The following is a 55,844-nucleotide window of genomic DNA, read 5'->3' on the forward strand; positions in this document are numbered from 1 at the left end:
CAGCTACCAGGGCCAGGGCCAGCACCACTACGATGGCGCGGCGGAGCCGGCGCACGGAGGTCCTCCTGCTAGTTGGCGTGAAGGGCTTCGTTCAGCTCCACCGTCTGGCCCTTGCGTGGAAGGACTTCCACGCCGCCGGTGGTGGAGTTGCGGCGGAACAGCAGGTTGGGGACGCCGGAGAGTTCCACTGCCTTGATGATCTGGCTGGTGTCTTCGCCATTCTCGTCCTTGGGGCCCGGTACGCGCACCCGTGTTCCGGCGGTGACGTAGAGGCCCGCCTCCACCACGGAGTCATCGCCGATGCTGATGCCCACGCCCGAGTTGGCGCCAAGGAGTACACGCTCACCAAGTGCAATCTTTTCCTTCCCGCCGCCAGAGAGCGTGCCCATGATGGACGCGCCGCCGCCGACGTCCGTGCCGTCGCCGGCCACGACGCCTGCAGAGATGCGGCCTTCCACCATGGAGGTGCCCAGGGTTCCTGCGTTGAAGTTCACGAAGCCTTCGTGCATGACCGTGGTTCCTTCGGCGAGGTGCGCACCCAAGCGGACGCGATCGGCGTCGGCGATGCGCACTCCGGTGGGAACAACGTAGTCAACCATGCGCGGGAACTTGTCCACGCCGTAAACCACAACATTGCCGCGCTTGCGCAGGCGGGCCCGGGTCAGCTCGAAGCCCTCCACGGCTGCGGGACCGAAGTTGGTCCACACCACGTTGGGAAGCTTGCCGAAGACGCCATCGAGGTTGATGCTGTTCGGCTTGACCAGGCGGTGCGAAAGGAGGTGCAGGCGGAGGTAGGCGTCGGCAGTGTCTGCCGGGGCGGCGTCGAGGTCGATCTGTGCGAAGACAACCTTCTGCTCGGTGCCGCGGTCAGCGTCCTTGCCTTCTTCGGCCAGGGCGGTGAGTGCGGGATCGGCGTTTTCGACGTCGCGCAGGGTCTCGGCAGCAACGCCCAGCGAGGGTGCAGGGAACCAAACATCCAGGACCGTTGCTTCCCCGGAGGCCGAAGTGGCTATGGTGGCGAGGCCGAATCCGTAAGCTGATCGATCGTTGGTGGGCGCGTTCGCGGGCGCAGCGGAGGAAGCAGTTTCAGTCATGGGCCAAGTCTATCCAGCAGGGATAGCTGGGTTAAAACCCGTCTCATGCCGTAGAAGTCGCATTTGCGGGCATTAGGCTGGACGGGTGACCTTGAATCCTGCTCCCGCCCTCCTTGACCTGCGCCAGGACGTCGCACTCCTGACAGCCGCGATTATCGACTTCAACAGTGTCTCCGGAAACGAGACCGAACTGGCCGATGCCGTTGAAACCGCCCTGCGCGCCATTCCCGCGTACACGGTGGTCCGCGACGGCGACGCCATCATTGCCCGGACCGAACTTGGCCGACCTGAACGCGTCATTCTTGCCGGCCACTTGGACACAGTTCCCCTGCCCACCGTGGAGGGATCGTTGGGTACTGTCCCCGCCACGTGGGAGTCCGGCGTTCCCGGCGAAGGTGTCCTTTACGGGCGCGGGACCACGGACATGAAGGGCGGCGTGGCGGTGCAGCTCGCTCTGGCGGCAACATTGTTCGACGACGGCCGGCAGCTGGACAAGGATGTCACCTTTGTGTTCTACGACCACGAGGAAGTGGAAGCCGTCAAGAGCGGACTGGGCCGGTTGGTCCGCAACCACGGCGATCTGCTGACGGGTGATTTCGCGATCCTCCTGGAGCCCACGCACGGCACAGTGGAAGGTGGATGCAACGGAACCAGCCGCTTCGAGGCGACGACCCTCGGCGAAACAGCGCACTCGGCCCGCGCCTGGATGGGCGTCAACGCGATCCACGCCGCTGCTCCTATCCTTGAGCGCTTGGCCGCTTACGAGCCCAGGACCATCAACGTCGATGGCCTGGACTACCGGGAAAGCCTCAATGCGGTGAAGATCAATGGCGGTACGGCAGGAAACGTCATCCCGGACCGCTGCGTGGTGGAGATCAACTACCGTTTCGCGCCCGACAAAACACCCGACCAGGCTGAAGCCCATGTCCGCGAACTCCTCGAAGGTTTCGACGTCGTTCGCACGGACGCTGCTGCCGGCGCGCGTCCCGGCCTCAACCACCCAGCGGCGGCGTCCTTCGTTGCCGCAGTCGGCGCGGAGCCCAAGCCCAAATACGGGTGGACCGACGTCGCGCGTTTCAGTGAGCTGGGTATCCCGGCGGTGAACTTCGGGCCGGGTGATCCATTGCTGGCGCACAAAGACAACGAACACGTCGACGCCGATGCCATCCGTGAGTGCCTCCGTGCCCTGCGGACGTGGCTGGCGCCGTAATCCGGACTCGGGCACAGCAAAGAGGAAGGTCCGCAGCTTGGTAGCTGCGGGCCTTCTTTATGAGTGCCAGTTCTTACCACTTGTCTCATTGTGCGCAGCATGTAGACTCGCATGACAAGACTAGTCAAGTTTTGTCGATTATTGACTACTTAGTTGGGGGAAGTATGCGATTTAGATTGAAAGCAGCTGCATCGATCAGCATTGCGCTATTTTCACTTGGATTCATGGGCTCTGCTGTAGCTTCGGACTCGGCAGCCAAGCAGGTGGCGGGAGATGCTTCCGCCTCGACAGTGGCCACACCCAACTGTTTCGCAAGTCCTGGATTGGCGGTGGGCAGTTCTATTACTGCCTATGGGTTTGGTCGCTGCATGTACACCCCGCCATTGACACTGGGCGTGGCTGTTATCTTGTATCACAATGGGTGGTACGTAAATGACTCGTATACGAGCTGTTCGCTGTCGTCTGGCGGCGGCGACTGTCAGGGCATAAACGTGACTTCGGCCTATGCTTCGGGAAACTGGTGTTCGCGGGTCCTCATTGACTACATCGAGCCCGGAACCGGAAAGTTCCAGCAATCGGCCTCCAGCACCGGAGCGGGGTGCCCGTGATGAACATCGTGAAAAGAATGCTTAGCCACACGGCAGTCCTTGTGCTGGCGATGGGGTCTCTGATTGCATCGGCGGGACCGGGGCACGCAGCTGCAAGTTGCGAGTTGAGCTCGTGGTCGGAGGTGGACGGCTATCACGGTGTAATAATCTTCTATCCAAGCTTCGTCTGCTACCAGCAAACTGGCTCAGTGTCCATGGCAACGTTCCCGAGTAACGGCGGCAACCAATGGACCACACCGACGCCAGGTACCTGGTATTCAGGGAATGGATTTGCGGTGCCGATGAATGGATCTGGTACCTACTGTGGTCAGATCAACATCTACGTATCGAGTGGACTCGGTCCTGAAAGCATAAGTTCCAGGCCCTGCATAACTATTTAGTTCATTACATTTAATTGAGACGCCCATTCTGACGAGAATGGGCGTCTCAATTTTTTTAATAGGAGTTCTCCACGCCGGAGCGCTTATTTGCCAGCGCCCGGTGCGTTGACCTCCAAATCCACCGTTTTGATTGCCGGCGCAGTGCCACCGGCGGCCTTCTTGGAACCGCGGCGCTCGATCCAGATCGCAAGCCTGGAGACCGAGAGGTTGATCAGGATGTAGATCGCGGCGCCCACGAAGAATGCCGAGAACAGGAGACTCGGTTCAAGATCCGAAATCAACTTCACCTTACGAAGGAGCTCTTCGTACGCCACGATGTATCCCAAGGACGTGTCCTTCAGGAGCACCACCAATTGGGCGACGAGTGACGGGAGCATTCGCCGGATTGCCTGCGGAAACTCGATGCTCATTCGCGACTGGAAACTGCGAAGGCCAATCGCCAGGCCGGCTTCGCGTTGACCTTTCGGCAGCGACTGGATACCGGCACGCAGGATCTCAGCGAAAATGGCGGAGTTATACAACACAAGGCCGCTGACAACCGCCACGTACGGGCTCGTGGCAAACACCAGGAGCACGAACAGGATCATCAGGACTACCGGCATACCGCGGAGGAACTCGAGAACCACTTGGGTGGGAACACGGACCCATGGAATCAGCGAGATGCGCAGCAGGCAGAGGGCGACGCCCAAAGGAAACGCAATCACGGCGGCGACACCAGCGGCCTGCAATGTGGCCAGCAAACCCAAGCCAAGCTGCGTCCAGACATCTTTGGCGGACTCGTTGACAAAGACTTCCCATCTGGAGGCGCTAAAGATGCCTTGGGACGACAGGATTACGATAGCGCCGATCACCCCAGCGAGGATGATGAGCGCGCCAATCACCGAGGCGACGAGGGACATGCGCCTGGCCTTAGGGCCGGGAACGTCATAGAGAACCGAAGTCATCGGGCGATCGCCACCTTTTTCTCGACGAAGTGAGCAAGAAGTCCGAGCGGAACTGTGATCAGGAGGTAGAAGAAGGCCACCCCGATCAGGATCCACATGACCGCGTCACCCCGGCTGTTGGACAGCTGAAGGCCGTAGCCGAAAAGTTCGAGGACAAAGAACGCGCCGGCAACGGATGAGTTCTTGACCAGGGCGATCATGATGTTAATCAAGGGGGGAACTACGGTACGGAGTGCTTGGGGCAGAACAACCAGCCCCAAGACCTGAGTGAATGTCATGCCGACGCTGCGCGCGGCTTCCGCTTGTCCCACAGGGACACTATTGACGCCCGAGCGTACAGCTTCCGCGACAAAGGCGGCGGTGTAGCTGCTGAGGGCAATGATTGCTGCGACTTCGAACTGTTCAAATTTGACGCCAAGGCGGGGAAGCACAATTGCGGAAAAGAAGAAAATGATGGTTAGGGGAGTGTTTCTGGCGACCTCAACGTAGAACGTACTGAAACCCCGCAATGCGGCGACAGGTGAGACGCGCATGGCGGCCAGGAGGGTACCAATGACCAGGGCGATGACGCCCGAAACAACAGCTAGAAACAGGGTTCGGAGAAATCCATCCCAATATTGGGGAAGGCTCTCGAAGATGGCGTCCATGGCTTCCTTCGTCTGTGGCGGGACTAGGACTGAATCCTAAAGATGAAAGGATGTCGCCGCTCCGGTACGGAACGGCGACATCCACCGGTTCTAATTAGTAACGGTCGATCTTTGGAAGCTCAGGGACCGTCTTGATAACTTTGCCTGCGGTTGCTTCCCAAGCCTTCTTGTAGGTGTCGTCCTTTGCGAATCCCTCAAGCTGGTCGTTGATCCAGTTGCGGAAGACGGTGTCATCCTTCTTCAGGCCGATGCCGTAGGGCTCTTTGGTGAATGTCTGGTCCGAAGCGAGCTTGAATGCGTCCGGTTCCTTATCCACATATCCGGCCAGGATGACGTTGTCAGTAGTAACAGCGACAACCTGCTTGTTGCGCAGCGGCTCCAGGCAGGCGGTGTAGTTGGCAGCAGGAACAAGTTCTGCGCCGTACTTGTCGACGATGGTCTTGGCCGGCGTGGATCCCGTGACGGAGCAGACCTTCTTGCCCTTGACATCCTCCGGCTTGGTAATGGAGTTGTCGTCCTTATTCACCAGGAGGGCCTGGCCAGCTTCGTAGTACGGTCCGGCGAAGGACACTTTTTCCTTGCGGGAGTCATTGATGGTGTAAGTCGCGATGACAATGTCGACGCGCCCCTGTTCAATAAATGGTTCGCGGTTGGCGGACACAGTCTCCACCCATTCGATCTTATCGGCGGGGATACCCAGCTTGGCGGCGATAGCTTTGCCCATCTCCACGTCGAAACCGACAGGCTTGCCGTCAAGGCCCTTCTGGCCGAAAAGCGGCTGGTCGAACTTGGTGCCGATAGTGATCTTCTGCGCCTTATTAAGCTTCTCCATGGTGGTGCCGGCTGCGAAGCTGGCGGAGGCGACTGGGGGAGTGGTGGACGTGCCGCCACCACATGCGCTCAGCGTCAGGGCAAGAGCAGCTGAAGCGGCCACCAGGAGTGACTTCCTCCGGGTAATAAGAGACTTCATGACGTTCCTTTCATTGGATGGCCGCCTTACGGCCTCAGGGTGCGGGCTGTAAGGAGCTAGTGGGTCAGTAGCTTGGACAGGAAGTCCTTGGCACGGTCGCTCTTCGGGTTGGTGAAGAACTCCTCCGGGGTTGCGTCTTCCACGATCTGGCCGTCGGCCATGAACACCACCCGGTCAGCAGCCTTGCGGGCAAAGCCCATCTCGTGGGTTACCACGATCATGGTCATGCCTTCCTTGGCCAGCTGGATCATGACGTCCAGGACTTCGTTGATCATTTCGGGGTCCAACGCGGACGTAGGCTCGTCGAACAGCATCACCTTGGGCTTCATGGCAAGAGCGCGGGCGATAGCCACACGCTGCTGCTGTCCGCCGGAGAGCTGCGCAGGAAGCTTCGGAGCCTGGTGTCCGACGCCGACACGCTCAAGAAGGGCCATGGCTTCCTTGTCCGCGGTGCCCTTGGCGACCTTCTTGACCTTGATCGGCCCAAGAGTGACGTTTTCAAGAATCGTCTTGTGGGCAAACAGGTTAAAGGACTGGAAGACCATTCCGACGTCGGCCCGAAGGTGGGCGAGATCCTTGCCTTCTTCGGGAAGCTTCTTCCCGTCGATGGCGATATCGCCGTCGTCGATCGTTTCCAAACGGTTGATCGCACGGCACAGCGTGGACTTACCGGAACCGGAAGGTCCGATAACTACCACGACTTCACCCTTCCGAACCTGGAGGTTGATGTCTTTGAGGACGTGCAATTGACCGTAATGCTTGTTGACGCCGTTGAGGGAGACGAGGGCATCGCCGGACGCTTGAGTAGTCATACGAAGAATCTAGCGAACAAAGAAGCAAATATGACCACGGTCACGGCAACTTCCTGAAGATCGTGACTGAACAGAAACCTGCTCCCCAGCCATATACCAGACTGCAATGCAAGAAGCGGGTCGCTGCGGTGGAGCTGGCGTCCATAGGCGCTAGCCTTGGGCAATGAGCATCAGCCAGCACTCGATTCCCAACCCGGATGCCAATGGCCACGGCAGGGTCGCCCATGTCCCCCTGCCGTCGGAGATTGCGCCAGCCAAACACAAGGGTCCTTTGGAGCTTCGCCGCAAACAGGCGGATACGGGAATGTCCGATCAGCATTTGCTGGATACGAGTGGTGCCGGCCAATTCGTCCATACCGACCCCTGGCGCGTCCTCCGGATCCAGAGCGAGTTCGTAGAGGGCTTCGGTGCTTTGGCTGACCTCGGCCCTGCCGTCAGTGTCTTCGGCTCAGCCCGCACCAAGCCGGGGACCGAGTACTACGAGATGGCCGTGGAGGTGGGGCGCAAACTGGCAGAGTCCGGCGTCGCTGTCATTACCGGCGGTGGACCTGGCTCCATGGAGGCCGCCAACAAGGGCGCCGTTGAGGGTAACGGAATCTCGGTGGGCCTGGGCATCGAATTGCCGTTCGAGCAGGGGCTCAACCAATGGGTGGACCTGGGCATCAATTTCAGGTATTTCTTCGCGCGCAAGACCATGTTCGTCAAGTATGCGCAGGGCTTTGTTGTGCTGCCCGGCGGACTCGGGACCCTTGATGAACTCTTTGAAGCCATGGTCCTTGTCCAGACACGCAAGGTGACCTCGTTCCCGATCGTCCTTTTGGGTGTCCGGTTCTGGGGTCCGATGATCGAGTGGATCAGGGAAACCCTGGTGGCAGAGGGCATGGTCTCTGAAAAGGACCTGGACCTGATCCAGCTGGTGGACGACCCTGCAGATGCCGTCCACCGCGTGCTGCACGGGGCTCCGATCCCGCCGCCCACGGGAGAACAACGCCCTGAGTAGCCGGGCGTTTCTGGCACGATGGACACTGTGAGTTTTTTCCTGGTGTTTCTCGCGATTGTCCTGGTTGGTGCGGCGCTGTATCTCGGCGTCGGGATCTCCCGGGGGCGCACGGTGGGAGCCGGTCTCGATGACCCCGTTCCCAACCTGCCCCCTGTGCTGTTGCCGGCCGAGGCGCAGCCGTCCGACGTCGATTCCCTGCGCTTTGCGCTGGGGCTGCGCGGTTACCGGATGGACCAGGTGGACCAGGTCCTCGACGACCTCAGGGACCAGCTGCGGGCCAAGGACCGAGAAATAGAGAGACTTGGTGCGCTTGCGCGGCAGCACTCCGGGGACGGCGAAACCGGCCGGACCCAACAGTGACAGTTCCGGCACAGGCCCGGCATGGCGAAGGACCCGCGGCGCGGCTCTCCCGGGTCGTGACAGACGCGGGGGCAAGGATGTCCCGATGGCCCTGGTGGGTTTCGGTAACGCTTGTCTTTATTGCCGCGCGCGTTGTCAGCGCGTGCATCTTCATGGCCGCCGCGCTTCAGCAGGGGACCAACCCATGGTTCCCGCCAGCGCCGGACTACTGGAACTTCATCACCATCTGGGATGGCCGCTGGTACCAGCAGGCTGCGGACAGCGGCTACCCCTCGGTCCTGCCCGTGGATCCCAACGGGGTGGTAAAGGAGAACGCCTGGGCTTTTTACCCACTGTTCCCGCTGCTGGCGCGTGGACTCGCTGCCATGACCGGCCTTGGCACCTTGCAGGCCCTCACGCTTATTGCCATGGCGTCGGGGCTGGGCGCAGCCTTGGTGGTCTTCAAGCTCTTCCGGGAATTTGCGGGGAAGCGCACGGCCATGTGGGGTGTCGTCTTCGTTTCGACGTTCCCGGTGTCAGCCATTCTCCAAGTCCCTTACGCCGAGTCGCTGAACCTGCTGTTGCTTGCGGCGTCCTTGCTCCTGGTGGTGAGGCGCCGGTACCTGTGGGCCATCCCGGTGGTGCTGCTGATGTGCTTGTCCAGGCCCACAGGCGTGCCCTTCGCCGCCGTGGTGGGATTGCTGTTGCTGTGGCGCCTATGGCAGCGGTTCAGGAGCCCGTCCTCGGACGCTGCCACCTCCACGCGCAGCCTGCTTTCACTGGCAGCATTGGTGGTGGCTACGGGCGTCGGTGCCCTGGCGTGGCCCGCCATTGCCTGGGCGGTGACCGGCGACCCGGCAGCGTATACACGGACGGAAACCGCCTGGCGCGGACATGACCTGGTGCCGTTCAAGCCGTGGTTCGACACCGGCCGGATGCTGTTTGGTCCAGTTCTCGGCGTCCTGGCGCCCTTTGTCTTCACCGCCCTCTTCGTCCTGGCCATGATGTCCGCCCCGGTAAAAGCCCTGGGAACGGAATTGCGCTTGTGGTGCGCCTGCTACATGGGTTACCTCCTGGTTTTCCTGCACCCGCAGACCAGCACGTTCCGGATGCTCCTGCCGTTGTTTCCCCTGGCCCTCGGCGCAGCGGCGTTGTCAAAGTCCAAGGCGTACCGGGGAACAGTGGTGGTGATGTTCGTCCTCCTCCAGATTGTGTGGGTCGTGTGGCTGTGGGCGTGGGCTCAACTGCCCGGAGGCGGCGACTATCCGCCCTGACGTGGACCTTTGCCGTGCACAGCGAATATGTACAAAGCCCGGACAAACAGGCCGTTGATTTCGCTACGGGCGGGTAAGTACGGGATAATGGACCAAGAGCAAGGACAAAGCACCTAACAGTGCCCGGCCATGGCGGCCTCCCAAGCGGTGCCGCCGGCTGCAATTGCGACGCGGATCCAGCCCGGCCGGGTTGGGCGTGACTTGGGACAAATGGAGGGGATTTTCCTAATGGCGGCTATGAAACCACGTACTGGCGACGGCCCTATGGAAGTTACCAAAGAGGGACGCAGCCTCATCATGCGTGTGCCGCTCGAAGGTGGGGGACGGCTTGTGGTCGAGCTCAATGCCGCCGAAGCGGAAAACCTCAAGGAATGCCTCGTAGGTGTGACCGAATAGAGTTGCAAAGCAGGGCCCGGCATCAGCTGGAGCCCTGCTTTTTGTTTAACCCCCGACGGCGGTCGCCACCTACTTCTTGACGGCCACCAAAAGACCATCGCCGGTGGGCAGCATCGCCGATGCCAGGCGTTCGTCGTCGCGGATGGCTTTGCCGATCTGGCGCAACACCACGGTGGTGGATTCGCGCGCTGCCGGATTGGAGACGCGGTCCTTATCCAGGGCATCGTTGATGACCAGCGTGCCACCGGACTTGAGCAAGCGGATGGCCTGCTCCACATACTTGGGAAAGTTGGGCTTGTCGGCGTCGATGAACACGAGGTCATAGGCCGAGTCGGTCAGCCTCGGCAGGACATCGGCCGCACGGCCAGAGATGGTGCGGGTGCGGTTGGCCGGGCTCCCTGATTCAAGGAACGCTTCCCTGGCGGCTTTGAGGTGCTCGACGTCGACGTCGATCGTCGTCAGGACCGCCTGGGGACCGAGTCCACGCAGCAGGCAGACGCCGGATACGCCGGCTCCGGAACCAACTTCAACTACCGTCTGGGCCTTCGACGCTGCAGCGAGCACCGTCAGGACGGCTCCGACGCCGGGGCTGACGGGAGTGACACCCAACTCGAAGGAACGCTCACGGGCGCGCAACATCACGTCATCCTCAGCCGGCAGATCTTCTGCGTAGGACCAGCTGCTTGACTTGTCGGCACTCATGAAGGGATTCGCTTTCCGCGGGTAGGGGTATTTGTACCAGACTACTGTGTCCGCCCCGGTAATCCGCTGTTGGGAAGGGCTCGGGCGCTGTGTCCGCCCATGTTTTCAGCCTTGCGGGAAAAACACCGTCCAGTCAGGAAATTCCCAGACAAACTTGGGATGATAATGCTCCGGTCATCCATGAGGTGGGCGGCACCGAATAATCGGTGAACCACAGTTTGAGGGGAGTGGACGATGCCGGCATCGCATGCTGCGCCAGTCCTGACATCGGAGAGCCTTGAGGCCGCCACTGACTGGGTCATGCCCAGCTGGGAGGAAGTGGTTTCCAACCACTCCGCCAAGGTATATCGCCTCGCCTATCGCCTGACCGGCAACAAGTTCGACGCCGAGGACCTCACCCAGGAAGTCTTCGTCCGGGTCTTCCGCTCGCTTGAGAACTTCAAGCCGGGAACACTGGACGGCTGGCTGCACCGCATCACCACCAACCTGTTCCTGGACCAGGCCCGCCGCAAGAGCAGGATCCGCTTTGACGCTCTTTCCGAAGACGCGGAGTCACGCCTGCCCGGCCGGGAACCAGGTCCGGAACAGAGCTTCGAACACAACAACCTCGACCTCGATGTCCAGCGAGCCCTGGAGGAACTCCCGCCAGACTTCCGCGCCGCCGTCGTGCTGTGCGATCTTGAGGGTCTTTCGTACGACGAAGTGGCGGAAGCCCTGGGCGTGAAGCTCGGGACCGTCCGGTCCCGGATCCACCGCGGGCGCACCATGCTGCGCGAGAAACTGGCCCACCGTGACCCGCGTCCGGTCGAGGCCCGCAAGCCGCGCCTGAAGATGCCTCGCATCGCCAGCATCCTTTAGGGTGTCGATGCCCCGACGTCCTGACCGCCCGGGAGCTTTGTCCCGGCGTAAGTTGGCTTCGCTGCGCCACTCCCGGAGCCCGGAGCATGTGCAGGATTGCGTGAAGTGCCGTGCCTTGCTGCGGCAGGAGCAGCAATACATCGAGCGCCTCCGCGGTGCCGCCGTGCCTGAAGCGAGCCACGACCTCGCAGCGCGGTTGATCCAACATACTGAGCGACTCGCCAACCATTCCCCGCAGTCCTTCGATCCGGCGCCTCCGCCCCGGAACGGAGTCCGACGAGGACTCCGGATAACAGCGATAGCTGCCGGCACGTTGGCGGTATCCGCCAGCGCCCTGGCTGGGGCGGCGTACACAGTTGCCGGGGATGCGGAGCCGCAAGCCTTTGTGGAAACCAACGACGCCGGCGTCCTCGCCGGTGCGTGGACGGGTGGGCCAGCGGAGTCCGCAGTAGCACCGGCCTTCAGGGCCGGCAGCACCATCACCCTCAGCGCCGCCCAGCTCGACGCGCTCAGGGACGAAGGATGGGCTTGCCCCGAGTTGGGTGCCATGGGCTTCAGGGTTGTGTCTGCGCAGGCCACCATGGTCCATGGTCACCCCGCCGTTGAGCTCAAGCTTGAAAGCAACGGCCATTCCGCCACGATCGTGGAGGAGCACAGGCCTCCTGAGCAGGATGGTGGGGGACAATCGACGTCGGCGCAGCTCTCCGTTACGCAGGGGACACCCTGGAAGGCCGTGTACTCCACGCCGGCAGCGGTGATCAGCTATGCCTCCGACCTCCCGGCGGAGAGTGCGGACGACGCCGTTCCGGAGATAGTCCGCGCCGGTGAATCCGTGGGAGGGAATCCCCGCGCCGAAGGATCCGAGGCGTGGTACCCCAGGCTGCTGCGCGGCCTTCAGACGCTTCTTCGCCCCGCTGGTTTATGAGCGGCACCACAGACAAGGTAATCTTCGTAGCGTGCTTGGAATCAACGGCCCGGAGTTCATACTCCTTCTGATTATCGGCGTACTCGTCATCGGTCCCAGCCGTTTGCCCGAATACACTCAAAAGCTCGCCAACCTGGTCAAGGAAGTCCGGCGGATGGCCTCCGGCGCCCGCGAGCAGATCAAAGAAGAAGTCGGCATCGACATCGATGAAGTCGACTGGAAGAAATACGATCCCCGCCAGTACGATCCCCGGCGCATCATCAAGGATGCACTCCTGGATGACGACACCAAGCCCGTCAGTGCAGGTGCTCCCGTCGCCGCGGCCGCCGCTGCTGCTGGCGCCGCCGATGCCAAACCCAAGGCTCCTGTGCGGGTGGTGGAGAGACTCGCCGAAGGCGAAGCCGCCCCCTTCGACACCGAGGCCACCTAGCCTCCTTATGTCCTAGCGGGGCTCGATTCCCAACGACATTCCGGATAATCCGCGTGGCCGGGAAGCAAGGGCAGAAGCGATTCCTTCCATGGCCTTGGCGGCCGCCGAGTCAGGGGCTGCCAGGACAACAGGGACTCCAGCGTCGCCGCCTTCGCGCAAACGGATATCCAGGGGGATCTGGCCCAGCAACGGAACGTCGCTGCCCACGCTGGCGCTCAAGCGCTCAGCCAGGATGGCACCTCCGCCGCTTCCAAACAGTTCCATCCGGCCGCCGTCGGGCATTTCCAGGAACGACATGTTCTCGATCACGCCGGCCACTTTCTGGCCGGTCTGCGTAGCGATGGTTCCGGCGCGCTCAGCGACGTCGGCGGCTGCCGCCTGCGGCGTGGTGACCACCAGGATCTCGGCGTTCGGCAGCAGTTGCGCTACCGATATGGCGATGTCGCCGGTGCCGGGAGGCAAGTCCAGGAACAGGGCATCGAGGTCCCCAAAGTAGACGTCAGTGAGGAACTGCTCCAAGGCACGGTGCAGCATCGGTCCGCGCCACGCCACCGGCTGGTTGCCGTCAACAAACATGCCGATGGAAATGACCTTCACCCCATAGGCCACAGGGGGCAGGATCATGTCATCGACCTGCGTGGGCTTCTGGGTGATGCCCATGAGGGCGGGCACGGAGAACCCATGGACATCGGCATCGACGACTCCCACACGAAGGCCTTGGGCAGCCAACGCACTGGCCAGGTTCACAGTGACGGAGGACTTGCCCACGCCACCCTTTCCGCTGGCCACCGCGTACACCTTGGTAAGGGAACCGGGCTTGGTGAACGGAATGCCACGTTGACTGCCCGGACCGCGGAGTTGCTCCTTGAGGGCCTCCCGCTGGGCCGGCGTCATGACCTTGAGCTCCACGTCCACGCCTGTAACGCCTTCCACGCGCATCAGGGCCTCGGAGGCGTCCTTGGTGATGGTGTCGCGCAGTGGGCATCCGGCGATGGTCAGCAGGACGGCCACGCGCACGGTCCCGTCGTCATCGGCTGACACTGAGTCCACCATCCCGAGCTCGGTGATGGGACGGCGCAGCTCGGGATCAATAACCGTTGCCAGGGCAGCCTGCAGTGCCTCGGCAGTTGCGGTGTTCATAATGATCAGGCCCGGCTTTCAGGGGTATCAGGGGAGGGCTTGGCGGTGGAATGCTGGGGGCCGGCGGCCCGGGGCGGGCGGACCCTGGGGATCTGTTGCGTGCGGGGGCCGCGCGACTTGTCCCGTTTCTCCTTCAACTTCTCTTTGACCTTCTCACCGGGCGATTCTGCGCCATCGGCAGAGATTTCGCTTTCCCGGAGTTCTTCCTGGGCGTCGATGATGTCCTCGAGCAGGCTCCGGAGCTCGGCGCGGACGTAATCGCGCGTGGCTACCTCGCGCAGCGCAATGCGAAGGGAGGCCAACTCACGGGTGAGGTACTCGGTGTCGGAGAGGTTGCGTTCTGCCCGCTGACGGTCCTGTTGGAGGGAGACACGGTCACGGTCATCCTGCCGGTTCTGGGCGAGCAGGAGCAGGGGAGCAGCGTAGGAGGCCTGCAGGGACAACATCAGCGTCAAAAGGGTGAAGCCGAGCTCCATGCGGTCGAACTGCCACTCCGTGGGAGCGAACGAGTTCCAGGCCAGCCAGAACGCACAGAAGATCGTCATGTAGACGAGGAACGTCGGCGTACCCATGAAACGGGCAAAACCCTCTGTTGCGTTGCCAAAAGCATCAGGGTTGGGGGAGAACTTGGGGAGGATCCGTTGGCGGCCACTCAGTGGCGTATCCAGGCTGCTGCCCTGGCGTGCCGTGTTCCGGGGGGATCGTGTGGCGTTGTTGTCAGCCAATGCGGCCTCCAAGTTTCCTTATAGGGGCATCGTCCTCGTGGGCGCGCCAATCATCCGGTAACAAGTGATCCAGCACGTCATCAACAGTCACCGCCCCCACAAGGCGGCCGTCGTCATCCACGACTGGAAGCGAATTCAGGTTGTACGTGGCCAAGGTCCTGGCCACCTCGCTGATGTGGGCCTGGTCCGAGAGCGGCTCCAGGTTTTTGTCCACGAGGTTGCCCAACGGCTCCGGTGGAGGGAACCGCAGAAGCTGTTGTATGTGCACCACGCCCAGGAAACGTCCCGTGGGTGTTTCCAGAGGCGGCCGGGCAATGAAGATGGATGAGGCCAGGGCCGGTGAGAGTTCCTCGCGGCGAACGTGGGCCAGGGCTTCAGCAACAGTTGCTTCCGGCGGGAGGATCACAGGCACCGGAGTCATCAGGCCACCAGCGGTGTCTTCGTCGTATTCCAGGAGGCGGCGGACGTCTTCTGCTTCCTGGGGCTCCATCAACTGAAGCAGTTCCTCCGCCTGGGCGGAAGGGAGCTCGGCGAGGAGGTCGGCGGCGTCGTCCGGGTCCATTTCCTCCAGGACGTCGGCCGCGCGTTCCACGTCCAGGGCGGAAAGAATCGTCACCTGGTCATCTTCCGGAAGCTCCTGAAGCACATCGGCGAGCCGCTCGTCCTGGAGCTCGCTGGCCACCTCAAACCGCCGCTTGTCGCTCATCTCCTGCAACGCCTCCGCGAAGTCGGCAGGTTTGAGGTCCTCGTGCGTGGCGACGAACTGCGTGGCAGCCTGGGGCTCGTTATGGCCGCCAGTCTGGGCGTCGGCCCAATCGATGATCAGGGTTTCGTTGCGGCGGAGCCTGCTCAAGGGGGACAGCGAATGGCCCCTCCGTACGAACAACTTGCTGACGAACCAGTCCTTGGACCGGTGCTGGTCCATGGCGATGTCCTCAATGGTGGCATCGCCACTGCCATCGGCCAGGGTGACACGGCGGTCGAACATCTCGGCAACCACCAGCGTTTCGGCGCCGCGTTGCTCGAAGCGGCGCAGGTTGACCAGCCCCGTGCAGATGATCTGGGTCTGGTCGATGGAGGTGATGCGGGTCATGGGAACGAAGACCCGTTTCTTGCCCGGAACCTCAACAACGATGCCGACCACGTGTGGCGCGCCGCGGGTCCCGCGGGAGAGCACCACGACGTCCCGCAACCGGCCCAGACGATCGCCCAGGGGGTCGAAGACGTCCAAGCCCAGAAGGCGCGCCACAAAGACGCGAGAAGGATGTGTGCTCATGTTTACAGGCTACCGAGTCTGCTCTCTTTTAGCTGAATTCCAGCCGCTTCACATGTCCATGGGACACAATGGGGCTATGTCTAACATTTTTGGTGGTCCCAAAGCCGTTGAAGAGTCCCGGAGCGTCCCCCAAGGCGACACCGTTGGCTCGTACACCTCGTATTTGGATGCCCAAAAGGCGGTGGACTACCTCGCGGACCAGCAGTTCCCGGTACAGCTGGTATCGATCGTTGGCAACGACCTCAAAATGGTGGAGCGGGTCACCGGCCGCCTGAGCTACCCCAGGGTGGCGTTGTCCGGAGCGTTGAGTGGCATGTGGTTCGGCCTCTTTGTAGGCGTCATGCTTTCCTTCTTCACCCCGGGCGGGGGACCCTTCTCGATCATCACGTCCGTACTGATGGGTGCGGCGTTCTTCATGCTCTTCGGCATTGTCACCTACGCCACCCAGCGCGGGAAGCGTGACTTCACCTCCACCAGCCAGGTGGTGGCCACGAACTATGACGTCATCGTTGCCAGGGAAGCAGCCCACGAAGCACGCCGGTTGCTCCAGCAGTTGCCGATGAACCCGTCGCAGGCGTCTGCTGCACCGACCAGCAACTATGCCCCGCAGAATCCTCCGTTCCAGCAGCCGGGCCAGGCCCCGGAGCGCCCCTCCACCTGGAACGACCCCTACGGCCAGCGCGGCGCCAGCCAAGCCAACCCCGCCAGCCCGGAAGGCCAAGGCGCGCCCGCAGGCGCCCACCAGCCGGCGCAGAACCCGACGCCGGCCGCCGTCCGGTACCCGGACCTTCCCGATGGCCGTCCGCAGTACGGAGTCCGGGTCACCGAGGGACAGAACGATGCTCCCCAGGGCGAGGGGCAGCAGGCGGGTCGGGAAGACCCGACCAAGCAGTAAGCTCCTGAAACACAGGGAAGGCCACCGGATTACCGGTGGCCTTCCCTGTTTGTTGCCTGAACGGAAGTCCGGGGATCAGCCCTGGGCTTCCTGGTAGATGCCTGCCATCCAGGACTCGACGTCGTCGGCCTTGCGCGGCAGGGCGGCGCTGAGGTTGACGGGGCCGTCGGCCGTCATGAGGATGTCGTCCTCGATCCGGACGCCGATCCCGCGGTACTCCTCGGGGATGGCCAGATCTTCGTCCTTGAAGTAGAGCCCCGGCTCGATCGTGAAGACCATGCCCTCAGTGAGCACTCCATCAAGGTAGAGTTCCCGCTTTGCCTGGGCACAGTCGTGGACATCCAGGCCCAGGTGGTGGCTGGTACCGTGCGGCATCCAGCGCCGGTGCTGCTGGCCTTCGGGGCTGATGGCTTCCTCGACCGAAACCGGCAACAGGCCCCATTCGGCCAGGCGTTCGGCCAGGACCGTTGTTGCCGCTGTGTGGATGTCGCGGAACTTCACGCCCGGCTGGGCAGCGGCAAAGCCGGCGTCGGCGGCGTCGAGCACTGCCTCATAGACCTTGCGCTGGACTTCCGTGAAGGTTCCGGTAGCCGGCAGGGTGCGGGTGACATCGGCGGTGTACAGGGAGTCGGCTTCCACGCCGGCATCCAGGAGCAGCAGTTCGCCGGCGTTGACTGTTCCCGAGTTGCGGGTCCAGTGCAGCACCGTGGCGTTGTTGCCGGACGCAGCAATGGTGTCGTAGCCGAGTTCGTTGCCTTCCTCGCGGGCACGGGCAAAGAAGGCGCCCTCAACGACGCGCTCGCCACGCGGGTGGGTCAGGGCGCGGGGGAGCGCACGGACAACATCAGCGAAGCCCTCAACGGTGGCGGCCACCGCGATCTTCATCTGCTCGATTTCCCATTCGTCCTTGATCAGGCGCAGCTCGGACAACGCTTCGCTCAGTTTCTCGTCCAGGGCGTCAAGTTCGCCGAGGTCGAGGTTTTCAGGATCCTTGGCGGTGTTGTATCGGGCGGTGTCCACCAGTGCATCGATGTTCTCATCGACCTTGCGAACCAGGCGGATGGAGATACCGCCGATTTCCGGGGCGCCGACGTTCTTGGTGATCGCCATTTCGAGTTCTGCGATGTGAGCGGTCGGCAGGCCCAGACGGGCTTCGAATTCGGCCAGGGTGGGTCGTGCGCCAATCCAGAACTCACCGGCGCGGGAGTCGGCGTAGAACTGTTCGGTATCGCGGCCGGCCAGCGGACGGAAGTAGAGCGTGGCAGTGTGGTGACCGCCGTCGTCGCCCTTTCCTTCGGCTACCGGTTCAAGGATGAGCACGGCGTCGGGCTCGTGGTCCACGCCCAGGCCCGTAAGGTGCGCGAAACCGGAGTGCGGGCGGAAGCGGTAGTCGCAGTCGTTCGAGCGGACTTTCAGCGGACCGGCGGGGATGACAAGCCGTTCGCCTTTGAACAGTTCGGAGATGGTACGACGGCGGCGCGCGGCGTGGTCTGCAACGGCGTCACGCGCAGGGGTCACCTGCGGCGCGGGAGCCCAATTGCTGGCCATGAATGCCTTGAAGGCATCGGACGTGGGCCTCTGTGAGCGGTTGTTGACGCGCTCTTGCAGCGGCTGGGAATTTGAGGAGTCCATGTTTTGGGTGTTTTCAGCATCGTTCACCGTTACATAGTCCCACCAGTTCAGTGAGGAGGCCAACGGCGCAGCGCTCCAAGCGGGCCGGCATCCCATAGGCTGGGAAAGTGAGGATAGACCTGCATGCGCATTCCAATGTTTCCGACGGAACAGAGCCACCGGCCGGCGTGATTGTTTCCGCCGTGGCCGCCGGACTCGACGCCGTTGCGTTGACTGACCACGATTCCACGGACGGCTGGGAATCCGCGGCCGCAGCTGCCAGGGAGCACGGCATCGCGTTTGTCCCCGGCATGGAGATTTCCTGCCGTACTGAGAAGGGGATAAGTGTCCACCTGCTCAGCTACCTCCACGATCCCTCCCATGCCGGACTGCTTGAGGAAATCACCAAGTCCAAGGACGCCCGCCTCACCCGGGCGGAGCACATGGTGACCTTGTTGTCCGAGGATTACCCATTGACGTGGGATGACGTGATCCACCACGTTGCACCAGGTGCCACCGTGGGCCGCCCGCACATTGCGGACGCCCTGGTAGCGGCCGGAGTGGTGGCGGACCGGACGGAAGCCTTCACCTCCATCCTCACCTCACATTCGCGCTACTTCGTGCAGCACTACGCACCCAACCCGGCGATCGCCGTCGAGCTTGTCCGGGCCGCAGGAGGAGTACCGGTCTTCGCCCATCCAGTGGCGTCGTCCAGGGGGCGGACGGTAGGGGAGGCGACCTACCGCGAGATGATCGACGCCGGCTTGCTGGGTGTCGAAGTGGAGCACCGGGACAACCCGGAAGAGGGCCGCAGGTTCCTCCGTGGGCTGGCAGCCGAACACGGCCTGCTGATGACCGGTTCCTCCGACTACCACGGGACGGGCAAGCCGAACCTGCTGGGTGAGAACCTGACGTCGCCGCAGGTGCTGGCAAGGATCGAGGAATTGGCAACAGGCAGCACGGTGGTCCGGTGAAGGGGATCCGCTGATGGACCTGCAATTGTTGGCTTCCGTGATCGTGACCCTGTTCGTCATCATGGACCCGCCGGGCACCGTGCCCATCTTCATGTCGTTGACGGCCCAGTTGTCTGCCAGGGACCGGAACCGTTCAGCGTTCCAGGCGCTGCTGGTGGCCACAGGCGTGATAGTCGTCTTCGCCATTTTCGGCCAGTCCATCCTGAACTACATGCATATCTCGCTGGCGGCCCTGCAGGGAGCCGGTGGCCTGCTCCTGGTACTCATCGCGCTGCAGTTGTTGACCGGTTCAACCAGCGGGGAAGAGAACGCCGCGAAGTACAAGAACGTGGCCTTCGTGCCGCTGGGAACGCCGCTCATGGCGGGCCCTGGCGCGATTGTGGCGGTCATGGTGTTCGTCCAGCGGTCCGGGGAGTTGTCGGAGTACCTGGCAGTGGCACTGGGTATCGCGGTGGTCCTTGCCTCGCTGTACCTGGCCATGCGGTTCGCCGGAGTGGTTCAACGGGTCCTGGGGGAGAACGGCGTGGAGTTGGTCACCAGAATTGCCGGTTTGCTGTTGTCGGCCATCGCTGTTCAGATGATTGCCGACTCCGTGACTGCTTTCGTGAAGGGCGCAGCCTGAGCCTGCCGCTGGTGCAGGGCCGGCCTACAGCCCGCTCGGTAGCAGTTGGTGGAATTCCGCCTTGCTGCCGAGCCGTTTACGCATGACCTCGATGGCCTGTTCGTTCTGGTCCACGCACACAAACCGGCGCCCCAGTTTGGCCGATACCGCACCCAGCGTTCCCGAACCGGCGAAGAAGTCGAGGCACCAGTCGCCTTCCCGGCTCGATGCCGAGACGATCCTGCGCACCAGGCCTTCAGGTTTCTGGGTGGGGTAGCCGGTCTTTTCCCGCCCGGTGGGGGAGACGATCGTGTGCCACCAGACGTCGGTGGGCAGCTTGCCGCGCTCGCGTTTGGCAGGCGTTACCAAACCCGGCGCCATGTAGGGCTCCCGGTCCACTTCGGCGTTGTCGAAGTGGTACTTGGTGGGGTTCTTCACGTACACCAGGATGTTGTCGTGCTTGGTGGGCCAGCGGTTCTTGGCCCGGGCGCCGTAATCGTAGGCCCAGATGATCTCGTTGAGGAAGCATTCCCTGCCGAAGATGGCGTCGAGCATCACCTTGGCGTAGTGGACCTCACGGTAGTCCAGGTGCAGGTACAGGGTGCCGTCGTCTGCCAGGAGCCGCCACGCTTCCACCAGCTTGGGTTCCAGGAAGGACCAGTAGTCGCTGAAGGCGTCGTCATAGCTGTGGAGGGCACCCTTGATGGTGTCGTAGGAGCGTCCCTTGAAGCCCACGCGGTCGCCGTCGCCGTCCGCGTTGCGGACCATGCGCGTTTCCTGGCGCCGCTGGACCCGGCCCGTGTTGAAGGGCGGATCCACGTAAATGAGTGTGAAGGCGCCGTCCGGCAGCGTTGGAAGGAATTCCGCGTTGTCCGCGTGCACCACCATGTTGCCGCCGTCCGGCGCCCAAACAGTTTCAGTCATTGACGGTATTAGGCCTCGGCGTTGCCAGGCTGGGCAGCCGTCTCACCCGAGACCACTTCGCCGTTGCGGCGGCGCGTGCGGGTACGGCGCGTCCGGGCAGGCTTCTCGGCGTCGTCCGTGGCGGCAGGTCGGCTTTCCGGGGCAGCCGCAGGAGCTGCCTCGCCATCAGAGGTACGACGACGACGGGTGCGGTTGCGTCCGCCATCACCCTTGGATTCGCTTGAGTCAGCGGACTTGCCGGAGCGGCCGCGGCCGCCGTCGCGCTTTCCGTCACGGCCGCCGTCGCGACCGGAACCGCCGGAACGGGCATTCTTCTTGCCGGTCTCGCCCAGGTCCTCCAGGACCTCGGCGTCCACGCCGGCGAGGACGCGCTTGTTGCGGGGCAGACGGCCCTTGGTGCCCTCGGGAATGTCGAGGTCGGTGTAGAGGTGCGGCGAGGACGAGTAGGTTTCAACGGGCTCCGGAACGCTGAGTCCCAGGGCTTTGTTGATGAGGCCCCAGCGCGGCATGTCGTCCCAGTCAACGAACGTGACCGCGGTGCCCTTGTTTCCGGCGCGGCCCGTACGGCCGACGCGGTGCAGGTAGATCTTTTCGTCTTCGACGCACTGGTAGTTGATCACGTGCGTGACGTCGTCGACGTCGATACCGCGGGCTGCGACGTCGGTGGCCACCAGGACATCGACCTTGTTGTTGCGGAAGGCACGCAGGGCCTGCTCGCGGGCGCCCTGGCCCAAGTCGCCGTGGATCGCTGCCGCAGCGAAGCCGCGGTCAACGAGTTCCTCGGCAACCTTTGCGGCGGTGCGCTTGGTCTTGGTGAAGATGATGGTCCGGCCGCGGCCACGGGCCTGCAGGATGCGGGCAACAACCTCGGTCTTGTCCATGCTGTGTGCACGGTAGATGAGCTGGCGGATGTCGCGCTTGGTCAAGCCCTCATCGTTGGGATCAGCCGCACGGATGTGGGTGGGCTGCGTCATGTAGCGGCGTGCCATGGCGATGACGGGGCCAGGCATGGTTGCCGAGAAGAGCAGCGTCTGCCGGACCGCAGGGGTACCGGCGATCAGGGTTTCGACGTCCGGAAGGAAGCCGAGATCCAGCATTTCGTCGGCCTCATCAAGAATGACCATCTTGACGTTCTTCAAGCTCAGGTGCTTCTGCTTGTAGAGGTCGATCAACCGGCCCGGGGTGCCGACCACGATTTCGACGCCCTTCTGCAGGGCATCAATCTGGGGCTCGTAGGCGCGGCCACCGTAGATGGTGGCAATGCGGGCGTTCCGCTTGCGCGAGGCAGCCTGGAGGTCGTTGGCAACCTGGACGGCCAGTTCGCGCGTGGGAACGATCACCAAGGCCTGCGGGGCTCCCGGAACAGCGAGCTTCTCGTAACCGGCGTCATCGCGTCCGACCACGCGCTGCAGGGCAGGAATGCCGAAGCCGAGCGTCTTGCCGGTACCGGTCTTGGCCTGGCCGATGATGTCGTGGCCACTCAAGGCGACCGGAAGGGTCATCGCCTGGATGGGGAAGGGGTGGGTAATTCCGGCGTCAGCCAGGGACTCGACGATGTCGGCACGGACGTTGTAGTCCGCAAACGACTTCTCTTCGATCTCGTGGGGCGTCTCATCCGAGATGATCGTTTCCTCGGGTTCGATGGTTTCAGTTCCGGTGGAGTCCGTCAGGACTTCATGGGTGTGCAATTCACTCACAGGGAGTTTCCTTATTCATTTGGGCATTGGCGCTGCATGCTCAACGGGGGCGGCGGAGCCGTACCGGAGCAGAACGGGCGCGCAAGCAAGTCCAGTGGAAGCCGATCGCGGGCTATCTAAGTACTGGCACTGGTGACCAGTTGGTACATCTCAAGATCGCGTAGGGGCGGGCTTGTTGAGTTCAAAAATTAACTGAATCAACGACCGGGCATCCATTACTACACGCCCAGTCTATCCTCTGGGAGCCATAAAGCCCGGATCGACCGGTGGAGCGCGTCAGTCCAAGAGCTCGAACCTGATCTCCCGGCTGGCGATCTCCGCCTTCACAAGGCGGACCCGCACCTTGGTGCCGGACTCCAACTCCCCATCGCAACGCGCCGTGACTGCAGGCTCGGCGATCTGGACCATGCCGTAGGGGCCGCTGCCGTTTCCGTTGTTGCTGCTGCTGCTGCTGTTGCTGTTGCCGTTCCCGTTGGATGGCTTGGATCCGGAAATCACCACGGCGTCGAACTCCTGGCCCACATGGTTGGCCACCAGTGCTGCCTCCACTGTGTCCAATGCAGCGCGCTCAAGCCGCCCGGCCAATTGGTCGGACCCGGCCATGATCTCGGGCAAGGAAGGCAGGGCATCACGGGCCCAACCGGGAATTTCCCTGTTGTTGCAAAGGGCTTCGCAGATCACCAGGACGAAACGGTCGATCAGCCGCCGCAGGGGAGCGGTGGTGTGGGCGTACGGCGCGCCTATGGCTGCCTGGACCACCGTGTCCGGGACTTCGCCATCAAACGGTGTGTAGCCCGCGCCCCTGAACAGCGTCCCGGCCGAGTGCAGGATGGCAAGCTGCTTTGGATCCGAGGCGTCGAGAGTCCGCAGGTACTCGCCGTAGGTGACCTGGCCGTCCCACGGCTTGCCCAATGCTGCGGTTTGCCGTTTGAAATGTTGCAGCGATCTCTCATCGGGCGCGGGCATGGTCCTCAGGATGCCCACTTTCCCGTCCAGCATCAGCTGTGCCGCAGCCATCCCGGTCATGAGGGAGATCTGCGCGTTCCAGTCCTCCACCGGCAACGACGGCGCTGCAACGATCCTGTACCCGCCGCCGTCGGTCGCCTGGACGATTTCCTGCTCCGGCATGTTGAGGCTCGCCCCACCCCGCAGCCTCTCCAGCTCAACCCGCTTCAAGCCCACTTCCTTGAGGAGCTGAAGGACGGGCGGGGCCGATCCGTCGTCAATTTGCTGCTGGGCGCCCTTGTAACTCAGTTTGGCGCGGCTGCGAACGGTGGCACGTGCAACGGAGACATCCAATACCTCGGCCTGCGCGTCAAGATCGAAATCCCAGACGAAAGCTCCACAGTCCTGCCCGGCAAGCAGGCTGCCTGCGTTTTCGCTGATGATCTCCGGGTGCAACGGGATGCGTCCATCCGGAGCGTAGAACGTCTGTCCACGATGACGGGTTTCGGAATCCAACGCTCCGCCCGGGGCCACGAAGGACGGCACATCGGCGATCGCATAGAGAACCTTGTACCCGTCACCGTTCCGCTCGATGAAAAGGGCCTGGTCAAGGTCCGTGGACGTGGCAGGGTCGATCGTCAGAAACTCGACGTGCGTGAGGTCCTGGTCCGGTAAGTGGCGGGATTCGACGGCGGCGCGCGCCTCCTGGAGGGCCTCAACCGGATACTCCCCAGGCAGCTCCAGCTCCGTCCTCAGGGCCGCAAGGGCTGCGGCGAGCTGGTCCGATGAGTCGTCGACGTTGGGCGCTATCCGATGATGTGACACGAAAATCAGGGTAGCCCGAAACCGGCCGATAGTCTTGGATGCTTCCCTATCCGATAGGTGGCGTGAGGGCAGCAGGCTGGATCAGCAGGAGCCCCAGGCCCTGCCGGCGTCAGGCCCCGCCCGCGTTAGGCGGCGTCGAGGGCTGCGAGCAGCGACTTGGCTGCCGCCGTCGGGTCTTCTGCCTCGGTGATGGCACGGACCACCACGATCCGGCTCGCTCCGGCGGCCAGCACTTGCTCGACGTTGCCGAGGTCGATTCCGCCAATCGCAAACCACGGCAGCTCCACGGCCCCGCCCGTGGTCTCTTCAGCGCGCCTGATCGCTTCTGCCGCATATGTGACCAAGCCCGTTCCAACAGCTTCGCGGCCGGGTTTGGTGGGGGTTGCCCAGACCGGACCTACACAGAAGTAGTCCAGTCCGCCATCGCCGGGAGAAGCGGTGATGGCGGCATTTACCTGCTCGGGCGTGTGGGTGGAGAGCCCGATCGCTGCAGGGCGCGGGAGGAAGGTCCGGGCAATCCCCAACGGCAGGTCCTTTTGGCCAACATGGAACACGGGAGCCCCGGAAACACTGGCGATGTCTGCCCGGTCATTGACCGCCCAGAGCCGTCCATGCCGTTCTGCGACGCTGCGCAGGACGGCCAGCAATTCCAATTCCTCAGCGGCTTCGATCGTCTTGTCCCGGAGCTGGATGATGTCCACTCCGCCTTCGAATGCGGCGTCAACAAAGTCTTCGAAATCGCCTTGGCGTTTGCGCGCATCAGTGCACAAGTAGAGGCGGGCGCTGGCGAGGGCATCGTGCTGGGTCATGGAAACCACAGTAGTTCCTCTAAACTGGGCACGTACTGCGGGAGCCGCGACATTCGTCATTATGACCGTCCGGCTGAGAGGGCTTCAAAGCCGACCGCTTGACCTGATCCGGCTAGTACCGGCGTAGGGAAGGAAACACATGGCAGAAGCCATCCATGCAGATGTCGCCGTCATCGGCGGCGGAGTCATTGGCCTGGGCATAGCCCATCAGGCACGGAAACTGGGCCACTCCGTAGCCCTCATCGATCCAGCGCCCGCTACGGGTGCAACCTTTGCGGCCGCAGGCATGCTGGCGCCCGTCAGCGAGCTGCACTACCAGGAGGAAGACCTCCTGGAACTCATGCTGGAATCCTGGCGGCTGTGGCCCTCGTTCGTGGACGAGCTGCCCCAGGGCGGGGAGGCCTCCGGATACCGCACGACGCCGACCCTTGCCGTAGGTGCCGATGCCGCCGATCGCCGTGCGCTCGCAGACCTTCGTACTGTCCAGCTTGCAGCGGGGCTGGCGGTTGAGCCTTTGTCTTTGCGGGCAGCCAGGGATCGCGAGCCGCTCCTCAGCCCCCAAATTTCCTGTGCCTTTGATATCCCCGCCGACCACCAGGTTGATCCCCGGAAGTTGGCCGGGCACCTTTTGGCGGGCCTTGGAGCGCATTCGCCCGGGGACTCCACGTGGGTCAGCGGGGCAAGCGGGGGTTTTGCCGTAAGGAAGTCCGCGAGCGGGTTGAGGTGGGAAGGGGACCGCGTTTCCGGCGTCGAGCTTGAAAGCGGCGGCACTGTCCTTGCCCGCGAAACCGTGGTGGCCAACGGGTTGGAAGCACCCCGGCTGGCAGGCCTGCCTGAAGGCCTGGATCTTCCTGTGCGTCCGGTCTACGGCGACATCCTCCGGCTCCAGGTCCCCGCCCACCTTCAGCCGCTTCTTACAGCCACTGTGCGGGGCATCGTGCGAGGAGTGCCTGTCTACATTGTTCCGAGGGGAGACGGAACCGTGGTGATTGGCGCGACGCAGCGCGAGGATGGTTTGTCGGCGACCTCAAATGCAGTCTCCGCCGGCGGTGTCTACCAGCTCCTGCGGGACGCGCAGGTCCTTGTTCCGGCTGTGGCTGAACTTGAGCTTTTGGAAGCAACAGCCCGTGCACGGCCGGGAACTCCCGACAACGCCCCGTTGCTGGGCCGTGTAGGCAACCCTGCCGGAGGGCCTGCCGGCGAAGTGGAAGGACTGGTGATTGCCACAGGGTTCTTCCGGCACGGCGTCCTCCTCACCCCAGTGGCCGCCAGAATCGTGGGGGAGCTGCTCGCCGGTTCCCCTGATTCACGCTGGTCCATCTTCCGGCCCGACCGTTTCAGCGCAACCCGGAGTCACTTCCGGCCCATGGAAACCCCTGCAGGAAGCCATCAGTGACCCCGCGTTGTCCTCGACTCCACAGCAAGGAAACAGCATGAACATCAAGCTCAACGGCGCCGCCCACCAGGTCCCCGCCGATGCCTCCGTCAGCACGCTCGTCACGGCCGTCACTGGCCGCGTACTCGACCACCGCGGACAGGCGGCCGACGGCGGGAAGCTGGGTGTCGCCGTCGCCCGCAACTCCGAGGTGGTACCGCGCAGCCAGTGGGCAGCGACTCCGCTGGCCGACGGTGATGAACTCGAACTCGTTACAGCAGTCCAGGGAGGCTGAACCATGACCACAGCAAGTACCGAAACAGGCATCGAAGACGCGCTGGTGATTGACGGCGTCGAATTCGGCTCCCGGCTGATCATGGGCACAGGCGGTGCGCCAAGCCTGGACGGGCTCGGCGCTGCGCTTGTGGCCTCGGGAACCGAGCTCACCACCGTGGCGATGCGCCGCTATTCACCGGCCGAAACGGGGTCGCTCTTCCAACTGCTGGTGGACAACAACATCCGCGTGCTGCCCAACACCGCAGGCTGCTTCACGGCCAAGGACGCCGTGATGACGGCAGAATTGGCGCGTGAGGCGTTGGAGACGGACTGGGTCAAGCTGGAAGTCATCGCGGAAGAACACACGCTCCTCCCGGACGCGGTGGAACTGGTGGAAGCAACCGAGCAGCTCGTGAACCGGGGCTTCAAAGTATTCGCCTACACCAACGACGACCCCGTCCTGGCGCTGCGGTTGGAAAACCTCGGCGCGACGGCCGTCATGCCGCTGGGCTCGCCCATCGGAACGGGCCTGGGCATCCTGAACCCCCACAACATTGAACTCATCGTCTCCCGGGCCTCAGTGCCGGTAGTGCTGGACGCCGGGATCGGAACAGCGTCCGACGCCGCCCTCGCCATGGAACTGGGATGCGACGCCGTCCTGCTGGCCACCGCCGTGACCCGCGCCCAGAACCCTGTGCAGATGGGACAAGCCTTCAAGCACGCTGTCATCGCCGGCAGGCTTGCCAAGCAGGCCGGCCGCATTCCGAAACGTGAGCATGCTCTGGCGTCCTCTGCGATGGAGGGCCGGGCAGAGTTCCTCTGATCGTGAAGTTAAACAACAAATGACCATCACCCTTGGGGTGATGGTCATTTGTTTTCATGCGAATCTACAGCCGCAGGGCCTTTGTCAGCGCCTCGGTATCGTGCTTGGTGCGCGTCCGTCCCAGGTAGACAACCACGCCGGCTGCCGCGGCAGTTCCCAGCACAATGGGCAGGACCCACGGGATCCACGTCGCACCCGGCTGGTAGCCCAGTCCCGCGCTGATAAAGGCGATCCAGCTGAGGGCGGCAACACCGGCGGCAATGCCGGCCGGCAACGCGACTCCATACCTGCTGTGCCGTTTATCGGTGGCCCACACAATAAAACCAGTGGCAACGGTGGCCAGGACCACGATGACGAGTGAAAGCATGGGACTCCTTAGCGGACGAATGCAGGCGGTAACGGCTAGAGGGCGCCGAAGCCTACCCGGCGGACTTCCTCGGCACCGATCTCCACATAGCCCAGCACGTTGCCGGGAACAATGATCTGGCGGCCCTTTTCATCGGTAAGGCGCAGTTCCGAGCCCTTTGATACGGCCTCGGCCACGATCTTGGCGACGGCGTCAGCATCCAGGGCGGATTCGAGCACAATTTCACGGCCAACGTTCTGAATGCCGATCTTTACTTCCACAGCAAGGCCTCCAAGCCAATCAAGTATTAAGTCAGTCCTCTATTTGTAGCCTAGGACTCTTTGGGGAATCGACTGATTCCGCGCCAAGCTAAACGATAGATCAGATCACTGGCCACATCGAGGTCCAGGTTTCCGTCTGTTTCAAGCCAGTACCTGGCGCTGACCTGGGCCATTCCGGCCAGCCCCCGGCCCAGCAACTGGGCTTCGAGGGGAGGCAGTTTGGTGTCCTCGGCAATGACATGCGCGACGGCGTCGGCGAACGTTTTGTTGAACGTCTCCAGGCGGGAGCTGACGTCGGGATCGTTGATGAGGTCCGACTCGAACACCAACCGGTGGGCTTGGTCGTCGTCGGCAATGAACCTGTAATAGGCGCGCATGACGGCCTTGACGCGTTCTTTGTTGTCCGTGGTGGAGTTCAGCGCGCCCAGCATGAGGTCCGTCAGGGTTGCCAGGTGGCTGTCCAGCAGCGCCATGTAGAGCTCCCGCTTGGACGGGAAGTGTTGGTAAAGCACCGGCTTGCTGACATGCGCAGTCTCAGCGATTTCGTCCATTGCCGCGCCATGGAAGCCGTTGGAGACGAATACTTCCAAGGCGGCGTTCAGCAGCTGTGCCCGGCGTTCGTCGCGTGGCAACCTTGGTGAACGAGGTGAACCGGTCCGTTCCTGCTTTGCGGGTGCCCCATCGTTTGCCCGTGTGCCGTCAGCCACAGTCTGCCGCCTTTCCTTTGCAGTTATGACCACTCTACCGGTGGGTAATATGACCGGGCGGCATCGGCAGGCATACATTGGGGTATGGCCTCAATTGTTGCTGCCCACTCCGCTGCGCCCACCGTCCTGCCGCCCCTTGTTGAACCGGCCGCCGAGCTCTCGCCGGCCGAGGTGGAGCGGTACTCACGGCATCTCATCATTCCCGAAATCGGAGCCGTGGGCCAACGCAGGCTTAAGAATGCGAAAGTTCTTGTCATCGGGGCCGGTGGACTGGGTTCGCCCGCCCTGTTGTACCTTGCCGCGGCGGGCGTGGGAACGCTGGGCATTGTTGATGACGACGACGTTGACCTCAGCAACCTCCAGCGGCAGGTCATCCACGGCGTGAAGGATGTGGGCAGGCCCAAGATCGAATCGGCCCGCGATGCGATTGCCGAATTGAATCCCTTGGTCAACGTTGTCCTCCACAACATCCGCCTGGACTCCTCCAACGCCCTGGAACTCTTCGCCCAGTACGACCTCATCCTTGACGGCGCCGACAACTTCGCCACCCGCTACCTCGTCAACGATGCCGCAGCCATCCTCGGGAAGCCTTACGTGTGGGGTTCAATCTTCCGTTTCGATGGCCAGGTCAGTGTCTTCTGGGCCAAACACGGTCCCAGCTACCGCGATCTCTACCCCGAGGCGCCTCCAGCCGGCTCCGTTCCGTCCTGCGGTGAGGGCGGTGTCTTCGGCATGTTGTGCGCAGCTGTTGGCTCGCTCATGGTGACCGAAGCCGTGAAGCTGATTACCGGCGTCGGGCGTTCCCTGCTGGGGCGCGTGGCCCTCTTCGATGCCTTGGGCGGGAGCTGGCGCGAGATCAAGGTGTCCAAGGACCCGGAAGCTGAACCCGTGACGGAATTGACGGACTATGAGGCTTTCTGCGGCGTGACGCCTGCCGCCGAAACTGACCAGGACCACACCGTGACCGCGACGGAGCTGGCGCGGATGCTTGCCGAACGCAAAGCGGGGGAGCGGGACTTCGAACTGGTGGACGTCCGTGAGTCCGGGGAGCACAGCATCGTGAGCATTGATGGCTCGGTGCTCATTCCGCAGGGCCGCATCCTCGCCGGAGAGGCCTGGGTGGACCTGCCCCAGGACAAGGACATCGTGTTCCACTGCAAGGCCGGCACGCGCTCAGCCACCGTGCTCGAAGCCGCGCAAAAGGCCGGCTACAGCCGCGTGAAACATCTCGACGGCGGCATCCTCGCCTGGGTGCGGCAGGTGGAACCAGCCAAGCCTGTTTACTGACCGTTGCCCGTTTCCCGGCTCGTCTGGGAAGCTCAAGCATGAGCGAAGAGCAGACAGAGACAGAACAACGGCCCATCGGCTCCGGGTTCGGGCACGGATCCACGGCACTTGAGGTCATCGACGGCATTGACCTGCGGGGCAAGTCGGCCATCGTTACCGGAGGCTATTCCGGGTTGGGGCTGGAGACCGTGCGGGCCCTGGTCTCAGCAGGGGCCGACGTCACGGTGCCCGCCAGGAGGCTGGAGCATGCCCGTTCCGTCCTTGCGGACGCCGGGCTCGCCGAAAACGTCCATGTGGAGCACATGGACCTTGCAGACCAGGACAGCGTCAAGGATTTCGCCGCGCGCTATGTGGCCGAACACGACAAACTGGACATCCTGATCAACAACGCTGCCATCATGGCCAGCCCGGAACAACGGGTTGGACCAGGTTGGGAGGCCCAGTTCGCCACCAACCACCTGGGGCACTACACCCTGGTCAACCTGCTGTGGCCGGCTTTGGAAGCCTCAGGCAGTGCGCGGGTGGTGTCGTTGTCATCGACGGGACATAAGTTGTCGCCGATCCGGTTCGATGACGTCAACTTCGCCACCGGCTATGACAAGTGGAAGGCCTACGGCCAGGCCAAGACTGCCAATTCCCTTTTTGCCGTGGAACTCGACCATCTGGGGCGGGGTTCGGGTGTGCGGGCATTCGCGGTCCATCCCGGCGGGATCATGACCGAGTTGCAGCGGCACCTGCCCAAGGAAGAGATGGTGGCGGCCGGATGGATGGACGCCGAAGGCAATGTCCGCGAAGGATTCAAGACCCCCGAACAGGGTGCGGCGACGTCCGTGTGGGCCGCCACCTCCGAGGCCCTCGACGGTAAAGGCGGCGTCTATTGCGAGGACTGCGACATAGCCAACCCTACGGACAGGGAGTCACCGCTGGCGCGCTACCAGGGAGTGGACGCCCATGCCGTCGACAAGGAGGACGCGCGGAAGCTGTGGGCGTTGTCGGCGGAGTTGACGGGAGTAAATGCCTTCGCTTAACTGGCTGGCTGCGTAACTGCCTAGCTGTTTAACTGCGTAACTGGCTGGCATCGCGGCGTGCCTGGGGCGTCAGGCGCTTTCGGAGCGGAGCTGGTCGTGGTCCACGGGGCATTCCGTGGCCGCGGCAGCTGCCTGCGGTTGTTCCACCTGGATTCCGTACAGTGCTTCGAGGGCTGCGACGTAATCGTCCTGCTGGCCGTTGGCGGCAAGCTCACGGGCGCGGACGGTGGGGATATGGAGCAGCTGCTTGACCATGCGGCGAAGCGCGAACTCCACTTCCTCGGCCGCAGCCGTGCAGCCGTGGCGGGCGCGGACCTTTTCCATCTCTGCGTCCAGGACGTTCATGGTGTGGCGGCGCAGCGCCACAATGGCAGTGTCCACGGAGCGGGCTTCGCGTTCGGACTCAAAGGAAGCCGCGGCTCCCGTGACAATCGCGCTGGCCTGGGACAGCGATTCCGCCTGCTCCTGGGGTGCTGCGAGCCGGACTGATTCAAGGGTCAGCAATTCCACGCCTTCGAGTTCGCCCACCGCAGGATCAAAGTCGTGGGTCAGGGCCAGGTCAATGGCGATCAACGGCTTTCCCGAGTCGGCACGCACGCGCGCAAGGTCCGCGGCTTCGACCCTGTTATCCGAGCCGCTGCAGCCGATCATGACGTCAGCGGCAGCCACGGCGGTGGGGAGGGTGTCGGCGTCGAGCGCCGTGCCACCGCGGGTGGCGACGAAAGCTTCGGCGCGGCCTGAAGAAGAGTAGACGGAGATATCAGTGCAACCGCGTTCACGGAGAAGCGACATGGTGGCGCCCGCATAAGCACCGGTACCGAAGACCACAACCTTCTTGGTGGACCAATCCTCATTCTCGGCAAGGTCGGTTGCGAGGTCCAAGGCCACGGAGACGATGGACAGTCCGCGGGAACCGAGTGCGGTTTGCGCGCCAACGTCCTTGGCAGTCTTCGATGCGGCCTGGAAAAGCCGGATAAGCCCGGAGCTCGCGGTGCCTTCCTGCTGGGCCGTGATGAGGGCCCGGCGGACCTGGCCCGCGATTTCGCGCTCTCCCACCACAGCGGAGTCCAACCCGGCGCTCACTGCGAAGAGGTGGCGGGTCACTTCGGGACCCGTGTGGGTGGCGAAAGAACGGGAAACGAGTTGTTCGTTGAGGCCGCTCAACTCACTGATCTGGGAAACAAGCGCGGAACGGGCTGCCTCGAGGTCGGCTCCGTTGGCCGTTTCGCCGTAGACCTCGTAGCGGTTGCAGGTAGCGAGGACCACGGCTCCTGAGACTACGGGAGAGTCTGTCAGGGCCGCCGAGGCAAGCTCAGATGAACCGTTGCTCAACTGAGCGACGGTTTCGAGGTCGATGTCGGCGTGTGTAGCCACCAATGAGAAAAGAACCACAGCACCCCAATCATAGCTTTTTCGTAGCCCGGTAGAACAATATGGCGCCGTGGGAATCCCCACGGAGTCCAGTGATCCGCGCCACAACCATCCGGACGGGGCTGCACGTGACAGCTTGTCGTTATCTTTTGTCCCGGATTTTCGGCACAATCAAAGGCATGACTTCTAGCTCGGCAGCATCCCAGAGTACGGCCTCCAACTCCCCGGCGGGTAGCCTCGACGCCAACCACCCGCTGAAGGACGGCCGCACCTCGGACTCACCGCTGATTACGGCCTACCGCGGTGGCACTCCGTCCCGCAGGCCGGTGTGGTTCATGCGCCAGGCCGGCCGTTCCTTGCCGGAGTACCTCAAGGTCCGCGAGGGCGTCGCAATGCTGGATTCCTGCTTGAGGCCGGAACTTGCTTCCGAAATCACGCTCCAGCCCGTGCGCCGCCACGACGTTGATGCCGCCATCTTCTTCTCGGACATCGTCATTCCCCTGAAGCTGGCAGGTGTCGGCGTCGACATCGTCCCAGGTGTCGGTCCCGTCCTGGACAAGCCTGTCCGCACCGCCGAGGACGTAGCTGCACTTCCCACACTGACATGGGAAGCCCTTGAACCCATCCGCGAAGCTGTGCGGCTTACCGTCGCCGCGCTGGGCAGCACGCCGCTGATCGGCTTTGCCGGCGCCCCCTTCACTCTTGCCGCCTACATGGTCGAAGGAAAGCCGTCCCGTGACCACCTCGGCCCGCGGACCATGATGCATGCCGATCCTGAAACGTGGACCGCCCTGGCCAATTGGGCTGCGGACGCATCCGGCTTGTTCCTCCAGGCACAACTAGAAGCCGGTGCATCTGCCGGCCAGCTCTTTGACTCCTGGGCCGGCTCGCTGGGCCTGGCCGACTACACCAAGTACGTGGCGCCGGCGTCCACCCGTGCCCTGGACCACGTCCGTGGCCTCGGTGCGCCCCTGGTCCACTTCGGCACTGGAACCTCCGAGCTTTTGGTCGCCATGCGCGATGTCGGGGTGGACGTCGTCGGTGTCGACTACCGCCTGCCGCTGGACGAAGCCAACCGGCGCCTGGGCGGGACGGTTCCGCTGCAGGGAAACATCGACCCCGCGCTGCTTTCGGCCCCTTGGGAGGTGCTTGAAGCCCACGTCCGCGCAGTTATCGACGCCGGTGCAAGCGCCCCTGGCCATGTGCTCAACCTCGGACACGGTGTTCCGCCTGAAACGGATCCCACAGTACTGACGCGCGTGGTGGAACTCATCCACTCGATCCCCGCCAAGTAGGACCGATGCGCGGCGGACACGCAACGCCCAAGCCACACGTGCGCGGAGCCAACGCTGTGGTGGTGGGTGGCGGAATCTCGGGCCTTCTGGCCGCGCGGGAACTGGCCAAGGCCGGAACGTCCGTCACTGTGTTGGAAGCGACCGGTGCGTGGGGAGGATGCATCGGCACCCATGTGGTGGCCGGGTTGCACCTTGACAGCGGGGCGGAGTCTTTCGCTACCCGCTCCCGGGCCGTGGCCGACCTCGCGTCAGAGCTCGGCCTGGCGGAGAAGATCGTCGCCCCGCACCCTGGCGGCGCATGGGTGCAGCTGCCGGACGGACCGCAGGAACTTCCCAAAACAGGAGTCCTTGGGATACCCGCCAACCCATGGGACCCCGAAGTCCGCCGCTCGCTCGGATTCACCGGGGCGCTTCGCGCTTCCCTTGACCGCTGGCTCCCTGCGAGCGTGGGTACGTCGTCCGATGTCACCAGTGTTTCTGCATTGGTCCGTGCCCGGATGGGTAAAAGGGTGCTGGAGCGCCTCGTTTCCCCGGTAGTGGGAGGCGTTCACTCGGCTGATCCTGCACTCCTGGATGTGGACATGGTGGCGCCCGGGCTTCGGGCGGGCCTCCGCAAGCACGGATCGCTTGCCGCCGCTGTGGCGGCCCAGCGGAAAACTGCCAGTGGACAAGCCGGTACTGGGCCGGCAAAGGCGGGTTCCGCCGTCGCCGGTTTGAAGGGCGGCATGAACACGCTGGTTGCCGCCCTGGTAGCTGAGCTGCGGGAACTCGGCGCAGAGCTGAAGACGGACACGCGGGCCGAGGACGTGCTGAAGACCGGCAGCGGCTGGCGGGTTACCGCCGGCAGTCAAACGTTCGACGCCGATCGACTGGTGGTTGCGCTTGACGGCCCCGCCGCCGTTGGGCTGCTGGAGAAATCCTTGCCCGGGCTGGCTCACCTCCGTCCCGCGCCCGGACCGCTGGTGAGCCTGGTGACCCTGGTGGTTGACCTGCCGGAGCTGGACAGCCGTCCGCGGGGAACCGGGATCCTGGTTGCCCCGCAAACGCCCGGGGTCAAAGCCAAGGCACTGACGCATGCCACCGCCAAATGGGATTGGCTGGCCGAAGAAGCCGGGCCAGGGACCCATGTCCTGCGTCTTTCCTATGGCCGCCGCGAGGAAGCCGGAGGGGGAGCGGATGTTGTCATGGACGATGAATCGCTTCTGGCCGCTGCCTTGGAGGACGCATCGGCCCTGTTGACGGTTCCGGTAACGCGCGCGGACATCGTTGACTGGGATGTCGTGCGGTGGGCCGGTGCCTTGCCGTTCGCCGCCGTCGGTCATAAACAGCGGGTAGCCCAGGTCCGGGAGGCCTGTGCCCGGGTGGACGGGCTGCTGGTGCTGGGCGGATGGTTGGCAGGAAACGGCTTGGCAGCAGTAGTGGCGGACACCCGGCGGCAACTGGCCCAGGAAAGCATGGACGACCCCACGATTCCGTGATTTGCGTCACTTCTACGCTTTGTAGAACTAATCCGTTTCGACTTAGGGGCTGGCACGGGGCAAACTTGAACCATGAGCCACACTTCTGTCGAATCTGTCACTAAAACTGCTGAAACCGAAGAGCAGTTCTTTACGCTCTGGACTGTATTCAAGCGCTCGGCCGACGTCCTGCGCAGCGGCGATGCTGCCCAGGAATTCGAAGCCTTGGTAGAAAAGCTCGCTGCGGCCGGAGTAGTCCTGCGCGGCAGCTACGACGTCTCGGCCATGCGCTCGGACGCGGACATCATGGTGTGGCTCCATGGAGCCAAGCCGGAGGACCTGCAAGCCGCGGTCCGCTCCATCCGCCGCAGCAAACTCTTCGCCGGCACCGAGATCGTCTGGTCCGCCATGGGCGTGCACCGCGAAGCCGAATTCGCCAAGAGCCACGTCCCGGCATACGCCCGCGGTGTCGAGCCCAGCACCTGGCTCTGCGTCTACCCCTTCGTCCGCTCCTACGAGTGGTACATCCTGCCGGCCGAAGAGCGTGGCGCCATGCTCCGCGAGCACGGCATGCTGGGCCGCGAATTCCCGCAGGTCATTTCCAACACGGTCTCTTCCTTCGCCCTCGGCGACTGGGAATGGATCCTCGGCTTGGAAGCCCCCGAACTTGTGGACCTTGTGGACCTCATGCGCCACTTGCGCGCCACCGATGCCCGCAACCACGTCCGCGAAGAAATCCCCTTCTATACAGGCCGCCGCGTCACCGCAGCGGAGATTGCAGAGGTCCTGGCATGAGCACGCCCGTCGTCTCCACCGCCCTCAATGAGGTCACCGAGCGTGGCCGCAAGGAACCGCAAAACTACGACGCCGTACTCCTCGCCTCGTTCGGCGGTCCCGAGGGCCAGGAGGACGTCATTCCCTTCCTGCGCAACGTGACCCGCGGCCGCGGAATCCCGGACGAACGCCTCGAAGAGGTCTCGCACCACTACCGCGCCTTCGGTGGCATCAGCCCCATCAACCAGCAGAACCGCGAATTGAAGGCCGCAATCGAGGCCGAGCTCGCCCGGCGCGGCATCGAACTGCCGGTCCTTTGGGGCAACCGCAACTGGGACCCTTACATCGCCCCGGTCCTGCAGGACGCTTACGACGCCGGCCACCGCCGCATCCTGATGCTCACCACCAGCATCTACTCCTGTTACTCCAGCTGCCGCCAGTACCGCGAGGACATCGGCGTCGCGCTGACCGAAACCGGTTTGGACGGCAAGCTCCAGGTGGACAAGATCCGCCAGTACTTCGACCACCCTGGCGTGGTCCAGCCGTTCCTTGAGGGCACTGCCGCCGGCTTGGAAGAGATCCGTGGCAAGCTCGCTGCTGCCGGGGAAGAGGATCCCGACTCCAGGATCCGGGTCCTGTTCGCCACCCACTCGATTCCCACGCGGGACGCCGAGGCCGCAGGACGCTCGGAGGACGAACCCCGCGAATTCGCCGAAGGCTCCGCCTACGCAGCACAGCACCTGGCCAATGCCAAGGCCATCATGGACGTCGTGGCGCCAAACGTTGCCTGGGACCTGGTGTACCAGTCCCGCTCCGGCGCACCCCATATTCCGTGGCTGGAGCCGGATATCAATGACCACCTCGAAGAAATCGCCCCCCAGGGCGTCCGCGGCGTGGTTATTGTTCCCCTGGGTTTTGTCAGCGACCACATGGAAGTTGCCTGGGACCTCGACACCGAAGCCCTGGAAACCTGCCAGAACCTGGATATCGCGGCAACGCGTGTTCCCACGCCAGGCACGCACGCTGCTTTCGTCTCGGGACTCGTGGACCTCATCTGCGAACGGACCGTGGAGAACAACATCGCGGACCGTCCCCATGTGACAGACCTTGGCCCCTGGTACGACATCTGCCGCCCGAACTGCTGCGAGAACTTCCGGGGCGCCAAGCCGGTGATTTCGGAAGCGGGCACCACAGTCGGCACCAGCCACGATGCCTACCCCGCTGCGGAGGCCGCCAAGTGACCGTCCGCATCGGAACCAGGGCGAGCAAGCTCGCCCTGACGCAAACCCAGCAGACAGCTGACAAGCTGGCTGCGGTGGGTGGCTTCCCCGTGGAGCTGGTGCACATCAGGACCGAGGGCGACGTCAAAACCGGGTCCCTCTCCCAGATGGGTGGCACCGGCGTCTTCGTGGCAGCGCTGCGGGATGCCTTGCTGGCCAACAACTGCGACGTTGCCGTGCACTCCCTCAAGGACCTGCCCACGGGAGCGGCCCTTGGACTGGCCATCGCCGCGACTCCGCAGCGTGTGGATGTCCGGGATGTGCTTTGTGCCCGCGATGGCATGACGCTGGCTGAATTGCCCGGCGGAGCGAAGGTCGGAACAGGCTCACCGCGCCGGGCAGCGCAACTGCGCGCAGCCCGCCCGGACATTGAGGTCCTGGATATCCGTGGCAACGTCGATACCCGCCTTGGACGCGTACCCGGCCTTCCCGGAAATGCCACGGACGAGGTCGTTGCCGGCAAGTCGTGCGATCTCGATGCCGTGGTGCTTGCAGCTGCAGGCCTTGAACGTATCGATCGCCTGGACGCAGTCAGCGAGTTCTTCGATACCGATGTCATGTTGCCGGCGCCCGGACAGGGGGCGCTGGCCATCGAATGCCGTACCGAAGACGCACCGCAGCAAGGGCTGTCCGCCGAAGGTGCTGACGGCGTGCTGGCCCAGGCGCTTGCAGCACTGAACGACGACGACACCCGCCTGGCCGTGACGGCTGAGCGCGCTGTGCTGGCGCGGCTCGAGGCCGGCTGCGCCGCGCCTGTTGGTGCCTATGCCTTCCGGAAGGGAAGCATGTTGCACCTTGAAGCCGTGGTGTGCGCAGTCGATGGCACCAAGACAGTCCGGGAGAAGAAAGCCACCGACGGTTTGACCGAAGTGGGAGCTACGCTGCTGGGCATCGAAGTTGCTGAGCTGCTGCTTGCTGCGGGCGCCGCGGAGATCGCGGACCTTGCAGCGTCCTGAGGCAGCCAACCCCCGGCAGGCGGCGCCAGGTGCACTGGCCGGCCGTCGGATCCTGATCACCAGGACCGCCGACCGCGCCCGCCCCTTGGCTGCGCTGCTCCAGGATGTGGGAGCGGAGCCTTTGGTTCTGCCCCTCATCGACTTTGAAAAGGCCGCGAACCAGGCTCCACTGGATGCGGGACTGGATAGGCTTTCTGCAGGAGACTTTGACTGGTTGGTGATCAGCAGCGTCACCACCCTCCGGGTCCTGGTGGAGAAAGCGGCCGGGCGGGGTGCAGCCATCACCGACCTTGTTCCCTCCAGCACCAAGGTGGCCGCCGTTGGCACCTCGTCCCGCCGGGCACTGGAGTCCTTTGGGCTCGCCGTTGACTTGGTGCCCGTCGACGTCCAGTCCGCCGACGGCCTGGTCGGCGCATGGGAACCTGGCCCCTCGCGGGTGTTCCTGCCCCAGGCCGACATCGCAGCCCCGGGACTGAGGGAAGGCCTGGCCGGGAAGGGAGCGGACGTCACCGCCGTTGTTGCGTACCACACGGTCGATTACCCGGCCCGGGAGGAAGCGCGCCTGAGCGCCGAGGTTCCTGCCGCCGTCGTGAATCCGGTCAACGGGACACCAGCCGTCCTCGATCCCGCCGATGCGCTGGAAGCCCTGGACGCCGGAACGGTGGACGCCGTGGTGGCGGCCTCACCCAGCGCCGCACGGCGCATTTCAAGGACTTTTCCTGCTTTGGGCAGGTGCCGTTTCGTCGCGATCGGACGTCCGACGGCGGCTGAAGCCTCCCGGCTCGGCATCACCGTGGCAGCCACTGCCCAAGAACCATCACCGGACGGCATCGTGGCCGCCCTGGAATCAGTTTTCGCCAACGAAGGGAACCCGCAATGAGCTTTCCGAACCATCGTCCCCGCCGCTTGCGCACCACTCCTGCCATGCGCAGGCTCACTGCGGAGAACAGGTTGGCGCCGGCTGACCTGATCCTCCCGGCGTTCATTCGCGAGGGGCTCACCGAACCGAGCCCGATCAGTTCCATGCCGGGGGTCGTCCAGCACACCACCGACTCCTTGAAGCGGGCAGCTGCCGAGGCTGTTGAGCTTGGTGTTGGCGGCATCATGCTGTTCGGGGTGCCCGCGGTCCGCGACGCCCAGGGCACCGCGTCCCTTGACCCCGAGGGCGTCCTGAACAAGGCCATCCGCGATGTCAAGGCCGAGGTCGGTGACGAACTGGTCATCATGGGCGATGTTTGCCTGGACGAATTCACTGACCACGGCCACTGCGGCGTACTGGATTCCGACGGCTACGTGGACAACGACGCCACCTTGGAGATCTACGCCCGGATGGCCGTGGCGCAGGCCGAAGCGGGCGCCCATGTGCTGGGACCCTCAGGCATGATGGACGGCCAGATCGCCGTCATCCGCCAAGCGCTGGAGGAATCCGGCCACAAGAACACAGCCGTCCTCGCGTACGCCGCCAAGTATGCCTCAGCGTTCTATGGTCCCTTCCGGGAGGCTGTCGATTCCCAGCTCAAGGGCGACAGGCGGACTTACCAGATGGATGCCTCCAACCGCCGCGAAGCCATCCTTGAGGTCGAGCTGGACTTGGAGGAAGGCGCGGACATGGTCATGGTCAAGCCGGCCATGAGCTACCTCGACATCCTCGCGGACGTTGCAGCCATGAGCCCGGTACCGGTCTCGGCCTACCAAATCTCAGGCGAGTACGCCATGATCGAAGCGGCTGCTGCCAACGGGTGGATCGACAGGCGTGGTGCCATTACCGAATCCGTGCTCGGGATCAAGCGGGCTGGAGCCGACACCGTCCTTACCTATTGGGCCTCCGAACTGGCAGGCTGGCTGAAGGAGTCCTGATGACGTCCGTTTCCTCCGATCCCACGGCACCGGTAGGAGCCGACCAGATCCTGCTCGGCGTGAACACTTTCGGCGATGCAGGGCTCGACGCCGATGGGAACCCGAAGGAGCATGCGCAAGTCCTGCGCGAGCTGCTGGAGGAAGCCAAGCTGGCGGACGCCGTCGGAATCCATGCGTTTGGCGTGGGGGAGCACCACCGCCGGGACTTCGCGGTCTCGGCGCCCGAGGTGTTCCTGGCTGCTGCTGCCGCCGTGACGTCCCGGATCCGGCTTGGCTCGGCCGTGACGGTCCTGAGTTCGGACGATCCCATCCGCGTCTTCCAGAGGTTCGCCACTGTTGACGCGCTGTCCAACGGTAGGGCCGAAGTAATGCTCGGGCGGGGATCGTTCATCGAATCCTTCCCCTTGTTTGGCCTGGACCTGGCAGACTACGAGGTCCTGTTCGAAGAGAAGCTGGAACTCTTCGATAAGGTGCGTGCACAAAAACCCGTGCACTGGGAAGGGCGCACCCGGCCGAACGTCAGTGGCCTCCAGGTGTACCCGAAGTTGCAGCACCACCTGCTGCCCGCCTGGATCGGCGTTGGTGGAACTCCTGAATCAGTGCTGCGCTGTGCAGAATACGGCTACCCCATCATCTTTGCCATCATCGGGGGAGAGCCCCGCCGTTTCGCGCCCTTGGTCAACCTCTACCGCGAAGCCATGGCCAAGTACGGGCACCCCATGCGCCAGATAGCCACCCATTCACCCGGTTTCATTGCCGACACGGACGAGGCTGCCCGCGAAGGCCTTTTCCCGCATTGGCTCGAACAGCGCAACAGGATCGGTGCCGAACGGGGCTGGGGCCCGGGAAACCGTGGCGAATTTGATGCCATGTGCGGGCCCGAAGGTGCCCTCTATGTTGGTTCGCCGGAGACCGTTGCGCAGAAAATTGCCCTGCTCAAGAGGAACCTCGGAGTGGACCGGTTCGACCTCAAGTACAGCAATGGAACGTTGCCCCACCAGTCCATGATGCGCTGCATCGAGCTCTACGGAACCGAGGTCGCACCACGGGTTGCCGAGCTCCTGGCGTCCGCCTGAGCCAGCGCAACCGCCGGGCGGCATTTCCCACCTGGAATCACTGAAAGAATAGGAACCATGACCTCAAACACCCCTGTGTCCGATCAGCTCTTCGACCGCGCCCGGTCCCTGATGCCCGGCGGCGTGAACTCGCCGGTGCGCGCGTTCGGCTCCGTGGGGGGCAATCCGAAATTCATGGTCTCGGCCAAGGGCGCCTACCTTACCGACGCCGACGGCAAGGAATACGTGGACCTCGTGTGTTCATGGGGTCCTGCGCTGCTGGGCCATGCACACCCGGCCGTGCTCGACGCCGTCCACGCAGCCGTCGACCGGGGCTTGTCCTTCGGTGCTTCCACGCCGGACGAGGCCAACCTCGCCGAGATCGTCAAGGAGCGCGTCTCCGCCGTCGAACGCCTGCGCATGGTGTCCACCGGCACTGAAGCGACCATGACCGCGGTTCGCCTTGCCCGCGGCTTCACCGGGCGGAACCTGATCATTAAGTTTGCCGGCTGCTACCACGGCCACTTGGACGGGCTGCTGGCCGCAGCCGGTTCCGGCGTCGCCACGCTGGCCTTGCCGGGCTCGGCAGGAGTTACGGAAGCTACCGCGGCGGAGACTTTGGTTCTGCCCTACAACGACCTCGACGCCGTCGAGGCCGCCTTCGCTGCCCACGGCAAGAACATCGCTGCCATCATTACCGAAGCGGCACCGGCCAACATGGGCGTCGTCACCCCGGGCGAGGGCTTCAACGCAGGACTGTCACGCATCACGAAGGAACACGGCGCGCTGCTGATCCTGGACGAGGTCCTCACGGGTTTCCGCACCGGCTACGCGGGCTACTGGGGCCTGACGGGCCGGCAGGAAGGCTGGGCCCCGGACCTGCTCACCTTCGGCAAGGTCATCGGCGGTGGAATGCCGACGGCGGCACTTGGCGGCCGTGCCGACGTCATGGACTATCTCGCGCCCGTCGGGCCGGTTTACCAGGCCGGCACGCTGTCCGGGAACCCTGTTGCCATGGCTGCGGGCGTCGCTACCCTGAGCAACGCGACTCCCGAGGTCTATGCCTATGTGGACGCCCGCTCGCTGGAACTCTCCGCCGCGCTCTCCTCCGCCCTCGATGCTGAAGGCGTGGATCACTCGATCCAGCGTGCGGGCAACCTGTTCTCGGTTGCTTTCGGCACCAGCGCCAACGGCGTGCACAACTACGACGACGCCCAGGGCCAGGAGAGCTTCCGCTACGCGCCGTTCTTCCACTCCATGCTCGATTCCGGCGTTTACCTTCCGCCGTCTGTTTTTGAGGCCTGGTTCCTCTCCGCTGCACATGATGACGCAGCGATGAACCGCATCATCGAGGCCCTCCCGGCTGCTGCCAAGGCGGCTGCCTCAGCCTAGGCAGCCCCATGCCCCGGGCAGCGGCGGAAGCTGCGTCCCGGGGCATGGCCGTGCCCGCTTCAGGGTAGGCTCGTAAGTGGAAACCCAACCCCAACGAATCCACGGTTTACCATGCGCAAGACCCCCACAATTGCAAGCCTCAGTATGAGCATCGCCGCCGCTGGAGCGTTCATCGCCGTGGCGTCAGGCTGTTCCGCCGGGACGGCATCCGGCGGGCCGTCCCCTGCCGAGGCAACATCGCCGGCACCGGTGGCATCGCAGCCGAGTACGCCCGAACCCACCACGTCCGCCACGCCCGCGGGTTCCGGGCCCGCCGTTTCCCCCTCCAGCGCGACTGCCCCAGCGCCCTTGCCAGCTGCAGAGCAACAGCTGGCCGCGTTGAGTCTCGAACAGCGCGTTGGGCAGCTGTTCATGGTGGCGGCGAAAGCAACGGGAGCGGAGCCCGGGACCATGGAGGCATTGAAGAAATACCATGCCGGAAATGTGTACCTCAGCGGGCGAAGCAAGGCCGGAACTACAGCAACAGCCGGGGTCGTCGCCTCCCTTACCGGGACCGTCTCGCCAGAGACGACCGGCGGCGTGCCACTCTTCGTCGCCACCGACCAGGAGGGCGGCTTCGTCCAGGTTCTCTCGGGCCCGGGATTTTCCGCGATCCCTGCTGCCCTGGTGCAGGCATCTTCCGGTGCGGTGAAACTCCGCACCGATGCCGCGACGTGGGGCAAGGAGCTTCGCAGCGTCGGCGTCAATGTCAACCTCGCTCCGGTTCTTGACACCGTCACCAGCGCAGAGTTTGCACCCTCCAACGCTCCCATCGGGCATTTCCAGCGCGAGTACGGCTTTGAGCCTGCAACAGTTTCGGAAGTGGGAAACGCCTTCGCCGATGGCATGAAGGACGCGGGGGTTGCCCCGGTCGTCAAGCATTTCCCGGGGCTGGGACGCGTTGTGCCCAACACTGATGTCACCAGCCATGTCCGGGACAACGCAACCACCCGCACGGACCCTGCCCTTGAGCCTTTCAAAGCCGCGATCAAATCCGGCACCCAGTGGGTCATGATTTCGAATGCCCTGTACGAAAAAATCGATCCAGCCAACATAGCCCCGTTTTCGCCCATGGTGATGGACACGATGTTGCGCGGCGACGCCGGTTTCAAGGGCATTGTCCTGTCTGACGACCTCTGCAGTGCTGCGCAGTTGGAGACGTGGTCAGATGCCGATCGTGCCCTGAACTTCTTCGGTGCCGGAGGAACCATGCTTGTTTGTGCCGATCCCACCAGCATTCCGGCGATGCATCAAGCAGTCGTGAAGAAAGCCCAGGCTGACCCGGCGTTCCGTGCCAAGGTGGATGCTGCGGCCCTGACGGTGCTGCGCGTCAAGAACGGTCAATAGTCCGGCCCAACGCAAAAGCCCCGCCTCCCTGGGACAGCCATTCATATGGACTGTCCGAGGAGGGCGGGGCTTTCCTGCAAGCTTGGGCTCTGTTGCTACCTAAAGAACGTCCGAGAGGAAGCCCTGGAGGCGTTCCGTCTGCGGGTTGGTGAACACCTGCTCCGGGGGACCGGACTCAACCACGACGCCGGCATCCATGAAGGTCACGATGTCGGAGACGTTGCGCGAGAAGCCCATTTCGTGGGTTACCACCACCATGGTCATGCCTCCTTGGGCCAGGTCCGTCATGAGGGCGAGCACGCCCTTGACGAGTTCCGGGTCCAGGGCCGAGGTTGCTTCGTCGAAGAACATGACCTCGGGCTTCATGGCCAGCGCGCGGGCGATGGCGACACGTTGCTGCTGTCCGCCTGAGAGGTTGGCAGGACGTGAATCTGCTTTGTGCTTCAAACCCACCAGGTCCAGCTGGGCCAGTGCCTCATCCCGTGCCTGCTCCTTGGACATGCCACGGAGTTTGCGCAGGGCCAGCGAAATGTTCTCCGCCACCGTCTTGTGCGGGAACAGGTTGAACTGCTGGAAGACCATGCCGATGCGGCGGCGAAGCTCGTCCGGATTGTCCTTCAGCACTGAACGCCCATCCAGCAGGATGTCGCCCTGGTCCGGTTCGATCAACCGGTTCATGACACGGAGCAAGGTGGACTTGCCCGAGCCGGACGGGCCGATCACGGAGGCCGTGGTGCCCTTCTCGACGTGCAGGTCGATGCCGCGCAGCACGTGGTTGCTGCCAAACGACAAATGGATGTTCTTCGCGGTGAGCGTGCCGGAAGCGAATTCACTCATGCCTGGGCTCCTTTTCCAACCACTGCTGCGGCCTCGTCCGGTTCTTTCTTCTCCGGGCGGCCGGCGCGCATGCGGGCATCAATCCAGTTCACGAAGTGCGTGAGAGGAATTGTCAGTGCCAGATAGAAGATGGCTGCTGCGACGTACGGGGACAGGTTGCCGGTGTTGGCAGCCGCGTCCTTGCCGATCTGGAAGATCTCGCGTTCTGTCGCCAAAAGGCCCAGCATGAAGACCAAGGACGATTCCTTGATCAATGCGATGAACTGGTTCACCAGCGCCGGGAGCACGCGGCGGATGCCCTGGGGTACCACCACGAGGCGCATGGACGAGCCATAGCTGAACCCGAGTGCCCGGGTAGCCTCAAGCTGGCCTTTGTCCACGCTCTGGATACCGGACCGGAAGATCTCGCCGATGTAGGCGCCGGACATCAACGACAGCGCTGCGATGGCCATGGGGTAGGGGCTGGTGGAGCCCGTGAGTTCGCGAATGATCGGGCCGAAACCGAAACCGATCACCAGGATGGTCAGCACCGGCGGGAGCCCGCGGAGAATGTCCGTGTAGACGCGGGCTACCCACCGTGCTGCTGCGTTCCGGGAAATCCCCATCAGGGCAAGCAGCATCCCGAGGGCGGTCCCAATGATGCCCGAGACTACAGCCAGGACGATCGTGTTGGGCAGGCCGACGGCGAACATCTTGGGGATGACTTGGCCCATCGCCTCCCAGTCAAAGAAGGTATCGGCTAATTGATTGAGGATATCCATGGAACGCCTTGGTTATTTGGCCGGGAGCTGGACGGCCTTGCTGCCCGGCTTCCAACCCTGGGGGGTCTGCTCTGCGGACGTCGGACGGTCCTTGTACCACTCGGCAGTGAGCTTGGCCCAGGTACCGTCGGCAATGACAGCGTCCAAGCCGGAGTTCAGGGCGTCGATCAGCGGCTGGTTGTCCTTGTTCACGGCGTAAGCGGTGAAGTTCTGGGTGTTGACGACCTTCTCGGCGATCTTGGTGTTGTCGCCTTCCTTGACCTGGCCTTCGGCCTGCTGGGACGGGGCAACCCAAGCGTCGATCTGGCCGTTCTTCACGTTGCCGTAGACCGTGTTGTAGTCAGGGAAACGTACCGGCTCGATCTTGAGCGTGTTCGTCATGTAGTCGTCCTGGACCGTGCCCTGGACGACGCCGATGCGGAGGCCTTCCTTGATGTCGGCAAAACCGGTGACCTTGGAGTCCTTCTTGGTCACTACAGCCATGTAGCCAAAGTCGTAGCCATTGGTGAAGCCAACCGTCTTGCGGCGGGCGTCCGTGGTGGAGATCGAGGAGGATCCGACGTCGAACTGCTTGTTGCCCACCTGGGAGAGCAACGCGGAGAAGTCCGTGGAAGCGAAGTCGACCTTGAGTCCCAGCTTGTCGCCGATGGCGCGCAGGAGCTCGTTGTCGTAGCCGGTGAACTTGCCGGAAGGATCGATGAAGATGTTCGGCGGGGCATCGGACAGGGTGCCTACGCGCAAGGTGCCGTCGGTGATGAGGCCCAGCTTGGACTTGTCGATCTTGTCCAGGGGAGTGACGTTGGCGGTGGTGAAGCTGTCCAGTGACTTCTGGTCGCTTCCGGCGAGGGCGTCAGTGGGTGTTCCGCTGGGCTGGGAGCTTCCTCCGCCGCATGCTGCCAGGGAAATCACCAGGGCTGCGGCCACGGGGGCAACAGACAGCCACTTAGGGGCTTTGAATTTCATGAAGAAATCACTTTCATCGGGTCACGGAGACGTTTTGCGGTGGGCGGGGAACACGGCAGCAAAACGTAGGTTGGCTGCCCTAGCAGACTTCAACCCGCCAAACTTAATTATGTCACCAGCCCGCAGGGTCCCCGTGAATCGAAGAAACGGTGGCTGACCCTCGGTTTTTCCGAACGATGTTCCACACTGGCCTCAACGGCCGCCTCACTGTTCCGTGTCCGGCTCCGGATGTGGAATCCGCGCCTGAACTCCGGGTCCATGGGAGGTTCCGGGAATCCGTGTGACTTGCGTCGCAGAGAAAACTCAGAAGCCGCCGCGGCTGGCATCCTCTGGAGGAAGCACCGGCCATTCACCCTCAATAACGGCAGTGGGCTTGCTGCGGCGCAGATACTGCTGGAAGTCAGCTGCTTGGGACGCGGCCCAGTCTACTTGCAACTGGTGCAGGGTGGAGGCCGGCATCTGGAGCTTGGGGAACTTGCCGGCCATTGCATCCAGTACCCGGAGCGTGGCGAGGGCGTCCGCGGCGGAGGTATGGGCGTTGGTCAAGTCCACCCCGTATTCCTCGCACAAAGCCGTCAGGGTCCGCTTGCCCTTGCGGTAGCGGTCCACCTGCTTGTTCATCACGTAGGGATCCAGAACAGGGAAGCGGCTCAGCTGCGGAACACCGTACCGCGCGGACTCCGCCGCCAAGACGGTGAAATCGTAACTGGCGTTGAAGGCAATAACCGGAGTTCCGGCGTCGAACAGTTCCTGGAGTACCCCCGCGACCTCGCGGGTCACTTCCGCGGCCGGCCGCCCTTCAGCCCTTGCTTTCTCAGTGGTGACTCCGTGTACCTCGCTGGCTTCCGCGGGGATCTCGACGCCCGGGTCGGCCAGCCATTCGTGCTCCGCGATGAGCTCACCATGGCCGTCCACCACGGTGATCGAGGCCGTGACGATCCGCGCTGAACGGGAATTCTTTCCCGTGGTTTCGAGGTCGAACGCGGCGCGGGCGAGGGTGTTCCAGGAGCTCATGATTTTCACGCTACCGGCCTGCACTGACGTTATTGGGTAGGACACTCCTGGCGTTAGGCTGAAACACATGCGGATGGAGTATGTGACGGCGGTCCTGGCCGTCGTGGACCTCGTTCCGCCTGGTTCGGCAGTGTCCTACGGAGACGTCGCCGAGCTCCTGGGTTCGGGTGGACCGCGGCAGGTTGGCGCCGTGATGAGCCATTACGGCAGCGGCGTTGCGTGGTGGCGGGTGCTGCGGGCAAGCGGAGAAGCGCCCGTGGGCCACGAGGCGGACGCGTTGCGGCACTATCTGGAAGAATCAACCCCGCTCCACGGTGCCTACCAGGCATTCAAGCTGACCGGCGAAGGCCGCTGGCGCGTGGACCTCGCGGTGGCCCGATGGACCCCCACGGACGCGGAATTCGACCAACTTGATGTGATCTCCGACCAGTTGGAGCGTCAACTCCATAAATTGTCGGTACCCGATGATGAAATGACTGTGTGACCGGGAATCCTGCCAAAACACGCCAAGCATCCGCAGCCCTTCGGCTGCTGCCGCCACGGCAAACCCACTACGCGGCACCCGCGCTATCGCCTGACCAACAGGCCGTGGTCTCCCTCCCGCAGGGCAGCGGGCCGATTCTCGTTCCGGGTGGTCCGGGAACCGGCAAATCCACCGTGCTCGTGGAGGCCGCTGTCCGCCGTGTCCGCGAGGACGGCCTGGACCCTGAACAGATTCTGATTCTTGCGCCGGGCCGCCATGCTGCCGCTGCCCTGCGGGACACCTTCACCGGTCGCTTGGACCGCAGCCTCAGTACGACGCCGGCCCGCACCTGGGCGTCTTACGCTTTCGATATCATTCGACGCGCCAAAGCCGAAGGCGTCCTGCCGCTCACACGGCCACCGAAGCTCCTCTCCGGCCCGGAGCAGGACCTCATCATCAAGGAGTTGCTGGAAGGCCACTCCCGCCCCGGCTTCGAATTGCCATGGCCGGAGGATCTTGCTGCGGCGCTTCCCACGCGTGGTTTTCGTCATGAGATCCGGCAGTTGTTCGACCGCATCATCGAGTCAGGTCGCACGGCCGAGGACCTGGTTGGCCTGGCCTATGAATGCGGGAGGCCGGACTGGATGGCAGCCGCTGAACTCTACAGCGAATACAGGGACGTCCTTGACCTGCGCATGCCCGAAGCCTTTGACCCCGCTGGGATCATTACCACCGCCCGGCAGATTTTCCAGGATTCCCCAGCCTTCCTGGCAGAAGAACGGCGGCGACTCCAGCTGTTCCTGGTGGACGACGCCCAGGAAGCAAACCCGGCCGTGTTTGAACTCCTGGCTGACGTGGCTGAGGGTAAAGATGTCGTGGTGACCTATTCGCCGGACACCGTCGTACAGGGGTTCCGTGGCGCCAGGCCCGATTTGGTGGCGGAGTTGCCAACCCTGCTGGGCGGTGCGGAGCAGGCAGTCTCGTTGCGTCCGCTGTCCGTGACCCATCGCCATGCCCCTGCCGTAGCCGAGGCCTGGACGAGGGTCGCGGCTCGTATTTCGCAGCGTTCCGGGGGCCAGCTGGCCCGGCAAATGGAGCAACCATTGCTATCGACCGCGGGAGAACCCGGACCCGGTAGCCAAGGGCGGGTTGAAGGACACGTCCTGCCCTCGGCCGTTCATGAAATGCGCTATATCGCCCAGCGGATTCTCGAAGCTCAGCTGCGGGAGGGCCGTGAACTGAGCGATATCGCTGTGATTGTCCGCAATGGCGGGCAGATCTCCCAGCTGCAGCGATATTTGGGCGGACAGGGAATACCGGTGCGGGTCCCAGTGGCAGATTCCGCGGTGCGCGACGAAGTCGCGGTTCGTCCCCTTCTTGAGGCCTTCGCGGTGGTGTTGGATCCAGCCAAGCTGACTCCCGAGACAGCTGTCTCGCTCCTGACGTCCCGCATCGGCGGGGCCACGGCGATCGAGCTGCGCAGACTGCGGCAATCGCTGCGGCGCGAGGAACTTCTTGGTGGTGGTGGCCGCTCCAGCGATGCCTTGTTGGTCGAAGCACTGCTGGAACCCGGAGCCTTGGCTTCACTGGGCATCGAGGGGAGTGCGGCCCGCAGGCTTGCTCGCATGCTATCGGCCGGCGCTGCAGCCGCCGCCGAGCCCGGAGCCAATGCTGAATCCGTCCTTTGGGCGTTGTGGCAAGCCGCGGGCTTGTCTTCGCGATGGGCGGAAGCGGCCATGGAAGGCGGTGCCGCCGGAGCCCGCGCCGATCGGGATCTTGACGCCATGATGGCGCTATTCCACACGGCCGAACGGTTCGTGGATCAGCTCCCAGGCTCCGGGCCCGAGCAGTTCCTCGAATACTTGTTGAACCAGGAACTTCCCATGGATACCTTGGCAGCACGCGCACAGCTTGAAGAATGCGTGGAAGTCATGACTCCGGCCAGTGCTGCCGGACGCGAGTGGCCGGTGGTAATCGTCGCCGGCCTGCAGGAAGGCGTCTGGCCGAACACCCGCCTGCGTGGCGAACTTCTGGGCAGCACGGTCTATGCCGATGCTGTGGAGCACGGCGTGGACTACGCGCTGGGGCGTGGGCCGCTCAGCCGGCTCCGCGACATCCGCTACGACGAACTGCGGAGTTTCTCCACCGCCGTTTCCCGTGCACGCGAAGTCCTGATCTGCACGGCTGTATCCTCCGAGGATGAGCAGCCCTCGGCGTTCCTGGACTACGTTGCTCCGTTGAACCAGGGGGAGTACAAACGGGGGTATACCCCTGTAGACCGTCCCATGACGCTTCGGGCCCTCGTGGCCGAGCTGAGGCAGCATGTCCAGTTGCAGGACTCTTCGGCCCAGGATGCAGGGACTACGCACGAGGCCGCCCGGATCCTGGCCAGGTTCGCCAGTACGGACCCTCCTGTTCCCGGTGCGGATCCTGACACCTGGTGGGGATTGGCACCCCAGAGTTCCATGGAACCAGTGGTACCCCCAGGCGGTACTGTCTCCGTCTCACCGTCCAAAGTGGAAGCAGTGCGCAAGTCACCGCTTGACTGGTTTGTCCAGGCAGCTGGTGGTGAGCCTGCCACCGACTTCGCCCGGAGCCTGGGCACGTTGGTGCACAGCATCGCCCAGGACCTTCCGGAGGCCTCGGGTGGAGAGTATGTAGCCGAACTCGTCCGGCGATGGCCCACCCTTGGCATGAAGGATAACTGGGAAGGAAAGCTCGACTTCCAGCGTGCAGAGCTCATGGTCCGCAAGCTGGCCCAGTATGTCCTCATCATGCGCAGCGAAGGCCGGAGCCTGCTGGCGGTCGAGCACGACTTTGAGGTCCGGCTTCCCGATGTCACCTTGGAACCCGAAGTCACCCTGGAAGATCCCGCCGCCAAGGATACGGAGGCCGGTGCCCAACAACGCCATGCCGTGCTCCGCGGCCAGGTGGACCGCCTGGAGATTGATCCGGAGGGACGGCTCGTTATCGTCGACCTCAAAACCGGCAAGCGGCAGCCCGGCAAGGCAGAGGTTGCCAACCATCCGCAGCTGGGCGCGTATCAGGCCGCCGTTCTGAAAGGCGCGTTCATTGACGCCTTGCCCGGAGCGGAAAACGCCGGTGCTGGGCCGGGCCTTGACGCGGCCACGTCGCTTCTCCCAGGTGGTGCTGTGCTGGCCCAACTTGGTACAAAGACCAAGAGCCCGGGCATCCAGCAGCAGGATCCCCTGGAGCCCGGTGATAACTGGGCTGAGGAACTGGTCAACGAGGCCGCAGGGTTGATGGCCGCGGCAACGTTCGAAGCACGGCACGATCCCGGCAAGGGGAGCCACAGCGGACATGGTTGCCGTCTTCCGGATATTTGCCCGTTGTGCGCCCGAGGAAAGCAGGTTACCGAATGAGCACCGAAGTCCTGGATGGCATAGGCAATCTGACCTCTGCTTTTGATGGCACGGCGAATCTCCCGGAGCCGCGGTTCACCCCCTCGGAACTGGCCGACATCCTGGGCGAGAAGAACCGCCCCACCCCTGAACAGTCCGCCATCATTTCTTCTTCCCTGACCCCGCGTCTTGTCATTGCCGGTGCAGGGTCCGGCAAGACAGCCACGATGGCCGACCGCGTGGTGTGGCTTGTCGCCAACGGCTGGGTCCGTCCGGAGGAAGTTCTTGGCGTGACGTTCACGCGCAAGGCCGCAGGTGAACTGGCCAGCCGGATCCGGAGCAAGCTGGCCACACTCCAACGCGTCGCTGCTGAAGACGATGGCAGCGCAGGCTTCCCGGATGGTTTGCTCGGGGCTGATGACCTTGAGCCCAGGGTCTCCACGTACCATTCCTATGCAAGCGGAATCGTCTCCGACTACGGCCTGCGGCTGGGGATCGAACGCGATGTCGTTTTGCTCGGCGGGGCGCAGTCCTGGCAGTTGGCCAGCGAGGTCGTGGAGGCTTACGACGGCGACTACGAGCACTTTACGGCCGCCAAATCCACCTTGGTCAACGGCGTTATCCAGCTGGCCGGTGAGTGCGCCGAGCATCTCCAGGATCCTGCCTCGGTGCGTGAATGGGTCTTGGAACGGGTCCAGGGCTTTGAACAGCTTCCTTATACCGCGGGAGCAAAAAAGAATCCAACGCAGGCCGCAGGGGAGCTGGCCGCCATGCTTCGGACCCGCGCCAGCGTGGCTGACATGGTGGTCCGCTACCAGGAGGCCAAGCGACAACGCGGAGTCCTGGACTTCGGGGACCTCGTAGCACTGGCAGCGAGGATCGCCCGCGACATCCCCCTGGCCGCCTCAACCGAGCGCGCCCGGTACAAAGTTGTGCTCCTGGACGAGTTCCAGGACACCTCACACGCCCAGCTGGTTCTGTTCTCCCGTCTGTTCGGACAGGGGCACGCAGTCACTGCCGTGGGCGATCCCAACCAGTCCATTTACGGATTCCGTGGCGCTTCCGCCGGGCAGCTCTTCCATTTCGTGCAGGAGTTCCCGGTTGTCCGCAAGGACGGCGGGCCGGACTCGTATTCAGTGGCTCCCACCTCGTACCTGACCACGGCCTGGCGGAACGGACGGAACATCCTCCACGCCGCCAATACCATTGCCGCACCCCTGAACAAGGCGGCTGCCAGCGGCGGAGCCCCGGGGGAGAAGGGCGAGCAGGGCCAAGTTTCCGTCCCACCGCTTGTCCCCAGCCCTGCCGCCGTGGATGGCAGCGTGGTGATCGGCCGCTTCGGTACCGATGAGGATGAAGCGGCAGCTATCGTCCGCGATGTCCGGCGCTACCAGCGAACAGTGTTTGAGGAAGAGCAAGATGGCACTCCGGTGAAACCCACCATGGCCGTTCTTTGCCGCCGAAGGGCCCAGATGGAGTGCCTTCGGCGTGAATTCGAGCTACAGGGCATCGCCTACGAGATCGTAGGGCTGGGCGGCCTGCTGGACACTCCCGAGGTTGTGGATCTGGTGGCAACACTGCGGGTCCTGGCCGATCCTGGACGCTCCGACGCAATGATGAGGTTGCTCGCAGGGGCCCGCTGGCGGATCGGGCCGGCGGACCTGATGGCTTTCAGCGACTGGTCGCGTTTCCTCGCCCGACGACGGGCCGCCCCCGACGCCCAGGGCGACGCCGTCGAAGCCAATGAGGAACCCTCGGCAGTGGTGGTCGAGAGCGACATCACCGATGCCGCCAGCCTGGTGGAAGCCCTCGACTACCTCCCCAAACCGGGCTGGACCTCCGGACACGGCAGGAGCCTGAGCGGCACCGCCTTGGACCGCCTGGGCAGCTTGGCTGCGGAGCTCCGATCCCTGAGGAGTTTCATCGGCGACGACCTCACCACGCTTCTGGGCGAAGTGGAGCGAGCCATGCTTCTGGACATTGAAGTCGCAGCAAAGCCCGGTGTCAGCATCCATCAAGCGCGACGAAACCTGGACGCCTTCCAGGATGCTGCAGCAGGCTTCCTCCAAACATCCCAGCGCATTGATCTCCTGGCGTTCCTGTCGTGGTTGGAAGCTGCGGCCTCCGAGGAAGGCGGCCTGGATATTGCGCCGGCGGAAACCAACCGTGAAGCCGTGCAGTTGCTCACCGTCCATGCCTCCAAGGGCCTGGAATGGGACGTTGTCTTTGTGCCAGGCCTCAACGCAGGTTCCTTTCCCAGCAACAGGGATTCCCGGTGGAGCACTGGTGCCGCCGCATTGCCGTGGCCGCTGCGCGGAGACCGCGCGGACCTCCCTCAGTGGGACCTTGACCAGCCCGACCAAAAGGGTTGGCTGGACGCCGAGAAGGACTTCAAATCCGAAGTCCAGCATCATGGCGAAGCGGAGGAACGCAGGTTGGCCTATGTTGCCTACACCAGGGCCAAGTTCGTTCTCTGGGCCTCCAGCGCCGCATGGAATGGATCACGCTCGGGAATTGCCGGCATGTCTGCCTTCCTCTCTGAGTTGGCGCCACTCGCTGGGGTGGGCCAGGAAAATGATGCCGGTTCTGAACCCGACGGTACTGAACCCGACGGTACTGAACCCAAGGTGCAGGCCGTGATCCACCCTGAATCAGTGGCTGAGGAATCCCTGCCTGACACGAGCCCTTTGACGGCTGCGCTGGAAGTGGCGCAGTTTCCCTATGACCCTCTCGAAGGGCCAACGGACCCACGGACCGGCGCCCGTCTCAGGCTCGCACCGGGTCGTCGCAAGGCCATGGACCAGGCCGCAGCATTGGTCCGGGCTTACATGGAGGATCCCAAGGCCGAACCTCCTTCGTCGGGGCTGAGCGGACCTGCCGCAAAATGGTCCCACGAGGCCCAGCTTCTTCTTGATCGCCAGCGCCGGCGCACGGCAATCCACGATGTCCATCTGCCCAGCCACATCTCCGCGTCACTTTTCGTGGATCTCGGTGACAACCCTGCCGCTGTTGTTTCCCAGCTCCGCAGGCCCGTTCCCCGGGAACCGGGAATCTCCGCCAGGAAGGGCACAGCGTTCCACGCCTGGGTGGAGGAGTACTTCGGAACCACGGGGATGCTGGACCTTGACGAAGCACCGGGGTCCGACTCGCACATTGACGAGGCCTACGGCCTCGATGACATGGTGGCCGCGTTCAAGCAGTCCGAGTGGGCCCAGCGCGCCCCAGCCTTTGTCGAAGTGCCCGTTGAAACCCGTATCGGGGACGTGGTTGTCCGCGGCCGGATTGACGCCGTCTTCCGCGATGCCGATGGCCGGTGGCAGCTTATTGACTGGAAAACAGGGCGGCGCCCGGCAGGAAAGCAATTGGCGGGCCGTGCCGTGCAGCTGGCCGTCTACCGGCTGGCGTGGGCTCGGCTTCAGGACGTACCCCTCGATGACGTCAGCGCGGCGTTCTACTACGTAGCCGAAGACTCAGCCGTGCGCCCGCACGACCTCGGCAGTGCCGAGGAACTTGAACAGATCGTTGCCAAGGCGCTGGAAGGCAACTGATGCCTAGGAGCGATCCGCTGCGTGAAGGGGGGTTACTGTCACCACGCTGATGGCGGCCGTGGACGTATCGTCATGATCGCTTGAGTCATCGGCTCCGGCAGCATCAGCCGAAGGTGCCTGATCCCCGGCGGCCGTTGACGCCTCCGCAGTGGACTCCGCAGGAGGGATCGCTGCCACCGAAACTGTTGGACCGGCGTCGGGAATTGGTATCACGCTGACCGCCGGCTGCCGATCCGCAGCCATTTCCGCCTGGTGTTCGGCGAGTTCCTTTGCCGCGGCCTCTGCTTCTTCATGGCGGCGCGCCTGCTCCTCGATGTCGCTGGCGAGGGCCTGAAGCATGGACTCTGCTTCCGCGGTCATGCTCTGATGTCCGGCAGCCATGGCTTTGACCAAATATTGGGCCAGGGCGAATTCGGCCAGCAGGGCAGCGCGGCGGAGCAGGTGGGCGTCCGGGGTTTCCCGGCGGGCCTGGGTGTAATGGGCCAGTACTGCTTCCACGAACGATGATTCGTTGGAGGCCACCAGCCACGCGAAATCATCGGCCGGATCGCCGATCCGCAGGTCAGTCCAACCTGTTATTGCAGTCACGGTGTCGTCCTGGACCATCAGGTTGTCTTCATGGAGATCGCCATGGACCACTGAGGTGTTGAACCGCCACAGGGCGACGTCCTCCAGGGCATGCTCCCAGCGCCGCAGGAGCGTGGCCGGAATCTTGCCGGTGGTAGCGGCCTGGTCCAGTTCGTTGAGCTTGCGCTGCCTGAATTCGTTGGCAGAGTAGCTGGGGAGATCGGCGTTGGTCACAAGACTCAGCGGAAGGTCATGGACAGCGGCCAGTGCCGCACCTATTTCCTTGGCCAATGCCTGGCTGCTGGCCGAAAGTTCTTCGATCGACAGGACCGATCCCTGCAGGTGGGCATAGACGAAAGTGGTGAGGGCGCC

General features: G+C 63.6%; 53 protein-coding genes and 1 riboswitch (2 of these 54 running past the window's edge). Of the genes, 29 read left to right on the forward strand and 24 right to left on the reverse strand.

Translation table 11 applies throughout. The annotated features are described in order from the left end of the window. Together AB0N72_RS11135 and dapD are read right to left on the reverse strand one after the other, a co-directional pair. On the reverse strand, nt 1–55 hold the start of the coding sequence (locus AB0N72_RS11135) for a hypothetical protein (protein WP_363930470.1). 788 nt of this gene lie to the left of the window's left edge; only the first 55 of its 843 coding nucleotides appear in the window; the start codon lies at nt 53–55; the stop codon falls past the left edge of the window. A gap of 13 nt (nt 56–68) precedes the next feature. Continuing rightward, nucleotides 69–1,094, reverse strand: a complete 1,026-nt coding sequence (gene dapD, locus AB0N72_RS11140) for a 2,3,4,5-tetrahydropyridine-2,6-dicarboxylate N-succinyltransferase (RefSeq protein WP_363930471.1) — start codon at nt 1,092–1,094, stop codon at nt 69–71. 85 nt (nt 1,095–1,179) lie between these two features. Between dapD and dapE the strand changes: the two genes are divergently transcribed. Continuing rightward, nucleotides 1,180–2,304, forward strand: coding sequence for a succinyl-diaminopimelate desuccinylase (dapE, locus tag AB0N72_RS11145; protein ID WP_363930472.1), 1,125 nt, complete (start codon nt 1,180–1,182; stop codon nt 2,302–2,304). A gap of 1,071 nt (nt 2,305–3,375) precedes the next feature. On the opposite strand, the gene AB0N72_RS11150 is transcribed toward dapE, so the two are convergent. The 4 genes from AB0N72_RS11150 to AB0N72_RS11165 form a co-directional block, all read right to left on the reverse strand. After that, nucleotides 3,376–4,236, reverse strand: coding sequence for an amino acid ABC transporter permease (locus tag AB0N72_RS11150; protein WP_363930473.1), 861 nt, complete (start codon nt 4,234–4,236; stop codon nt 3,376–3,378). Further along, entirely contained in the window at nt 4,233–4,883 is a 651-nt protein-coding gene (locus AB0N72_RS11155; RefSeq protein ID WP_211714282.1) for an amino acid ABC transporter permease, read from the reverse strand. The genes AB0N72_RS11150 and AB0N72_RS11155 overlap by 4 nt, the downstream gene beginning before the upstream one ends. Before the next feature lie 94 nt (nt 4,884–4,977). After that, complete coding sequence (locus AB0N72_RS11160) at nt 4,978–5,853, reverse strand: glutamate ABC transporter substrate-binding protein (protein ID WP_211714281.1); 876 nt, start codon at nt 5,851–5,853, stop codon at nt 4,978–4,980. 56 nt (nt 5,854–5,909) lie between these two features. Next, nucleotides 5,910–6,665 carry an amino acid ABC transporter ATP-binding protein gene (locus tag AB0N72_RS11165; protein WP_018776543.1) on the reverse strand — a complete coding sequence of 252 codons (756 nt, stop codon included), beginning with the start codon at nt 6,663–6,665 and terminating at the stop codon, nt 5,910–5,912. A 163-nt stretch (nt 6,666–6,828) separates the two neighbouring features. Here AB0N72_RS11165 and AB0N72_RS11170 point away from each other — a divergent pair, with 163 nt between their 5' ends. The 4 genes from AB0N72_RS11170 to AB0N72_RS11185 all read left to right on the forward strand — a co-directional run bounded on the left by AB0N72_RS11170 (nt 6,829) and on the right by AB0N72_RS11185 (nt 9,674). Continuing rightward, nucleotides 6,829–7,665: a TIGR00730 family Rossman fold protein gene (locus tag AB0N72_RS11170; RefSeq protein ID WP_363930474.1), complete on the forward strand. Its 837-nt coding sequence runs from the start codon at nt 6,829–6,831 to the stop codon at nt 7,663–7,665. 18 nt (nt 7,666–7,683) lie between these two features. Next, nucleotides 7,684–8,025 carry a DivIVA domain-containing protein gene (locus AB0N72_RS11175; RefSeq protein ID WP_363930475.1) on the forward strand — a complete coding sequence of 114 codons (342 nt, stop codon included), beginning with the start codon at nt 7,684–7,686 and terminating at the stop codon, nt 8,023–8,025. A 77-nt stretch (nt 8,026–8,102) separates the two neighbouring features. Further along, nucleotides 8,103–9,278 carry a hypothetical protein gene (locus AB0N72_RS11180; RefSeq protein ID WP_363930476.1) on the forward strand — a complete coding sequence of 392 codons (1,176 nt, stop codon included), beginning with the start codon at nt 8,103–8,105 and terminating at the stop codon, nt 9,276–9,278. A 228-nt stretch (nt 9,279–9,506) separates the two neighbouring features. Beyond that, nucleotides 9,507–9,674 carry a DUF3117 domain-containing protein gene (locus tag AB0N72_RS11185; protein ID WP_064721643.1) on the forward strand — a complete coding sequence of 56 codons (168 nt, stop codon included), beginning with the start codon at nt 9,507–9,509 and terminating at the stop codon, nt 9,672–9,674. Nucleotides 9,675–9,743: 69 nt separating this feature from the next. Here AB0N72_RS11185 and AB0N72_RS11190 read toward each other — a convergent pair whose 3' ends face one another. Next, nucleotides 9,744–10,376: an O-methyltransferase gene (locus tag AB0N72_RS11190; RefSeq protein WP_363930477.1), complete on the reverse strand. Its 633-nt coding sequence runs from the start codon at nt 10,374–10,376 to the stop codon at nt 9,744–9,746. A gap of 234 nt (nt 10,377–10,610) precedes the next feature. On the opposite strand from AB0N72_RS11190, the gene sigE reads away from it, so the two are divergent. From sigE to AB0N72_RS11205, 3 genes are all read left to right on the forward strand, one after another. Continuing rightward, complete coding sequence (sigE, locus tag AB0N72_RS11195; RefSeq protein WP_363930478.1) at nt 10,611–11,234, forward strand: RNA polymerase sigma factor SigE; 624 nt, start codon at nt 10,611–10,613, stop codon at nt 11,232–11,234. A 100-nt stretch (nt 11,235–11,334) separates the two neighbouring features. Continuing rightward, on the forward strand, nt 11,335–12,159 hold the full coding sequence (locus AB0N72_RS11200) for a hypothetical protein (protein WP_363930479.1): 825 nt from the start codon (nt 11,335–11,337) through the stop codon (nt 12,157–12,159). A gap of 31 nt (nt 12,160–12,190) precedes the next feature. Next, the gene (locus tag AB0N72_RS11205; protein WP_363930480.1) at nt 12,191–12,589 is read left to right on the forward strand and encodes a Sec-independent protein translocase TatB; all 399 of its coding nucleotides are present in this window, start codon (nt 12,191–12,193) and stop codon (nt 12,587–12,589) included. 12 nt (nt 12,590–12,601) lie between these two features. Here AB0N72_RS11205 and AB0N72_RS11210 read toward each other — a convergent pair whose 3' ends face one another. Genes AB0N72_RS11210 through AB0N72_RS11220 form a run of 3 tightly spaced genes read right to left on the reverse strand, consistent with a single transcriptional unit; the run spans nt 12,602 to nt 15,730 of the window. Beyond that, nucleotides 12,602–13,729, reverse strand: coding sequence for an Mrp/NBP35 family ATP-binding protein (locus tag AB0N72_RS11210; RefSeq protein WP_363930481.1), 1,128 nt, complete (start codon nt 13,727–13,729; stop codon nt 12,602–12,604). Between the two features lie 5 nt (nt 13,730–13,734). Continuing rightward, a complete protein-coding gene (locus AB0N72_RS11215; protein ID WP_363930482.1) occupies nt 13,735–14,466 on the reverse strand; it encodes a DUF1003 domain-containing protein in 732 nt (243 codons plus the stop codon). Then, nucleotides 14,447–15,730, reverse strand: a complete 1,284-nt coding sequence (locus AB0N72_RS11220; RefSeq protein WP_026266967.1) for a CBS domain-containing protein — start codon at nt 15,728–15,730, stop codon at nt 14,447–14,449. Before AB0N72_RS11220 ends, AB0N72_RS11215 begins: the two co-directional genes overlap by 20 nt. A 76-nt stretch (nt 15,731–15,806) precedes the next feature. Here AB0N72_RS11220 and AB0N72_RS11225 point away from each other — a divergent pair, with 76 nt between their 5' ends. Then, on the forward strand, nt 15,807–16,625 hold the full coding sequence (locus tag AB0N72_RS11225; RefSeq protein WP_363930483.1) for a general stress protein: 819 nt from the start codon (nt 15,807–15,809) through the stop codon (nt 16,623–16,625). 75 nt (nt 16,626–16,700) lie between these two features. On the opposite strand, the gene AB0N72_RS11230 is transcribed toward AB0N72_RS11225, so the two are convergent. Then, nucleotides 16,701–18,284: an aminopeptidase P family protein gene (locus tag AB0N72_RS11230; protein WP_363930484.1), complete on the reverse strand. Its 1,584-nt coding sequence runs from the start codon at nt 18,282–18,284 to the stop codon at nt 16,701–16,703. Nucleotides 18,285–18,364: 80 nt separating this feature from the next. On the opposite strand from AB0N72_RS11230, the gene AB0N72_RS11235 reads away from it, so the two are divergent. Together AB0N72_RS11235 and AB0N72_RS11240 are read left to right on the forward strand one after the other, a co-directional pair. Continuing rightward, entirely contained in the window at nt 18,365–19,210 is an 846-nt protein-coding gene (locus tag AB0N72_RS11235; protein WP_363930485.1) for a PHP domain-containing protein, read from the forward strand. A 13-nt stretch (nt 19,211–19,223) separates the two neighbouring features. Next, nucleotides 19,224–19,832, forward strand: a complete 609-nt coding sequence (locus AB0N72_RS11240) for a MarC family protein (RefSeq protein WP_363930486.1) — start codon at nt 19,224–19,226, stop codon at nt 19,830–19,832. A 24-nt stretch (nt 19,833–19,856) separates the two neighbouring features. Here AB0N72_RS11240 and AB0N72_RS11245 read toward each other — a convergent pair whose 3' ends face one another. The 4 genes from AB0N72_RS11245 to thiE all read right to left on the reverse strand — a co-directional run bounded on the left by AB0N72_RS11245 (nt 19,857) and on the right by thiE (nt 25,011). Continuing rightward, complete coding sequence (locus AB0N72_RS11245; protein ID WP_363930487.1) at nt 19,857–20,735, reverse strand: DNA methyltransferase; 879 nt, start codon at nt 20,733–20,735, stop codon at nt 19,857–19,859. An 8-nt stretch (nt 20,736–20,743) separates the two neighbouring features. After that, entirely contained in the window at nt 20,744–22,432 is a 1,689-nt protein-coding gene (locus AB0N72_RS11250; protein ID WP_363930488.1) for a DEAD/DEAH box helicase, read from the reverse strand. A 276-nt stretch (nt 22,433–22,708) separates the two neighbouring features. Next, nucleotides 22,709–24,202 carry an RNB domain-containing ribonuclease gene (locus AB0N72_RS11255; protein WP_363930489.1) on the reverse strand — a complete coding sequence of 498 codons (1,494 nt, stop codon included), beginning with the start codon at nt 24,200–24,202 and terminating at the stop codon, nt 22,709–22,711. 125 nt (nt 24,203–24,327) lie between these two features. Continuing rightward, a complete protein-coding gene (gene thiE / locus AB0N72_RS11260) occupies nt 24,328–25,011 on the reverse strand; it encodes a thiamine phosphate synthase (RefSeq protein WP_363930490.1) in 684 nt (227 codons plus the stop codon). Nucleotides 25,012–25,038: 27 nt separating this feature from the next. Beyond that, a riboswitch (TPP riboswitch) is annotated at nt 25,039–25,158 on the forward strand. On the opposite strand from thiE, the gene thiO reads away from it, so the two are divergent. The 3 genes from thiO (at nt 25,151) to AB0N72_RS11275 (ending at nt 27,485) form a co-directional block, all read left to right on the forward strand. Beyond that, nucleotides 25,151–26,407 carry a glycine oxidase ThiO gene (thiO, locus tag AB0N72_RS11265; RefSeq protein ID WP_363930491.1) on the forward strand — a complete coding sequence of 419 codons (1,257 nt, stop codon included), beginning with the start codon at nt 25,151–25,153 and terminating at the stop codon, nt 26,405–26,407. (Overlaps the previous riboswitch by 8 nt.) Nucleotides 26,408–26,444: 37 nt before the next feature. Continuing rightward, nucleotides 26,445–26,681, forward strand: coding sequence for a sulfur carrier protein ThiS (gene thiS, locus AB0N72_RS11270; protein ID WP_189013378.1), 237 nt, complete (start codon nt 26,445–26,447; stop codon nt 26,679–26,681). Between the two features lie 3 nt (nt 26,682–26,684). Continuing rightward, nucleotides 26,685–27,485: a thiazole synthase gene (locus AB0N72_RS11275; protein ID WP_363930492.1), complete on the forward strand. Its 801-nt coding sequence runs from the start codon at nt 26,685–26,687 to the stop codon at nt 27,483–27,485. A 64-nt stretch (nt 27,486–27,549) separates the two neighbouring features. On the opposite strand, the gene AB0N72_RS11280 is transcribed toward AB0N72_RS11275, so the two are convergent. Genes AB0N72_RS11280 through AB0N72_RS11290 form a run of 3 tightly spaced genes read right to left on the reverse strand, consistent with a single transcriptional unit; the run spans nt 27,550 to nt 28,897 of the window. Beyond that, nucleotides 27,550–27,852, reverse strand: coding sequence for a hypothetical protein (locus AB0N72_RS11280; protein ID WP_363930493.1), 303 nt, complete (start codon nt 27,850–27,852; stop codon nt 27,550–27,552). A 35-nt stretch (nt 27,853–27,887) separates the two neighbouring features. Continuing rightward, nucleotides 27,888–28,112 carry a DUF3107 domain-containing protein gene (locus tag AB0N72_RS11285; protein ID WP_144659727.1) on the reverse strand — a complete coding sequence of 75 codons (225 nt, stop codon included), beginning with the start codon at nt 28,110–28,112 and terminating at the stop codon, nt 27,888–27,890. A gap of 50 nt (nt 28,113–28,162) precedes the next feature. Beyond that, nucleotides 28,163–28,897 carry a TetR/AcrR family transcriptional regulator gene (locus AB0N72_RS11290; protein ID WP_218670569.1) on the reverse strand — a complete coding sequence of 245 codons (735 nt, stop codon included), beginning with the start codon at nt 28,895–28,897 and terminating at the stop codon, nt 28,163–28,165. A gap of 6 nt (nt 28,898–28,903) precedes the next feature. On the opposite strand from AB0N72_RS11290, the gene moeB reads away from it, so the two are divergent. Both moeB and AB0N72_RS11300 read left to right on the forward strand, forming a co-directional pair. Further along, nucleotides 28,904–30,106, forward strand: a complete 1,203-nt coding sequence (gene moeB, locus AB0N72_RS11295) for a molybdopterin-synthase adenylyltransferase MoeB (RefSeq protein WP_363930494.1) — start codon at nt 28,904–28,906, stop codon at nt 30,104–30,106. A 38-nt stretch (nt 30,107–30,144) separates the two neighbouring features. Next, on the forward strand, nt 30,145–31,134 hold the full coding sequence (locus AB0N72_RS11300) for an SDR family NAD(P)-dependent oxidoreductase (RefSeq protein WP_363930495.1): 990 nt from the start codon (nt 30,145–30,147) through the stop codon (nt 31,132–31,134). A gap of 69 nt (nt 31,135–31,203) precedes the next feature. Here AB0N72_RS11300 and AB0N72_RS11305 read toward each other — a convergent pair whose 3' ends face one another. Further along, nucleotides 31,204–32,526, reverse strand: coding sequence for a glutamyl-tRNA reductase (locus AB0N72_RS11305; RefSeq protein ID WP_363930496.1), 1,323 nt, complete (start codon nt 32,524–32,526; stop codon nt 31,204–31,206). Nucleotides 32,527–32,684: 158 nt separating this feature from the next. On the opposite strand from AB0N72_RS11305, the gene hemE reads away from it, so the two are divergent. From hemE to AB0N72_RS11355, 10 genes are all read left to right on the forward strand, one after another. Then, the gene (gene hemE, locus AB0N72_RS11310) at nt 32,685–33,800 is read left to right on the forward strand and encodes a uroporphyrinogen decarboxylase (protein ID WP_363930497.1); all 1,116 of its coding nucleotides are present in this window, start codon (nt 32,685–32,687) and stop codon (nt 33,798–33,800) included. Nucleotides 33,801–33,805: 5 nt separating this feature from the next. Continuing rightward, nucleotides 33,806–35,278, forward strand: coding sequence for a protoporphyrinogen oxidase (gene hemG / locus AB0N72_RS11315; RefSeq protein WP_363930498.1), 1,473 nt, complete (start codon nt 33,806–33,808; stop codon nt 35,276–35,278). A gap of 72 nt (nt 35,279–35,350) precedes the next feature. Then, on the forward strand, nt 35,351–36,052 hold the full coding sequence (gene hemQ, locus AB0N72_RS11320) for a hydrogen peroxide-dependent heme synthase (protein ID WP_363930499.1): 702 nt from the start codon (nt 35,351–35,353) through the stop codon (nt 36,050–36,052). Further along, nucleotides 36,049–37,272, forward strand: a complete 1,224-nt coding sequence (locus AB0N72_RS11325; RefSeq protein WP_363930500.1) for a ferrochelatase — start codon at nt 36,049–36,051, stop codon at nt 37,270–37,272. The genes hemQ and AB0N72_RS11325 overlap by 4 nt, the downstream gene beginning before the upstream one ends. Then, entirely contained in the window at nt 37,269–38,267 is a 999-nt protein-coding gene (gene hemC, locus AB0N72_RS11330; protein WP_363930501.1) for a hydroxymethylbilane synthase, read from the forward strand. The genes AB0N72_RS11325 and hemC overlap by 4 nt, the downstream gene beginning before the upstream one ends. Further along, nucleotides 38,254–39,147, forward strand: a complete 894-nt coding sequence (locus tag AB0N72_RS11335) for a uroporphyrinogen-III synthase (RefSeq protein ID WP_363930502.1) — start codon at nt 38,254–38,256, stop codon at nt 39,145–39,147. The genes hemC and AB0N72_RS11335 overlap by 14 nt, the downstream gene beginning before the upstream one ends. Continuing rightward, nucleotides 39,144–40,124, forward strand: coding sequence for a porphobilinogen synthase (gene hemB, locus AB0N72_RS11340; protein WP_363930503.1), 981 nt, complete (start codon nt 39,144–39,146; stop codon nt 40,122–40,124). Before AB0N72_RS11335 ends, hemB begins: the two co-directional genes overlap by 4 nt. Beyond that, the gene (locus tag AB0N72_RS11345) at nt 40,124–41,200 is read left to right on the forward strand and encodes an LLM class flavin-dependent oxidoreductase (RefSeq protein ID WP_363930504.1); all 1,077 of its coding nucleotides are present in this window, start codon (nt 40,124–40,126) and stop codon (nt 41,198–41,200) included. The genes hemB and AB0N72_RS11345 overlap by 1 nt, the downstream gene beginning before the upstream one ends. Nucleotides 41,201–41,257: 57 nt before the next feature. Then, on the forward strand, nt 41,258–42,571 hold the full coding sequence (gene hemL, locus AB0N72_RS11350; protein ID WP_363930505.1) for a glutamate-1-semialdehyde 2,1-aminomutase: 1,314 nt from the start codon (nt 41,258–41,260) through the stop codon (nt 42,569–42,571). A gap of 144 nt (nt 42,572–42,715) precedes the next feature. Then, on the forward strand, nt 42,716–43,957 hold the full coding sequence (locus AB0N72_RS11355; protein WP_363930506.1) for a glycoside hydrolase family 3 N-terminal domain-containing protein: 1,242 nt from the start codon (nt 42,716–42,718) through the stop codon (nt 43,955–43,957). A 99-nt stretch (nt 43,958–44,056) separates the two neighbouring features. Here AB0N72_RS11355 and AB0N72_RS11360 read toward each other — a convergent pair whose 3' ends face one another. The 4 genes from AB0N72_RS11360 to AB0N72_RS11375 all read right to left on the reverse strand — a co-directional run bounded on the left by AB0N72_RS11360 (nt 44,057) and on the right by AB0N72_RS11375 (nt 47,532). After that, a complete protein-coding gene (locus AB0N72_RS11360) occupies nt 44,057–44,794 on the reverse strand; it encodes an amino acid ABC transporter ATP-binding protein (RefSeq protein WP_363930507.1) in 738 nt (245 codons plus the stop codon). Continuing rightward, a complete protein-coding gene (locus AB0N72_RS11365; protein ID WP_363930508.1) occupies nt 44,791–45,555 on the reverse strand; it encodes an amino acid ABC transporter permease in 765 nt (254 codons plus the stop codon). Before AB0N72_RS11365 ends, AB0N72_RS11360 begins: the two co-directional genes overlap by 4 nt. Before the next feature lie 12 nt (nt 45,556–45,567). Next, nucleotides 45,568–46,518: an ABC transporter substrate-binding protein gene (locus AB0N72_RS11370; RefSeq protein WP_363930509.1), complete on the reverse strand. Its 951-nt coding sequence runs from the start codon at nt 46,516–46,518 to the stop codon at nt 45,568–45,570. A 303-nt stretch (nt 46,519–46,821) separates the two neighbouring features. Continuing rightward, entirely contained in the window at nt 46,822–47,532 is a 711-nt protein-coding gene (locus AB0N72_RS11375; RefSeq protein WP_363930510.1) for a 3'-5' exonuclease, read from the reverse strand. A gap of 67 nt (nt 47,533–47,599) precedes the next feature. On the opposite strand from AB0N72_RS11375, the gene AB0N72_RS11380 reads away from it, so the two are divergent. Genes AB0N72_RS11380 through AB0N72_RS11390 form a run of 3 tightly spaced genes read left to right on the forward strand, consistent with a single transcriptional unit; the run spans nt 47,600 to nt 54,905 of the window. Continuing rightward, nucleotides 47,600–48,016 carry an MGMT family protein gene (locus AB0N72_RS11380; RefSeq protein ID WP_363930511.1) on the forward strand — a complete coding sequence of 139 codons (417 nt, stop codon included), beginning with the start codon at nt 47,600–47,602 and terminating at the stop codon, nt 48,014–48,016. Next, nucleotides 48,013–51,378 carry an ATP-dependent DNA helicase gene (locus AB0N72_RS11385; protein ID WP_363930512.1) on the forward strand — a complete coding sequence of 1,122 codons (3,366 nt, stop codon included), beginning with the start codon at nt 48,013–48,015 and terminating at the stop codon, nt 51,376–51,378. Before AB0N72_RS11380 ends, AB0N72_RS11385 begins: the two co-directional genes overlap by 4 nt. Continuing rightward, complete coding sequence (locus tag AB0N72_RS11390; protein WP_363930513.1) at nt 51,375–54,905, forward strand: ATP-dependent DNA helicase; 3,531 nt, start codon at nt 51,375–51,377, stop codon at nt 54,903–54,905. The genes AB0N72_RS11385 and AB0N72_RS11390 overlap by 4 nt, the downstream gene beginning before the upstream one ends. Before the next feature lie 3 nt (nt 54,906–54,908). On the opposite strand, the gene AB0N72_RS11395 is transcribed toward AB0N72_RS11390, so the two are convergent. Then, on the reverse strand, nt 54,909–55,844 hold the 3' portion of the coding sequence (locus AB0N72_RS11395; RefSeq protein ID WP_363930514.1) for a macrolide 2'-phosphotransferase. 276 nt of this gene lie beyond the right edge of the window; the window shows 936 of its 1,212 coding nt (coding positions 277–1,212); its start codon lies off the right edge, out of view; it ends in the stop codon at nt 54,909–54,911.

Source organism: Paenarthrobacter sp. NPDC089307 (assembly GCF_040685055.1).
GTDB lineage: Bacteria > Actinomycetota > Actinomycetes > Actinomycetales > Micrococcaceae > Arthrobacter.

What these genes read in the sequence shown, in the direction of transcription:
- dapD (WP_363930471.1), bottom strand. Translation starts at nt 1,094, where the DNA reads ATGACTGAAACTGCTTCCTCCGCTGCGCCCGCGAACGCGCCCACCAAC.
- AB0N72_RS11150 (WP_363930473.1), bottom strand. Translation starts at nt 4,236, where the DNA reads ATGACTTCGGTTCTCTATGACGTTCCCGGCCCTAAGGCCAGGCGCATG.
- AB0N72_RS11155 (WP_211714282.1), bottom strand. Translation starts at nt 4,883, where the DNA reads ATGGACGCCATCTTCGAGAGCCTTCCCCAATATTGGGATGGATTTCTC.
- AB0N72_RS11160 (WP_211714281.1), bottom strand. Translation starts at nt 5,853, where the DNA reads ATGAAGTCTCTTATTACCCGGAGGAAGTCACTCCTGGTGGCCGCTTCA.
- AB0N72_RS11165 (WP_018776543.1), bottom strand. Translation starts at nt 6,665, where the DNA reads ATGACTACTCAAGCGTCCGGCGATGCCCTCGTCTCCCTCAACGGCGTC.
- AB0N72_RS11170 (WP_363930474.1), top strand. Translation starts at nt 6,829, where the DNA reads ATGAGCATCAGCCAGCACTCGATTCCCAACCCGGATGCCAATGGCCAC.
- AB0N72_RS11175 (WP_363930475.1), top strand. Translation starts at nt 7,684, where the DNA reads ATGGACACTGTGAGTTTTTTCCTGGTGTTTCTCGCGATTGTCCTGGTT.
- AB0N72_RS11180 (WP_363930476.1), top strand. Translation starts at nt 8,103, where the DNA reads ATGTCCCGATGGCCCTGGTGGGTTTCGGTAACGCTTGTCTTTATTGCC.
- AB0N72_RS11185 (WP_064721643.1), top strand. Translation starts at nt 9,507, where the DNA reads ATGGCGGCTATGAAACCACGTACTGGCGACGGCCCTATGGAAGTTACC.
- AB0N72_RS11190 (WP_363930477.1), bottom strand. Translation starts at nt 10,376, where the DNA reads ATGAGTGCCGACAAGTCAAGCAGCTGGTCCTACGCAGAAGATCTGCCG.
- sigE (WP_363930478.1), top strand. Translation starts at nt 10,611, where the DNA reads ATGCCGGCATCGCATGCTGCGCCAGTCCTGACATCGGAGAGCCTTGAG.
- AB0N72_RS11210 (WP_363930481.1), bottom strand. Translation starts at nt 13,729, where the DNA reads ATGAACACCGCAACTGCCGAGGCACTGCAGGCTGCCCTGGCAACGGTT.
- AB0N72_RS11220 (WP_026266967.1), bottom strand. Translation starts at nt 15,730, where the DNA reads ATGAGCACACATCCTTCTCGCGTCTTTGTGGCGCGCCTTCTGGGCTTG.
- AB0N72_RS11225 (WP_363930483.1), top strand. Translation starts at nt 15,807, where the DNA reads ATGTCTAACATTTTTGGTGGTCCCAAAGCCGTTGAAGAGTCCCGGAGC.
- AB0N72_RS11240 (WP_363930486.1), top strand. Translation starts at nt 19,224, where the DNA reads ATGGACCTGCAATTGTTGGCTTCCGTGATCGTGACCCTGTTCGTCATC.
- AB0N72_RS11245 (WP_363930487.1), bottom strand. Translation starts at nt 20,735, where the DNA reads ATGACTGAAACTGTTTGGGCGCCGGACGGCGGCAACATGGTGGTGCAC.
- thiE (WP_363930490.1), bottom strand. Translation starts at nt 25,011, where the DNA reads ATGACCCAGCACGATGCCCTCGCCAGCGCCCGCCTCTACTTGTGCACT.
- thiO (WP_363930491.1), top strand. Translation starts at nt 25,151, where the DNA reads ATGGCAGAAGCCATCCATGCAGATGTCGCCGTCATCGGCGGCGGAGTC.
- thiS (WP_189013378.1), top strand. Translation starts at nt 26,445, where the DNA reads ATGAACATCAAGCTCAACGGCGCCGCCCACCAGGTCCCCGCCGATGCC.
- AB0N72_RS11275 (WP_363930492.1), top strand. Translation starts at nt 26,685, where the DNA reads ATGACCACAGCAAGTACCGAAACAGGCATCGAAGACGCGCTGGTGATT.
- AB0N72_RS11280 (WP_363930493.1), bottom strand. Translation starts at nt 27,852, where the DNA reads ATGCTTTCACTCGTCATCGTGGTCCTGGCCACCGTTGCCACTGGTTTT.
- AB0N72_RS11290 (WP_218670569.1), bottom strand. Translation starts at nt 28,897, where the DNA reads ATGTATGCCTGCCGATGCCGCCCGGTCATATTACCCACCGGTAGAGTG.
- moeB (WP_363930494.1), top strand. Translation starts at nt 28,904, where the DNA reads ATGGCCTCAATTGTTGCTGCCCACTCCGCTGCGCCCACCGTCCTGCCG.
- AB0N72_RS11300 (WP_363930495.1), top strand. Translation starts at nt 30,145, where the DNA reads ATGAGCGAAGAGCAGACAGAGACAGAACAACGGCCCATCGGCTCCGGG.
- hemE (WP_363930497.1), top strand. Translation starts at nt 32,685, where the DNA reads ATGACTTCTAGCTCGGCAGCATCCCAGAGTACGGCCTCCAACTCCCCG.
- hemG (WP_363930498.1), top strand. Translation starts at nt 33,806, where the DNA reads ATGCGCGGCGGACACGCAACGCCCAAGCCACACGTGCGCGGAGCCAAC.
- hemQ (WP_363930499.1), top strand. Translation starts at nt 35,351, where the DNA reads ATGAGCCACACTTCTGTCGAATCTGTCACTAAAACTGCTGAAACCGAA.
- AB0N72_RS11325 (WP_363930500.1), top strand. Translation starts at nt 36,049, where the DNA reads ATGAGCACGCCCGTCGTCTCCACCGCCCTCAATGAGGTCACCGAGCGT.
- hemB (WP_363930503.1), top strand. Translation starts at nt 39,144, where the DNA reads ATGAGCTTTCCGAACCATCGTCCCCGCCGCTTGCGCACCACTCCTGCC.
- AB0N72_RS11345 (WP_363930504.1), top strand. Translation starts at nt 40,124, where the DNA reads ATGACGTCCGTTTCCTCCGATCCCACGGCACCGGTAGGAGCCGACCAG.
- hemL (WP_363930505.1), top strand. Translation starts at nt 41,258, where the DNA reads ATGACCTCAAACACCCCTGTGTCCGATCAGCTCTTCGACCGCGCCCGG.
- AB0N72_RS11355 (WP_363930506.1), top strand. Translation starts at nt 42,716, where the DNA reads ATGAGCATCGCCGCCGCTGGAGCGTTCATCGCCGTGGCGTCAGGCTGT.
- AB0N72_RS11360 (WP_363930507.1), bottom strand. Translation starts at nt 44,794, where the DNA reads ATGAGTGAATTCGCTTCCGGCACGCTCACCGCGAAGAACATCCATTTG.
- AB0N72_RS11365 (WP_363930508.1), bottom strand. Translation starts at nt 45,555, where the DNA reads ATGGATATCCTCAATCAATTAGCCGATACCTTCTTTGACTGGGAGGCG.
- AB0N72_RS11370 (WP_363930509.1), bottom strand. Translation starts at nt 46,518, where the DNA reads ATGAAATTCAAAGCCCCTAAGTGGCTGTCTGTTGCCCCCGTGGCCGCA.
- AB0N72_RS11375 (WP_363930510.1), bottom strand. Translation starts at nt 47,532, where the DNA reads ATGAGCTCCTGGAACACCCTCGCCCGCGCCGCGTTCGACCTCGAAACC.
- AB0N72_RS11380 (WP_363930511.1), top strand. Translation starts at nt 47,600, where the DNA reads ATGCGGATGGAGTATGTGACGGCGGTCCTGGCCGTCGTGGACCTCGTT.
- AB0N72_RS11390 (WP_363930513.1), top strand. Translation starts at nt 51,375, where the DNA reads ATGAGCACCGAAGTCCTGGATGGCATAGGCAATCTGACCTCTGCTTTT.